The sequence below is a fragment of the Amycolatopsis sp. NPDC051106 genome (assembly GCF_040682775.1).
Taxonomy (GTDB): Bacteria; Actinomycetota; Actinomycetes; order Mycobacteriales; family Pseudonocardiaceae; genus Amycolatopsis.
Genome location: NZ_JBFBBQ010000056.1, coordinates 1 through 56,797 on the forward strand (window position 1 = coordinate 1; position 56,797 = coordinate 56,797).

A 56,797-nucleotide genomic window follows, 5' to 3' on the forward strand; every position below is an offset into this window, starting at 1 on the left:
GGCCTTGGTTGCGTTAAACGCACCGAAGGCCGCCTTGGGTGCGTTGAACGCACCGAAGGCCACATTGGGGCGCTGGCCCGGCACTGTGGACAACCCGCGCGGACGGCGCCGGAACTGTCGGTGCCCGCCGGTAGCGTGGAAAACGGGGGCTGCTCAGGTCCCGGAGGAGACCGTCGGCGCGTCGGGGATCTCGGCCGGGTCCGGCGAATCCGCCCGCCGGCCCGCGCGCAGCAAGTCGCCCCAGCGGCCGCGGTCATACTGTGCCGGCGGCGTGTCGGCCAAGAATTCCCGCAGGATCTCCAGGAACCGCTTCGGGGCGGACCGGTGCGGGAAGTGCCCCGCCCCCTCGAACAGCACCAGCCTGCTGCCCGGCATCGCCCGGTGCGCGCGCCGCGCGTGGCCGCTCGGCACGACCCGGTCGTCCGTCCCCCACACCAGCAGCGTCGGGATCCCCTCGGTCAGGTAGCAGCGGTCCAGCATGTTGACCACCTGCCCGCGCCAGTCGACCACCGAACGCAGCGTGCGCAGGAACGCCGAGCGCGTGCTCGGCTCGAGCAGCCGGACGTACCGCGTCAGCACGTAGTCGAGATCCGGGCCCAGCCCCAGCCCTTCGGACACCCGCAGCAGCTCGGCGAGCCCGCGCAGCGCCGTCAGCGCCGGCCGCGTGCCGAGCAGCGGCAGCACCAGCCCCGCGCCCGGCGCGGCGGCCAGCCGCAGCAGCGGGTGCACGCTCGCCCCGACGCCGCCGGAACCGACCAGGACGAGCCGTTCGCAGCGTTCCGGGAACTGGTAGGCGAACTGCATCGCGACGCCGCCGCCGAGCGAGTGCCCGACCACGGTGACCCGGTCGACGTCGAGCGTCGTCAGCAGGTCGCGCATGCCGCACGCGTAAGCCGCGACGGAGTAGTCCGCGCGGGGCTTGGCCGAGGCGCCGTGGCCGAGCAGGTCGGGCGCGATCACGGTGTGGTCGGCCGAGAGCGAGGCGAGCAGTTCCAGCCACGTCGCCGAGTCGTCGCCGATGCCGTGCAGGAACAGCAGGGCGGGCCCGCGCCCGGCCATCCGGTAGGCGCGCTCGTACCCGTGGACGACCCGTGTGCGCGGGGCGAACGTGTCCGCCCCGATCTCGGTGAGTGGCACACACCCAGCTCAGCACGCCCGCGTTCGCGGGACGTTTCGCGGACGTTGGGATCGGGTGAACGCGCTGGCGGAAAGATCGAAGGCCGCCCCCGGATCGATTTCCGGAGGCGGCCTTCGTCGCGTCAGGAGCGGCCCCGACCTCCGCTCCTGGTGGCTTCTACCTGGTCGGCGTCGGCGTCGCCGGCGGCGTGGTCGTAGCAGGCGCGGACGGCGTCGCGGGCGCGGATGGCGTCGTCGTGGCCGGCGGGGCCGTCACCTTCGGGATCGCCGCGCTGAACGGCACTCCCGCCTCCTCGCGGCAGGACGAGCGGTACCCGTTGTAGCCGTTGTAGTTGCCCTGGTCGTCGGTGACGCCCTGCTCGATCTTCGGCCGCGGGAACCGGTTGTCCTCACCGATCTTCTCCTTGGTCCCGCTCGAGCGCTCGCAGCCGTAGCGGGTCAGCGTGATCGGCCGGCCCTCTTCGTCGTAGAGGTAGACCTCCGTCAGCGGCTTGCCCTCGGCGTCGAACGCGTAGACGTTCTCGATCTCCCGGTTGCCGTAGCTCAGCTGGTCGTTGCCGTACCGGTCGGACGGAGACTGGTAGTACGACGGCGAGCTCGAGTAGGAGTTCCGGTTCGAGATCAGGTCGACCGCGGCGCCGAACCCGCCCAGGATGCCGCCGATGACGAACGCCGAGATCGGCACGGCCACCCACAGCAGCCGCCGGTCGCGCCCCACCCGCGGGCCCGCCCAGACGGCCGCGCCGCCCGCGACGAACAGGAACGGCAGCAGCAGCACGGCGCCGCGCGAGCGCAGCATGAGCAGCAGCCCGAAGGCGACCAGCACGACGGCGCAGACGATCCACCACGCCGGTTTGAGGGAAGCGAGGTAGTTCAGCGCTTTCCCGGAGTCTTCCTGCTGACGCCCCTTGTTCAGCGTCTGCCGCAGCCAGCCGACCTCGGGCAGCGCCAGGACCGGCTCGATCCCGCCCTTCAGCAGCAGGAAGAGGCTGATGAGGAACACCGGCAGGAACAGGAGCGCGCCCAGCAGCCCGTCGGGATTGACCTGGACGGCGGCGGCGAACGCGAACAGCGCGAGCGCCAGCGCGCAGAGCACCAAGCCCCAGAAGGCGATCCGCGGCTTCGCGAGGCTCGGGTTCTTGGTCGTGGCGAGGACCTGCGTCGCCCCTTCGGAAGGCGGCGGGTACCCGCCGGACGCGCGCAGCTCGGCGGCGTAGCTCTCGGGCGTGCCGAGCCGTTCGATCAGGGCCTCGACGCGGGCGCCCTCCCCCAGCTCGGCCTCCAGCTCCGCCAGGTGCGGGCGGACGTCTTCGAGGATCTCTTCGATCTCGCTCGCGGGCAGGTCGGCGAGCGCGGTGCGGACCCGCGCCAGATACACCCGCACGGCGGTCGGCTTGTCGCTCATGCTGCCTCTCCCAAAAGCCCGTTCATCGTCGACGCGAAGCTCTGCCAGGTCTTGCCCGACTCCGCCAGGCGGAGCCGGCCCGGCTCGTTCAAGCTGTAGTACTTGCGGTGCGGGCCCTCTTCGCTGGGCACCACGTACGAGGTGAGCAGGCCGGCCTTGTAGAGCCTGCGCAACGTCCCGTACACCGACGCGTCCCCCACCTCGTTCAGGCCCGCGCTCCTGAGTCTTCGCAGGACGTCGTACCCGTAGCCGTCTTCCTCGCGGAGCACCGCGAGCACGGCCAGATCGAGCACCCCTTTGAGCAGCTGACTGATCTCCACTGCACCCTCCAGTCTTACGCTTGGAAAGGTACCACGCATTGCACAGTAGTGCGCACGGCGGAGGGCTATCCGGGCGCGCCGGGCCATGCTGGTCGCAGAATCTCATTAGGGGTGACAGATGGATTTGGTGAAGACGGACTTCGAGGTGCTGGACGAGCGCTTCGCCCGCGTCAACGGCGACGAGTGGATGCAGCGCCTGCACACCGGCTGCCGCTGGACCGAAGGGCCGGCGTACTTCCCGGCCGGGCGCTACCTGGTGTTCAGCGACATCCCGAACGACCGCACGCTGCGCTGGGACGAGACGACGGGCCAGGTCGGTGTGTTCCGGCAGCCGTCGCACTACTCGAACGGGCACACTGTCGACCGCCACGGACGGCTGATCAGCTGCGAGCAGGGCCGCCGCCGGGTGACGCGCACCGAGCACGACGGGACGATCACCGTGCTGGCGTCCGAGTTCGAGGGAAAGCGCTTCAACAGCCCGAACGACGTCGTCGAGCACTCGGACGGGTCAATCTGGTTCACCGACCCGAGTTACGGCATCGACAGCGACTACGAGGGATTTCGGGCGGAGAGCGAGATCGGGGCTTGTCACGTATACCGCGTGGCACCTTCGGGTGAAGTACGGATCGTCGCGGACGACTTCTCCCGGCCGAACGGGCTGGCGTTCTCGGCCGACGAGTCGCTGCTGTACATAGCGGACACCCGGCAGAAACCCAGCCACATCCGGGTGTTCGAGGTGGGCCGGGAGGGCGCGCTGACCGGCGGATCGATCTTCGCGACGTGCGACAACGGCGCGTTCGACGGAGTCCGCGTGGACAGCGAAGGCCAGATCTGGGCAGCGGCGCACGACGGCCTGCACTGCTTCGCGGCCGACGGGACCCGGATCGGCAAGCTGCGGATGCCGGAGATCTGTTCGAACTTCACGTTCGGAGGCGCGAGGGGGAACGAGCTGTTCATCACGGCTTCGAGTTCGCTGTACACGCTGAGGGTGACGGTCAACGGGGCTCGCTACCCACGCTGAGCGGGACCTCGCCGACCGGTTCTCCCCGGTCGGCTCTTCCCGGCCGGCTCCGCCCGCTCGACTCCGCCCGGCCGGCTCCGCCCGCTCGACCACCGCCGCGCGCGGCCCATGCCCTGCTCGCGAACCCGTGCCAGCGCCCCAATGTGGCATTGGGTGCGTGGGACGCACCCAATGCGGCGTTCGGTGCGTCCCACGCACCCAACGCCGCATTGGGGCGCTCAGCGGAGCGCGCCCTCCTTGACCCGTTCCACCACCGCGCCGCGCTGCCAGGCGCGGCTCACCCGGACCAGCCATGCCGCTTCCGCCACCACGTCGGCGTCCGCCTCCGCCTCCGCGAGGTGGCCGGGCTCGGCCCGTCCCGGATCGAAGCGTCTTCCCTCGCGACCCGCTTCGATCGCCGCGGCCAGGGTCACCGCCTCCACCGTCGGGGCCAGCTCCGCTTCCGGGACTCCCGCCCGGCGGGCCGCCGTCTCCGCTCGGGCCGGGAGGTCCGGGTCGAAGTGGGCTCGGAGCGCCAGGTGACCGTCGCGGATCTCGATCACCCTGCGGTACAGCGCGAACTCGGCGCCTCCCGTCAGCTCGCGGCCCGGGTCCAGCGCGATGCCCGGCACCGCCGCGCGCAACGCCGTCCACAGTGGCTCGATGCGGCGGTACGCCCGGTACGCCCGCACCCGACCGATCACCGACGACACCGCCGGCGACCACGCGCTGAGCGTCGCGCCGGCCGTCACGAAACCGATCGTCGCCGCGGCGAGCACCGACGACGGCAGGTCTTCGCGGGCACCGATCCGGGCGGTCTCGGCGAGCCGGCGGACGTCGTCGATGTCCCAGAACGTCCACGCGAACGCCGCGCCCACACCGACCACCAGCAGCCACAGCCCGGTGCGCAGCGGACCCGGCTCCGCGTGCCACGCGCTGCGCGCGAACACCGCGATCAGGAGGCCGAGGCTGATCAGGCTGTAGACCAGGAAGATGAGCTTGTCGGCCACGGCGAAGGGCAGGCCGGCGTCCGGAAAGACCGTGTCGTCGCCGACGCGCCGCGGTTCCGACAGCGTGAAGCACGCCGCGAGCAGCACCATCGTCGCGACGGTGAACAGCGCGTGCGGGGCGAGCCGAGCGCCTTCGCCGCGCCACACCGACTGCGTGAACGCCACGGCGAAGCCGATCGCGCCGAGCTTCAGCTCGTCGCCGGCCAGGCTGAGGACCCACTCGGCCACCGGTCCCGGGCCGGCGAGGGCCGCCATCGCGGGGGTCAGCACGCCGATGCCGGTGGCGATGCAGATCCCGAAGCCGGCGAGGAACCACATGGTGCGCACCGGCTGGCTGCGGCGCGCCTCGACGAGCTTGTACCCGAACCCGGCGAACCCGACCAGGCACAGGTGGTAGGCCAGGGTCTCGATCACGGCGTCCGGCGGCGGTCCCGGCCGCCGAAGAGGGAGTCGAAGCGCCGCACGCCGTCCGGGACGTCGGGCGCGAGCTCGCGCGGCTCCCCGGGCCGGACGACGCGCTGGGCGAGCAGGCTCGCGACGAGCTCGGCTTCGCGCTCTTCAACCTCGGTGTAGGTGGTGCGGCCGAGCACGCGCCGGACCAGCTCGGGCGAGAGGCTGGGCATGAGCTGCCGCCCGGCGGCGGCGTCGAGCGCGACACCGTCCGCGCCGCCGGCCGGGCCGGTGTGGCCGCAGAGCAGGTGGCCGACCTCGTGGAGCAGGATGTGCTGCCGGTGCAGAGCGGTGGTGGTGGTCGGGTAGAGGATGTAGTCGGCGCGGTCGGTGCTCATGAGCAGCCCGCAGGAGCGCCTTCGGGAGCGTTGACGGGCATGAGCTCGATGGGGCGCCCCCGCTCGGTGGCCAGGCTCGCGACGAAGGCTTCGGCATCGAAGGGCTCGGGAAGGGTGACGGCATCGGCGACTTCCCGGGCCCGCTTCCACAGCACGCGCCCCGCCCGCCGGCGCCGAGATGTACGCGCCACGTCAGCCCTCCCTCACGCCGCGACCCCACGGCTCCGGCCGGTTCAACGCGACGACGGCGGCGGGGATACGCGAGGGAAGCAAGATCGGCCGCGCGAATTCCGGGCGGGCCATGGTGATGGGGGCGAACGGCCGGCGGCCGGCAGGAGCGCTCGGCCGGCGGGGCGACGGAACGCCTGGCACCGCGGGCAGTGCGGTACCCGGTCGGCAGCCGAGGGCAACGCCCGATCGGCAGCTCGATGCGGTGCCAGGCCGGCGCTTCAAGGCAACACCCGACCGGCCGCGGCGATCAACAACCGCCCAGCAACCCGGCGCGACACCAGGCCAGCGATTCACGGCAACACCCGACCGGTCACGGTGACCAACGCCCGGTCGGCAGCTCGGGCCGGTGCCAGGCCGGCGATTCGAGGCAGGATCCGGCCGGTCCCGGCGATCAACAACCGACCAGCAACCCGGCGCGGCGCCAAGCCGGCGATTCGAGGCAGGATCCGACCGGTCCCGGCGATCAACACCCGGCCAGCAACCCGGCGCGGCGCCAAGCCGGCGATTCGAGGCGACACCCGGCCGACAGCCGAGGGCGTCGCCCGGTCGGCAGCTCGGGCCGGTGCCCCGCCCGTCGTCCGGAGCGGAAGTCGGCTCGCGTGCCGCATTCGCTGGTGGCGTCACCTCAGCCCTCTCTCTTCGGTCCGCTGCGACCGGCCTCCCTTCGGGCGATCGCGTCGACCATGTCGCTGATCGTGTCCAGCCCGTCGGCCGACAACGTCACCGCTCGCAGTGCCAGGTCCCGGACCCCCGCGTCGCGCAGGGCTCCCAGCAAAGCCAGCTCCTCCGCGATCTTCGTGCTCTGCTCGTCGTCGAAGAAGTATGCCGGGGGCACTCCGAAGAACTGGGCCAGTGCTTCGAGGTGGCGCTTCGTCGGGTTGTCGCGGCGGCCCGTGCGCAGCTGCCACAGGTACGTCGTCGAGAAGCTCTCGCCTGTTGCCTCGCGGCAGGCCTTCGCGACCTCTTCGTTGCTGTACGGCTCCCGATCGGGCCTGCGGACCACGTGGAACAGCCGGTCGATCTTGTCGGCCAGTGTCGACTTGCCGGGCTCCTTGACCACGATGCACTCCCTCAGCTACCAGGCACATTCATCCTAGCTGAAAGCTGAACACCATTTATCAACGCGAGTTCGCCCTCGGCCGCGGCTGGCAGCGGGGACAGGAGAACGACGACCGGTTCATGAACGGCTCCCGCCGGATCGCCGTGCCACACCGGTGGCACGGCAGCCCCTCCCGGCCGTACGCGTCCAGCGACCGGTCGAAGTACCCCGACTGCCCGTTGATGTTCACGTACAGCGCATCGAACGAAGTGCCGCCCGCGCCCAGCGCCGCGTTCATCACGTCCGACGCCGCCGACAACAGCTCGCGACCCTTCGCCGGCGTCAGTTTCTCCGTCGGGCGGGACCCGTGCAGGCGCGCGCGCCACAGCGCTTCGTCCGCGTAGATGTTGCCGATGCCCGACACCAGCGTCTGGTCCAGCAGCGCCCGCTTGACCTCGGTGCGCCGCGACCGCAGCGCGCGCACCGCCGCGTCGAGGTCGAACGCCGGGTCCATCGGGTCGCGGGCGATGTGCGCGATCGTGTCCGGGAGCAGCACCTCGTTGAGGTCGTCGAGCGCCAGGCCGCCGAACGTCCGCTGGTCGACGAAGCGCAGCTCCGGCCCGTCGTCGTCGAAGCGCAGCCGTACCCGGAGGTGCTTCTCGTCCGGCGCGCCCTCGGGCTGGACGAGCATCTGCCCGCTCATCCCGAGGTGAGCCAGCAGCGCCTCCTTGTCGGACAGCTCCAGCCACAGGTACTTGCCACGGCGCCGCGCCGCCTCGACGCGGGTGCCGGCCAGCCGCTTCTCGAAGTCCTGCGCGCCGAGCGCGTGCCGGCGGATGGCGCGCGGGTGCAGGACCTCCGCCTCGCGGATGGTCCGGCCCGCGACGTGCGTCTGGAGGCCCAGGCGGACGACTTCGACCTCGGGGAGTTCGGGCATGCGTTCATTGTGCCCGGCGGGTACGACACTTTCTGAAAAGGCACCTAGGGTGCGGCCGGTCCGACGTCGGCTTTCGTCAGCGGAACCCGCGTCGCTCCCGAAGCGAAGTACTCGTCCGCGCCGACGTCGAAGGCACCCGCCCGGGCCTGCAGGTCGAAGTCCTTCGCGGCGAACGGGTACGACCCCGCGCCCGCGTCGATCGCCGGGCTCCCCGGCGACAGCCGGTACAACCCGGCAGCGTCCTTGACCAGCTTCGGGTCCACCGGCCGAGAAGGGATCCCCGCCGAGCCGCCGAAGGTGATGTTGCCTTCGTACTTCACCGTCGACCCGCTGGGCAGCGTCACCAACGTGCCGGACGTCCCCCGCACGATGTTGTCCGCGACCACGCAGTCCTTCGGCTTGAAGTCGCCGCCGTCGCCGTCGATGACGCTCTTCGAACCCAGCACCGTGTTGTAGGCGACCGTCACCCGATCGGGTCGATCATGGAGCTTGCTCGACGGCCCGCTGTCGGCTTCGTCGCCGGAGCCGAACACGATCGCGCGGTCACCGGAGTTCGCGACGTGATTGTCGACGATCTTGTGGTCGTTGCCGTGGAACCGGATGCCCGACCCGAACAGCAGGTTGCCCTCGACGACGCTGCGGTTGCCGTGGCGCAGCACGATGTACCCCTTGCTGTCCCGGATCGTGTTGTACCGGACCACGTTGTCGGACGACTTGACCGAGATCGCCTCGCTGTCGCCGTCGGCCTTCTCGAAGAGGTTGTTCTCGATCAGCGCGTTCGCGGAGTAGGACTGGCGATCGCTCAGCCCGAGCCGGATCGACTCGCCGCCGTTGGACCCCGCGAACTGGTGGTTGAAGAAGTAGTTGTGGTGCACGTGGACGCGCTTCGCCATGGCCCCGGACGGCCCGAGGATCTGCAGGAACACGCCCTGGCTGGTGCGGTTCTGGAAGACGTTGCGGTCGACGACGGTGTCGTCGCCGCTGACCGTCACCCAGTTCCCGTCGCCGGTGAGCTGGAAGTCGTTGCGCGTCAAGCGGTTGTGCGACGCGCCGGCGGGGACGCTCAGGGACGCGCCGCCCCGGAACTTGAAGCCCCGCAGGACCACGTTCGAGACGCCGCTCGCGAAGGCGAACGTCTTCGAGCCGGTGATCGTGGCCTTGCCGGTGTGTTCGGCGGCGACGGTCACGGGCGCGGAAGTGGTGCCGGACCGCTTGATCGAGAGCGTCGAGCCCGCCGAGTACGAGCCGTCGGCCAAGACGATCGTGTCGCCGGGGTTCGCCTTGTCGAGCGCGGACTGCAGCGCCGGCAGCGAGGTGACGCGGACCTGCGCCGCCGACGCGGACGGGCCGGGCACGACGACGAGCGCCGCCACGATCAGGGGAACGAAGAACAGACGCATCCGCCGGAACCTCTCAGTGAGTACGAGCGCGGCGGATGATCATCACGCTACTGAGCGGCAGGCGGAAACGTCAACGGAGGTTCCCGGTGATCAGGACTCCGTGTCGTCCTTCTTCTCGGCTTCGAGCTCGGCCGACAGCGAGCGCCAGGCCGTCTCGGCGGCCTTCTGCTCCGCTTCCTTCTTCGTCGACCCGGTGCCGTTGCCCAGCGGGCGGCCGGCGACGAGGACGGTGGCCGTGAACTCCTTGCGGTGGTCCGGCCCGGTGTCCTCGACCTTGTACTCGGGCACGCCGAGGCCGGCCGACGCGGTCAGCTCCTGCAGGCTCGTCTTCCAGTCCAGCCCGGCGCCGCGCAGCGGAGCCTCGGCGAGCAGGCCGTCGAAGAGGTGGTGCACGAGCTTGCGCGCGATCTCGATGCCGTGCTCGAGGTAGACGGCACCGATGACCGCTTCCAGGCCGTCGGCGAGGATGCTCGCCTTGTCCCGGCCGCCGGTGAGCTCTTCGCCCTTGCCCAGCAGCAGGTGCGCCCCGAGCCCGCCCTCGCCGAGCCCGCGCGCGACCCGCGCCAGTGCGTGCATGTTGACGACGCTGGCGCGAAGCTTCGCGAGCTGACCCTCGGGCAGGTCGGGATGCGTGTTGTACAGGTGATCGGTGACGACCAGGCCGAGCACGGCGTCACCGAGGAACTCCAGCCGCTCGTTCGGCGGCAGGCCCCCGTTTTCGTACGCGTACGAACGGTGGGTCAGCGACAGCCGCAGCCGCTCGGGGTCGAGTGTGACCCCGAGCGCTTCGAGCAACGGCGCCGGATCGGCGGGTGGTCCCCCGGGCGTCTTGCCCCCCATGTCGGCTACCCGATCAGGCGGGCTCGACGACCTGGCGACCGTTGTGCTGGCCGCACGACGGGCACGCGATGTGCTGGAGCTTCGGCTGCTTGCAGGCGCGGTTGGAGCAGGGCACCAGCTGCACCGGAGCCGCCTTCCACTGGCTGCGGCGGGAGCGCGTGTTGGATCGCGACATCTTCCGCTTCGGGACGGCCACGAGTAGATCTCCTTATGACGGTCTGCTCGCGGTGCGAGCGAACTTCCTCCGCAACGAGCTGGGTCGCTCGTCAGGCTTGCTCAGCGGGACCCGGCGCAGGCTTCTCGCCCGCATTCTCGTCGAAGCGCTCGACCAGTGCGGCCCACCGAGGATCTATCTTCTCATGCCCGTGTCCGGGCTCGAGATCGGCCCACTTGACGCCGCACTCGATGCAGAGCCCGGCGCAGTCTTCGGTGCACAGCGGCGCCAGCGGCAGCGCGAGCACGATGGCGTCGCGCACGATGGGCTCGAGGTCGATGCGGTCGTCGATCAGCCGGGGGATCTCGTCCTCGTCGGTGGTCTCCTCGGTGGCCGAGCCCGGGTAGGCGAACAGCTCCTGGACCTCGACCTCGATCTCCTCGGTCAGCGGGTCGAGGCAGCGCGCGCAAGTGCCCTTCGCGGTCGCCGTGGCGGTGCCGCTGACCAGGACGCCCTCCACGACGGACTCGAGCAGCAGGTCGAGCTTGAGCTCGGAGCCGGCGTCGATGGTGATGACATCGGGGACGCCGAGCGGCGTCTCCACCGGCACGCTGCGCGTGATCGCGCGGCTGAGGCCGGCGTGACGGCCGAGCTCACGGGTGTCGATCACCCAGGGGCTGCGGTCGTCGAGCTGGGGGGTCTTGTTCTCGGACATCCAGACCAGGGTACGCACCGGTCGCCACGCCTTTTGCGCTGGCACCCGCGCAGGTCGGGCGGGACGCGGGAGCGGTGTGCTGCGGGGGCTCGGGTGTGCGGCGGCGGTCCGGCGCGGCGAGGCGCCGTGAACGGGCCGACGTTCGGTGGAGCGCACGGCGAGCCTGGCGCGGCGAGGTGCCGTGAATGACTCATTCACCTCGCCGGACGACATGAATGGGTCATTCACGGCATCGGAGTAGCCATCTGGAGGGCGCGACCCCTTTGAGCTGGCCATTCGCGGCCGCCCGCACCACCGGCCACCCTCCCCGCCCTCCCCTCGCGGGTTCCGGCAAAGTCGCCCGGCCCGGCGGGGGTCGACGGGTGTGATGTCCCGGGCAAACGTCTTGAATCCGGCTGCGGTGGTCGAGGCGGCCACCTGCCCAGGCGGCGGCGACACCGACCCGGGCTTCGCCGGGTTCGGTGTCGCGAAAACTCGCCCCCGGCGGTCAGGACAGCGGGGTCGAGATCCTCGTCACACCTGGTAGTCGTACAGCGTCGGGCGCCCGCCTGAGCTCGGCAGGTTCGCCGGGGAACGCAGGTGGTTGCGGCCCGAATCGACCGTCCGCAGCGTCGTCGCCAGCAGCTCCGAGAACTCCGCCAGCTTGCCGTCCACGTACGCGTCGCAGTCCGCGCGCTGGCGGTCGGCTTCGGCGTGGGCTTCGTCGACGATGCGAGCCGACTCCGCGTGCGCCGCCTGGACCACCTCGGTCTGCGCCACCAAGCGGCCCTGCTCAGCGCGGCCGTCCTCGATCGCTCGGTCGTAGGCGTCGCGGCCGGCCTGGATCATGCGCTCGGACTCGGCGCGGGACCGGTCGGTGAGGTTCTGGTACTCCGCCTGGCCCGCCGCGACCGTGCGGTCGGCCTGGTCGTGCGCGTCGGCGAGCATCTGCTCGGCGCGGGCGCGCGCGTCGGCCAGGATGCGCTCGGCCTCGTCCGTCGCGTCGGCGATCGCGCGCTCGGCTTCGGCGTTCGCGCCGGCGACCGTCTCCCCCGCCTCCTTGCGGGCGGCGTGGATCAGGTCGTCGCGCTTGTCCAGCACGTCCTGCGCGTCGTCGACCTCCGCCGGCAGTGCGTCGCGGACGTCGTCGAGGAGCTCGAGGACGTCGCCGCGGGGCACCACGCAGCTGGACGTCATCGGGACGCCGCGCGCCTCCTCGACGATGGTGACGAGCTCGTCGAGCGCCTCGAAAACCCGGTACACGGCAACTCCAATCCCCTGTCGCTGGGACCAGTCTGCCCGTTCTCCCCGCGGAACCGGTGAACGCCACCGGCGCCGGGCGTGTCCCCCGGGACCACGCCCGGCGCCGGCGTCCCTAGGGCACCACGAAGGCCGGATCGGTGATCACCTTCGTGAGCTGCTCGTCGGTCAGGGGGTAGCCGAGGCCGCCGGTCACGATCACCGTCGAGCCGTCGGGGCGGTACAGGAACCCGGTGACACCGTCGCGCACGGGAGCGCCGTTTCCGTCCCGGTAGACGAGTTCGGACAGCACCAGGACGCCGCCGCCGGGCTGCGGGAGCCGGACGCAGCGCGACTCCGAGCCCGGCGCGGTGCAGAGCCGGCCGGCCGGGACGACCTCGTGCGCGGCTCCCGTCCCGCGCACGGTCAGCTGGAAGTTGCCGGGCCGCCCGCTCGCGTCGACGAATTCGGCCGTCACGCTCATCCGGTCCGGTCCGATGCTGTCGGCCGGCGAGCGGCCCAAGGTCAGGTCGTGGACGCCCGGCAGCGCCCGCGTGACCGCATCGGCGAGTGCCAGACGGAGCCGGGACTGCTCGGCGAGCGACGGCGGCACGGGGCCGTGGGCCGGGGACACGGGAGCGGGCCCCGGGCCGATGACGAACGCGGCCGCGACGGCAGCGCACGCGACGACCGTGACCGCGATCCCGGCGGCACGCGTACGCGACCGCGCACTCGCCCGGTCGGCGACCGCGTCCGGGTCGAAACCGAGGGGTGGCTCGTCAAGGTCGACGTCCCGCAGGCGGGCCTGGAGGTCGGTCACCACGTGCTCCTTTCCGTGCTGTGTTCGAGGACGCCGCGGAGGGTCTCGAGCCCGCGCGCGGCCTGGCTCCGGACCGTTCCTTCCGAGCAGCGCAGCACTTCCGCGACGTCCGCGGCCGGGAGGTCGGCGCAGTAGCGGAGCACCACGGCGGCGCGCTGCTTCGGCGGGACTTCGGCGAGGGCGCGCAGGAGCGGCGCGGAGATGCCGGTTTCGGGCGCGGAAGAGGGCTGCTCGGGCACGACGCCGTCACGGCGTTCGCGGTGCCGCCACGGCCGTCGCCGCTCATCGAGCCAGCAGCGCAGGAGGACCTGCCGGGCGTAGTTGTCGACCGGCCCGCGGCGGGTGATCTTCGGCCAGACCCGGTACAGCTTGACCAGGGCGTTCTGGACCAGGTCCTCGGCCAGGTGCCAGTCGCCGCAGAGCAGGTACGCCGTGCGTCTCAGTGCCAGTGCCCGGGCCCGGGCGAACTCCCGGAAGTCCGCGTCGTCCTCAGCGCGCATCGCGCCTCCCTCGTCCTGGTTCCGGTGTACCTCACGGACGGGGAGGCGCGGCGCGTTGCACGCGGGTCAGGAATTCAGGTCGATCCGCTTGAAGGTGACGTAGTGGTCGGGCGTGTAGGCCAGCTCGCCCGCCTTGCCGGAGATCACGCGGTCGTTAGTGCCGACGCTGAAGAGCTTGTAGTAGCCGGACGCGCAGGCCGGGAGCACGCCTTCGCGGTTCTCGTAGGTCGTGCTGCTGGAGGCTCCGCCGCGGACGTTGTCGACCACCGTGCGGGCCGCCGCGGAAAGCTGGGAGTAGCCGATCTTCGTGAGGCCGGACAGGTCGCCGCAGGCGTGCGTCGTGCCGCCGCCGCTGATGTCGATGACCTTGAAGGTGGCGTAGTGGTCGCCGGTGTAGAAGTACTCGCCGCCGGAGCCGGTCACGATGCGGCGCGTGCCGCGGTTGCTCGAGCCGGGCGTCGGCACCGTGTACTCGTGGTAGTAGCCCGACGCGCAGGACGGGAGGATGCCTTCCCGGTTGTCGAAGACGACGCCGTCGTTCTGCGGGTACGGGAACGGGCCGCCCTTCTGGATCAGGTTGTACGTCGTCGTCGCCTCGGCGGGCAGGGCCGGGAGCGTCGTGTGGGAGAACCCGGAGAGGTTCCCGCACGCGTTCTGGGCGGCGACGGCCGGTGAAGCCGGTGAAGCTGTCACCGCTTCGGCGGCGGTGACCCCCATGGACAGCGTGGCCAGGAGCGCGAACAGGACCGCGACCAGGCGTGATCGGTAGTTGGTCATTTTCGGACCGTAACCCGATCGGATGGTCGTCAGAAGACGCGGAGGTGAACTCCGGCCGTGCGCGGCGGAAGTCCCGACGAACGTAGGGGGCCGAACGACGGGAACCGGACGTCCCGGGTTGCGCGCGGTCCTGTTTGGAGGGTCGTCAGCGCCCGAGCTTCGGGAACTTCTCCGAGAGGCGCTCGTAGACCACCGGCGGCACCAGGTGCTCGATGTCGCCGCCGAGCGCCGCGACCTCCTTGACCAGCGAGCTGGACACGAACCCGTACGCCGGGTTGTTCGCCATCAGCAGCGTCTCGACGCCGGTCAGCTCGCGGTTCATCTGCGCCATCTGCAGCTCGTAGTCGAAGTCGCTGACCGAGCGCAGGCCCTTGGCGACCGCCGCGATGTCGTGCTCGCGGCAGTAGTCGACCAGCAGGCCCTCCCACGAGTCGACCCGGATGTTCGGCAGCTTCGAGGTGATCTCGCGCAGCATCTCCAGGCGCTCCTCGATCTCGAAGAGGCCCTTCTTGCTCTTGTTCACCCCCACCGCGACGACGACCTCGTCGAACAGCCCGCTCGCCCGCTCGATGATGTCGAGGTGCCCGTTGGTGGCCGGATCGTAGGAACCGGGACAGACCGCACGCCGCATGGCGCGGACGCTACCGTGCCGCAGGTCGCCGCGCCCGCTCTGCCGCACGTGGCTCACGCCACAGCCGAGTACTCCGCCCACCAGACCGCCGTGTCGCCGTACTTCTTCGCGCGCGAAGGCTCGAAGCCCTCCGGCCAGGCCGGCTCGCCGTCGCGGGCCGCGCGTTCGACCACGACCAGCGCGCTCTCCCCCAGCCAGCCGCCCGCCGCCAGTGAAGCCAGCACCTTGCCGAGCGCGGCCGCGTCCACGGCGTACGGCGGGTCGGCCAGGACCAGGTCGTACGGCCGGGGCGCGGGCGCCGCGACCACCGTCTCGACCTGCCCGGCGCGGACCGTGCCGCCCAGGCCCAGCGCCGCGACGTTGCCGCGCAGGACGTCGACCGCGCGCCGGTCGGACTCCACGAACAGCGCGTCGGCCGCGCCGCGGGAAAGCGCCTCGAGGCCCAGGGCGCCGGAGCCGGCGTAGAGGTCGAGGACGTGCGCGCCGTCCAGCTCGCCCGCCGTCTCCAGGGCGTTGAACAGGGCCTCCCGCACGCGTTCCGACGTCGGCCGGGTGCCCTTCGGCGGCACTTTCAGCCGCCGCCCGCCCGCCGTCCCGGCCACGATCCTGGTCACCCCCCGATTGTGGAGGGCGGACACGGCACGCGGATGACCGGGACACGGGTGTACCCGCCGGACCCACCGCGTAGAGTCGTTCTTCGCCCTCGGAGGCGATCCAGAGCTGTCAAGGAGCCATGCGTGTCGGAACCTCGGGTCAGACGGGCCGAGATCGCCATCGAACAAGCCCACGTCGATCGCGTGTACACCCGTCTGGACGAATTGCGTGTCCAAGCGGAGGCGATGCGCACCAAGGGCTACGAGATCGGCCAGGGCGCGCAGCGCGAGGCGATCTTCGAGCAGGCGTCGATGCTGTTCGAGCGGGACATGATGGTCTACCACGCGAACCAGACGCTCCAGACGCTCGACGCCGAGTACGAGGGGCTCGTGTTCGGCCGGCTCGACGACCGTGACGGGGAACGCACCTACGTCGGCCGGCTCGGCATCCGCGACGCGGAGTTCGACAACCTCGTGACGGACTGGCGCGCGCCCGCCGCGGCCGCGTTCTACCAGGCCACGGCCGAGGAACCGATGGACGTCGTGCGGCGGCGCGTGATCCGCTGCTCCGGCCAGAACGTCCTGGACGTCGACGACGACGTGCTGATCGCCGACGCCGTGCCCGAGGACATGCAGATCGTCGGCGAAGGCGCGCTGATGGCCGCGCTGGGGCGCTCGCGCGGCGAGAAGATGCGCGACATCGTCGCGACCATCCAGAAGGAGCAGGACGAGGTCATCCGGGCGCCGTGGCGCGGCGTCACCGAGATCACCGGCGGCCCGGGCACCGGCAAGACCGCGGTCGCGCTGCACCGCGCGGCCTACCTGCTCTACCGCTACCGCCGTCAGCTCGGCGGCGCCGGGGTGCTCGTGATCGGGCCGTCCGGGGTGTTCACCAGCTACATCTCGCGCGTCCTCCCCTCGATGGGGGAGACGAACGTCGAGCTGCGCGCGCTCGGCGAGGTCCTCGACGGCCTGGAGGCGACGCGGCAGGACGCGGCGCCGCTCGCCGCGATCAAGGGGTCGCTGCGGATGCGGAAGATCCTGCTGCGGGCGCTGCGGGACACCCCGCCGGAGGCGCCCGAAGAGATGCGGATCGTCTACCGTGGCGAGGTCCTCCGGCTGAACGCGCGGGAACTCGAGAAGGTGCGCCGCAAGGCCCACACGCAGGGCGCGCCGCCGAACCGGTCGCGGATCCGGGCGGCCGAGCTGCTGCTCGACGCGCTGGCGGCGAAGGCCGAGGAGTACGCGAAGGCCGACGGCAAGCCGTTCGAGCGGGCGGACCTGATCACCGACCTGGGCGAGCGGATCGACTTCCACCGGTTCCTGGTCGTCTGGTGGCCGGTGCTGTACCCGGCGCAGGTCCTGAAGTGGCTGGGCGAGGAGAAGCGGCTGGCGTCGGTGTCGAAGGGCGTCCTGAACCGGCAGGAGATCTCGCTGCTGGCGGCGGACCTCGCGGACCGGTCACGGGGCTGGTCGATCGCCGACGTCGCGCTGCTCGACGAGCTGCGCGTGCTGATCGGGCCGCCGCCGAAGCGCAAGCGGCGTCAGATGATCGAGGTGGAGCCGCAGCGGTCCGGCGGCGCCCCGACCCGGCCCGAGCACTACGACGAGTACTCGCACGTGGTCGTCGACGAGTCGCAGGACCTCTCGCCGATGCAGTGGCGGATGGTCGGCCGGCGCGGGAAGTACGCGAGCTGGACGGTCGTCGGCGACCCGGTGCAGAGCTCGTGGCCGGATCCGGCGGAGGCGGCCCAGGCGCGCGACCAGGCGTTCGGGGTGAAGACGGCCCGGCGGCGGTTCACGCTGCGGACGAACTACCGGAACTCGGCGGAGATCTTCGACCTGGCGGCGAAGGTGGTGGCCGGGCACGCGGAGTCGGGCGAGCTGCCGGTGGCCGTGCGCAAGACGGGCGTGGAGCCGGAGGTCCGCCCGGTCGAGGCGGCGGGTCTGGCGTCCGCGACGCAGGCGGCGGTGAAGGAGCTGCTGGGCGCGGTCGAGGGCACGGTCGGCGTCATCACGGCGATGGACCGGGTGCCGGAGGTCGCGGGCTGGGTGTCGGGCCAGGCGGACGAACGGCTCAAGGTCGTCGGCAGCCTGGATTCGAAGGGCCTGGAGTACGACGCGGTGGTGCTCGTGGAGCCGAACGACCTGATCACCGAGTCGACGACGGGGCGTCGGGTGCTGTACGTGGCGCTGACCCGGGCGACGCAGCAGCTCATCGTGCTGGCCTCGAACCCGGACTGGATCCCGGCGGCCTGACCCGGAGGGTCGGCTCGCGTACCTGAAGGGTCGGCTCGCGTACCCAGGCGGTCGGTTCGCGTGCCTGGCGGGTCGGTTACTCGTGGTGGGCCAGGACCTGCTTGAGCAGGCGGGCCAGCGTCCGCCGGTCCTCCTCCGGGAGCGGGGCGAGCAGGTCGGCTTGGACCCGGTCGAGGACCTCGTCCATGCGCCGCAGCTGACGCAGGCCGGCTTCGGTGAGCGTCACGCGGTTGCGGCGCCCGTGGTCCGGGTCCGGTGTGCGATCGACCTGGCCCAGCTCCGCCAGCTGCCCCACCGCCGCCACGACGTCGCTGCGGTCGACGCGGCACCGGCGGCCCAGCTCGGCCTGGCTCGCCGGCCCGAACTCGTGCAGCGCGGCCAGGATCCGGTAGTGGTACCCGCGCGCTCCCGCGGCGGCGAAACCGTCGGACACCAGCCGGCGGACGTGCACGGCCAGCTGCGTGATCAGCCAGCTCGGCTTCGCCGTCAGGCGCCCTGGAATCTCGTCCATGCCGGGCCACTCTAATCGTGTTGGTGTGACCAACACTCTGCCGGTAGTGTTGGTCCCACCAACACAAGGAGCCCGGATGTCCGCCGAAGACCGCCTCGAGATCGCCGACCTCTTCGCCCGCCTGGCGAACCTGCTGGACGAATGCCGCCACGACGACGCCGGCGAGGTCTACAGCCCCGACGCCGTGGTGCACTCGCCGCGCGCGGACCTGCGCGGCCTCGACGAGGTGATCGCCTTCCTCAAGAGCAGCGAGGTCGAGGGGATCCGCACCCAGCACGTGCACGGGGACGTACTGGTGGAGGTCGACGGCGACCACGCGAAGGCCCGGGCCGGCCAGCTCGTGCACTTCTGGCGCGACGGCGAACCGCCGCACCGCAGCAGCGGCCTGCGCGTGTCCTGCACCGCGACGCGCACCCCGGCGGGCTGGCGGTTCGGCGAAATGGCCGCGACGCTCGCCTGGACCCGGGAGCAGTGACGCTGAAGGGCTCCTTCGAGGGGCGGGAGGCAGGTTCCCGTGCCCTTGAAGGAGCCCTTCAGACCCCCGGTGAGTGAAACGTCTCCAGGACGGAACCCGTCCGAGGGCATGTCTACTGGACAAGAGTTGTTCGGTGTCCGCGCACCGGCACCGAACAACAACATCGAACAACCGGTCAGGGGCAGGGCGGGACGTAGTCGATGCCCGGCAACCCGGCCGACCACTCCGCCTCCGTGATCCGGGGCGCCGCGACCGCGCAGATCTTCGCCGCCGTCCGGGCGGGGTCGGTCTCGGCGAACCGGACCGTGCCGTCCGCGACGGTGGCCACCAGCGTATGGCCGTCCGGGGCGTACTGCACGGCGTAGACCCGGTCCGCCTCCTCGGGCAGCACCGCGTACGGCTCCCGCCGGGCGACGTCCCACAGCCGGACCGTGCGGTCGTAGCTGCCGGAGGCCAGCACGCCGCCGTCGCCGCTGAAGGACACCGACATGACGATGTCCGTGTGCCCGGCGAGGACCGCCGACACGTGCGCGGCGGCGGGGTCGGCGACGTCCCACAGGCGAATCACGCGGTCGGCGGCGGCGGTCGCCAGCGTCCGGCCGTCGGGGCTGAACGCGACCGAGAAGATCGTGTCCGTGTGCCCTTCGAGCTTCGAGAGCACCCGCGGCGACCGGGGCGCCGAGACGTCCCACAGCCGCGCGGTGTGGTCCCAGCCCGCGGTGGCCAGCGTCCGGCCGTCCGGGCTGAAGGCGAGCGTGTGGACGTCGTCCTCGTGGCCTTCCAGCCGGGCGATCTCCACCGGGTGCAGGCGGTCGGCGAGGTCCCAGAGCCGGGCCGTGTGGCCGTCGCCCGCGGTGGCCAGGAGCCGGCCGTCCGGGCTGAACGCGACCGCGTCGATGTCGTCGTGCGGCCGCGAGAACACCACGGGCGCCCCGGGGTGGGCCGGGTCGGTGATGTCCCGCAGCGTCATCGTGTGGTCCCAGCTGCCGGTGGCCAGCGTCCGGCCGTCCGGGCTGATCGCGACACCGCAGACCGGGTTGCCGAAGCCGCCGACGGTGGCGACGGTCCGGGGCGCGGCCGGGTCGGCGAGGTCGTGCAGCCGCACTGCCTTGTCGTAGCCGGCGGTGGCGAGCACGCCGCGGCCGAACGCGGCGTGGCACGCCTGGGCCGTGTGGGCCGGGATCGCCGGGCCGGGCAGGTCCCACAGCCGCGCGGTCTGGTCGTCGCTGGCGGTGGCGAGGCCGCGGCCGTCACGGGTGAACACCACGGAGCCGACCGCACCGGTGTGCCCGGGCAGCGCCGACAGCTCGCGCGGCTGCCGCGGGTCGGCGACGTCCCACAGCCGCGCGGTGCGGTCGAAGCCGGTCGTGGCCAGGGTGTGCCCGTCGGGGCCGAACGCGACCGACCGCACGATCGCCTTGTGCGCGCCGAGCGACGCCCGCTGCACCGGCGCGGCGGGGTCGGTGACGTCCCACAGGCGCGCGGTCTCGTCGGCGCTCGCGGTGGCGAGGGTGCGCCCGTCGGTGCTGAACGCGATCGAGTGGACGACGTCGGTGTGCCCCGTGGCGACACCGAGCTGACGCCGCGACGCGACGTCCCAGACGCGCGCGGTCTTGTCGGCCGACGCGGACGCGAGCAGCCGGCCGTCCGCGCTGAAGGCGAGGTTGTTGACGTAGGACGTGTGCCCGGTCAGTTCCCCCGCCGGCCGCGGGTGGGCCGGGTCGGCGGTGTCGTACAGCCGGAGCACGCCCGTGCCGTCGCCGGTCGCCAGCAGCGGCCCCACGGGGCTGAACGCGACCGCGTATGCCTTCTTTTCGTGCTGCTCGGCGATCACCCCGGGCCCCGGCCGAGCGGGGTCGCCGACGTCCCAGACCCGGACGGTCCCGTCGAACCCGGCGGTGGCGACGCTCCGGCCGTCGGCGCTGAAGGCGACGTTGTTGACGTTGCCGATGTGCCCGGCGAGGACACCCTTCGGCACGGGGTGGTGCGGGTCGTGGACGTCCCACAGGCGGGCCGTGCCGTCCCAGCTCGCCGTGGCGAGGACCTGCCCGTCCGGCCGGAGGGCGACGGTGTTGACCCGGCCGGTGTGCCCGGTAACACGGGTCGAGTACGGCGTCGCGAACATCCCGAGCACGCTGCTGCGCGCGTCGGCACCCGGATCGAGCCGGTACGCGGCCAGCGCGAGTTGCGCGGCCAGCGCGGGGTTGGTGGCGCGCATGGCCAGCGCCTGGCCGGCGACCTTCTGGGCGAGCGCGCTGTTGCGCTGGTCGGTGGCCGTGCTCTCGGCGCGCACGGCGTACGCGGTGGCCGCGACGGCGACGACCAGCAGCACGGCGAGCAGCGCGACGAGCTGCCGCAGCCGCCGCGTGCGACGGCGGTCGCGCTCCTGCTCGGCGTGCTCGACGGCGAGGCTCGCGTCGAGGAACCGCCGTTCCCGCCGGGAAAGCGCGGTGTCCTGGCGCGCCGCCCACTCCCGGGCGATGGCCAGCCGGGTGCCGCGGTAGAGCCAGCCGGGGTCCTCCTCGACCGACTCCCAGGCGTCGGTCGCCTCGGTGAGCTGCCGGTGCACGCGCAGGCCTTCGCGATCCTGGGTGAGCCATTCGCGCAGCCGCGGCCAGCCACGGATGAGGGCCTCGTGGGTGATCTCGATACCGGTGTCGTCGAGGGTGACCAGCCGGGCCGCCGCCAGCTCGCCGAGCACGACGGCGGTGTCTTCGTCGTCGGTGTCGAGCTCGGCCCGGCTGATCCGGCGCTTGGTGTCCTCGGTGCCTTCGCCGAGCGCGGTCATCCGCAGGAAGATCTGCCGCGCCAGCCGCTGTTGACGCGCGGAGAGCGCCGCGAAGGTGCGTTCCGACGTCTGCGCGACCGCCCGCTCGATACCGCCGGTCGATTCGTACCCGACCAGGGTGAGCGTGGTGCCGCGCCGCCGCCGCCACGTTTCCAGGAGCGCGTGCGAGAGCAGCGGCAGCACGCCGGGCCGGCCGGTGGCGTCCGCGACGAGCCGGGAGACCAAGGCGTTCTCGACGCGGTACCCGGCGTCGACCGCGGGCCGCGAGATCGCCTGCCGGAGCTCCTCGGTGGTCATCGGGCCGACGAGCACCTGGGCGTCCTGCATGGCTTCGGCGAGGTCGGCGTGGCACGCGCAGTGGGTGTAGAAGTCGGTGCGGATGCCGAGGACGACCCGGGTCCGGCTGCCGGGTTCGGTGGTCGCGGTGACGAGCGCGCCGAGGAACCGCGCCCGTTCCCCGTCGTCCTGGCAGAGGGTGAAGACCTCTTCGAACTGGTCGACGACCACGACGACGTCGGTGTCGTCGGCTTCGGCGAGCTGCCGGGCGGCAAGGCCGAGGTTGCGCGGGTGCGCGGTGAAGTCGTCGAGCAGCGCGCCGGGCGCGACGCCGAGCGCCGCGGCGAACTTGACGGCGCACTCCTGCAGCGGCCGGGCGCCCGGGGTGAGCAGCACGACCGGGTCCTTCACCGACGGCAGCAGGCCGGCGCGCAGCAGGGAAGACTTCCCCGATCCGGACGCGCCGAGGACGGCGAGAAAACGTTGTCTCGAAAGCCGGCCGACGAGCTTTTCGACCAGTCGTTCCCGGCCGAAGAATCGGCCCGCGTCGGCGGGCCCGAATGCGCTCAGGCCGACGTACGGCGGCTTTTCCCCGATTTCCGGCTCGGGTGGTGAATCATCACCCTCGGGGCGCGATCCGCCGGCGACGGCGTGCCAGCGTTCTTCCCATTCGCCGGGCACCCCGCCGCAGGCCCGGACGTAGGCCAAAGTGACCGCCAGGCTGGGGAGTTTCCGCCCGCCGGCGGCCTCGGAAAGCGTCCCGGCCGAGTAGTGCGCGCGCCGGCCGAGCTCGCGGTACGTCGGATTCCCGGCACTCTCCCGCAAACGCCGGAGATCGGCGGCGAATTCGGTCAGCGGGTCGTCGCCGGGATCCAAGGGTCGCTCCGGACGCGGCACCCCGTCCTCCCTTTGTCCGCCGGTTTGTCCCCAACCGTATCGGGTGCCGCAGCGCGTCAGGGTTCGTTCGGCGAAACCAGCCGCCGGTGGACGGCTCCGGCGTCGACGCCGAGTTCCGCGAGCAGATCGGCGGCCGGATCGGGCGGGGTCACCTTCAGCAGCGCCCGCAGCAGTTCGGCGGGCTCCCGCGGCTTCCCGCGGATCGCCTCGTTGACGACCGCGCGGGCGTTCGACGTCAACGCGCCCGGCGTCAGGCGTCCGCGCTTCACCGGGACCTCCGGCGGCCGCAGCCCGTCCACTTCGATGCCGAGCGCCGCCAGGGCCGCGCGGTCGAGGCGGTCGAGGGCCGCGCGGGCCTCCTCGACGTTCTTGCCGAGGGCACGCGCGCTGTCCGGGTCGTGGAGGAGCCCGAGCAGCAGGTGCTCGGTGCCGAGGCGCCGGTCGCCCCGGCGGCGGGACTCCTCCAGGGCCGCCGTCACCACGACGGCGAACGGGCTCTTGGCGATCAGCCGGTCGAGCACCACGGCCTCACTTCCCGTACTTCGCGTGCACGGACTGGCGGGCGACGCCGAGCGCGTCCCCGATCTGCTCCCACGACCAGCCGCACTCCCTCGCGTGCGCGACGGCGGCCGCCTCGACCTGCTCGGCGAGCCGGTGCAGGGCGCCGACCGCCCGCAACGCGACCGCGGGGTCGGTTTCCGAGATCCGCCCCGAAAGCTCTTCCGCTTCCATGGCGTGTCAGTCTAGCCTGACACCGGTTCGTCAGTTCAAACTGACAGTGCCGGCCGAGAAGGAGGACGTCATGGATGTCGCGGTGATCGGCGCGGGCCCGGTGGGCCTCATGCTGGCGGCGGAGCTGCGGCTCGGCGGGGCCGAGGTGGCGGTCCTGGACCGGCGGGCCGCGCCGGACGAGCGGCCGCGGGCGAACGGGCTCGGCGGCCGGATCGTCGAGCAGCTCGACCACCGGGGCCTGCTGGAGCGGTTCCGGGCCGAGGCGGGCTTCGCCGGTCCGCTGCCCGGGTTCCCGTTCGGGCCGGTGCCCCTGGACTTCAGCGGCCTGGACTCGCCACTGCGCGGGCTGATGCTGCAGCAGCCGCGGATGGAAGCCCTGCTGGCCGCCCGCGCGACCGAGCTCGGCGCCGAGATCCGGCGGGGACACGAGCTGGTGGACCTCGACACGGTCCGGGGTCCGGACGGTCCCTATCGGCTGGAGGCGCGGTACGTCGCCGGCTGCGACGGCGCGCACAGCCGCGTCCGCGAGCTGGCGGGCATCGGGTTCCCCGGCACCACCGACGACGAGCTGATGCGCCTCGGGCACTTCCGCGCCGACGTCGGCCTCTTCGCGACGGTGCCGGGTCTGGTGCGGGGCTGGAACCGCCGGCCCGGCGGCCGGGTGCTGGTGACGTCGCTGACGCCGGGCGTCGTGATCGCCGGCGTCCGGGAGGTGGCGCCCGAGCCGGCCGGGGAGCCGACGCTCGGCGAGTTCCGCGACGCCGTCCGGCGCGTGCTCGGCACCGACCTGCCGCTGGAGGAGCCGCTGTGGCTGTCGCGGACGGTCAGCTCGGCCCGGCTGGCCGAGCGGTACCGCGCCGGGCGGGTCCTGCTGGCCGGCGACGCGGCGCACGTCTTCCCGGCCGGCGGCTCTTCGCTCAACGTCGGACTGCTGGACGCGGTCAACCTGGGCTGGAAGCTCGCCGCCGTCGTGCGCGGCGCTGCTCCGGAGAGCTTGCTCGACAGCTACCACGCGGAACGGCACCCGGTCGCCGCGCGGACGTTGACGCAAACCCGCGTCCAGGCGCTGCTGGACCGCCTCACCGGTGAGGACGGCGACGCGCTGCGGACGCTCTTCGGCGAACTCGCCGCGCTTCCCCAGGCGACGCGGCACCTGGCCGGGCTGCTGCGGGACGCCGACGAGCTGCCGTACGTCCCCGACCTCCCGCTGACCGTCGGCGGCCGCGCCACCCGCGTGGCCGAGGTCATGCGCGCCGCGCGTCCGGTGCTGTTCGACTTCGCCGACCGCGCCGACCTGCGGGCAGCCGCCGGCGCGGACGTGAAGATCGTCACGGCGGAGTGCGCGGGCGCCCCGGCCGAGGCGCTTTTCGTGCGCCCGGACGGCGTGGTCGCGTTCAGCGGCGACGATCCGGCGGCGTTGCGGGAAGCAATGACGGCACCGGGGCGTTGACCCCGGTTGTGAGCTCACTGCCTGACGTGCCGCTGTCCGTGCTCGACCTGTCCCCCGTTTCCGAGGGGGCCACCGTCACCGAGACGCTGCGAAACACCTTGGACCTCGCCCGCGCCGCGGAACGGCTGGGCTACCACCGCTACTGGCTGGCCGAGCACCACAACATGCCCGGCATCGCCAGCTCGGCGACGGTCGTGCTGATCGGCCACGTCGCCGACGCGACCGAGCGCATCCGCGTCGGCTCCGGCGGGATCATGCTGCCGAACCACGCGCCGCTGGTGGTCGCCGAGCAGTTCGGCACCCTCGAGGCGTTCCACCCGGGCCGCATCGACCTCGGCATCGGCCGCGCGCCGGGCACCGACCAGCGGACGGCGCTGGCGCTGCGCGGCCCCGGCGGGCTGTCCGCGGAGAACTTCCCGGAGCACCTGCAGGAGCTGATCGGCTACTTCACCCACTCGGAGGCGCGCGGCGTCAACGCGGTGGTGGCCGAGGGCAACCAGCCGCCGGTGTGGCTGCTCGGCTCGAGCGGCTTCAGTGCGCAGCTGGCCGGGCGGCTCGGGCTGCCGTTCTCCTTCGCGCACCACTTCGCGGCGGAGAACACCATCCCGGCGGTGCAGCTCTACCGGGAGAACTTCCGGCCCGGCGTCCTCGACGAGCCGTACGTGATGCTCGGGGTGTCCGTGGTCGCCGCCGAGACCGACGACCGCGCGCAGTTCCTGGCCGGGCCGTCCGGGCTGACGTTCCTGAGCCTGCGCCGCGGCCGCCCGATCGCGCTGCCGACGCCGGAAGAGGCGGCCGAGTACCCGTACACGGAGATGGACCGCGCGTTCCTCGCCGACCGCTTCGGCTCGAGCATCATCGGCTCGCCGGAGACGGTCCACAAGGGACTCGAGCAGCTGCTGGCCAACACGGGCGCGGACGAGCTGATGATCACGACGATGGTCCACGGCCACGCGGACCGCGTCCGTTCGTACGAACTGATTGCCGGCCTCAAGTCCTGACCAACGCGCTGAAGGGCACCTTCGTCTCACGAGACGCGTCGAAGGTGCCCTTCGGCGCGTCCGGTGTTACAAAGGTGCCCTTCGGCCACTTCCGGCAGCCGGGTCGGTATTTTCTCTTACCTCGTTGACAACAAGATCGGGCGCGGTTGTCAGCGCCGCACAAGAAATGCGCGGTTACCAGCCCGTGACCGCGCGATCCTGCTCAAGTTCTTGTCTCCCAGCAGGGCCGTGGTTAGCGTACCGACCAGTAGGAAACGGCACGGTGTCCCCCGAGACCGTGAATGGCCGACAATTTTTACCCCGTTCGGACCATTCCCCCTTGCACGACTCGGGTGTATTCGACGTGCCGTCGAAACCGCTGGGGAGGCACACGAATGGCCGAACGGACGACGACGCCGTCGTTCCCCGGGGCCGCCGCACTGCGGCAGACCGGACGGCTCTACGGGCTCGGCCTCGACGTCGTCCGGCTGACGTTCCGCCGCCCGTTCCAGGTGCGTGAGCTGATCCAGCAGTTCTGGTTCGTCGCGAGCGTCTCGATCCTGCCGACGGCGCTGGTCTCCATCCCGTTCGGCGCGGTGATCGCGCTGCACATCGGGTCGCTGACCACGCAGATCGGCGCGCAGTCCTTCACCGGCGCGGCCAGCGTGCTCGCGATCATCCAGCAGGCCAGCCCGATCGTCACCGCGCTGCTCATCGCCGGCGCCGGCGGCAGCGCCATGTGCGCCGACCTCGGCTCGCGCACCATCCGCGAAGAGATCGACGCCATGGAGGTCCTCGGCGTCTCGCCCGTCCAGCGGCTGATCGTGCCGAGGGTGCTCGCCGCCATGGGTGTCGCGGTCTTCCTCAACGGCATGGTGAGCGTCGTCGGCGTGCTCGGCGGCTACTTCTTCAACGTGATCATGCAGCACGGGACACCGGGGGCGTACCTGGCCAGCTTCTCGGCCTTGGCGCAGCTGCCCGACCTGTGGATCAGCGAGATCAAGGCGGTCATCTTCGGCTTCGTCGCCGGCGTGGTCGCCGCCTACCGGGGGCTGAACCCCAAGGGCGGCCCGAAGGGCGTCGGCGACGCCGTCAACCAGTCCGTGGTCATCACGTTCCTGCTGCTGTTCGTGCTGAACCTCGTGCTCACCACCGTCTACCTGCAACTCGTGCCGCCCAAGGGGAGCTGATCGTGACGACCACGGAAGTCCCCAAGGCCGCGCGCGTGCGCGAAGCCGTCGACCGCCGGTTCGGGTTCCTCGACACCCTCGGCGACCAGATCCTGTTCTTCCTCCGCGCGATCGCGTGGACGCCGCGGGCCCTGCGCCGCTACCTGCGCGAGGTCGTCCGCCTGCTGGCCGAAGTCAGCTTCGGCAGCGGCGCCCTCGCCGTCATCGGCGGCACGATCGGCGTGATGATCGGGATGACCGTCGCCACCGGCACGGTCGTCGGCCTGCAGGGCTACTCCGCGCTCAACCAGGTCGGGACGTCGGCGTTCGCCGGGTTCGTGTCCGCCTACTTCAACACCCGCGAGATCGCCCCGCTCGTCTCCGGCCTCGCCCTCTCCGCCACCGTCGGCTGCGGCTTCACCGCGCAGCTCGGCGCGATGCGGATCTCCGAGGAGATCGACGCCCTGGAGGTCATGGGCATCCCCAGCGTCCCGTACCTGGTGACGACGCGGGTGATCGCCGGTTTCCTCGCCGTCATCCCGCTCTACGCGATCGGCCTGCTGTCGAGCTACCTCGCGTCGCGGCAGGTCACCGTGTGGTTCTTCGGCCAGTCCGCGGGCACCTACGACCACTACTTCCTGCTGTTCCTCCCGCCCGGCGACGTGCTGTGGTCGTTCGGGAAGGTGCTCGTCTTCAGCGTCGTCGTGGTGCTGGCCCACTGTTACTACGGCTTCCGCGCGAGCGGCGGCCCGGCCGGCGTCGGCGTGGCGGTCGGGCGCGCGGTGCGCACGGCGATCGTCGCGATCAGCATCATCGACTTCTTCCTGAGCCTGGCCATCTGGGGTGCGACGACCACCGTGCAGGTGGCCGGATGAGACGGGAGACCCGCCGCAAGGCCGGGATCCGCACCGCGGGCGTGCTGTTCCTGGTGGTCATGGGCGTGCTCGTGACGCTCTCGATCAAGGTGTACGACAAGGACTTCGTCGCCACCGTCCCGGTGACGCTCAAGGCGGACCGCATCGGCAACCAGCTCTCCCCGGGCGGGCAGGTCAAGGCCCGCGGCGTGCTCGTCGGCGAGATCCGCGAGGTCCGGGCGACTCCGCAGGGCGCCGAGATAGCGCTTGCCCTCGAGCCGGGCAAAGTGGACATGCTGCCCCGCAACGTTTCCGCGTTGCTCGTGCCCAAGACGCTCTTCGGCGAGCGGTACGTCCAGCTGTCCATCCCGGACGGTGCCCGCGCCCCGCACCTGACCGCGGGCGACACGATCGCCCAGGACCGCTCGGCCAACGCGATCGAGCTGGAACGCGTCTTCGACAACCTCCTGCCGCTGCTCAAGGCCGTCCAGCCGCAGAAGCTCGCGACGACGCTGACCGCGGTGTCGACGGCGCTGCAGGGCCGCGGCGAACAGCTGGGACAGACGATCGGCACCGCGGCGGACTACCTGAAGGACTTCACCCCCGACCTGCCGACCTTGACCCAGGACATCCGTGACCTGGCCACGGTTTCGCACCTCTACGGCGACATCGCCCCGGACCTGCTCGACGCGCTCACCTCCTCGGCCGTCACGCTGAACACGGTCAAGGACAAGCAGGCCGACCTCGCCGGGGTCTACCAGCAGGTGACGTCGTCGTCCCAGGAGGTCACGAACTTCCTGCGGAACAACCGGGACAACCTCATCGCCCTGGCCGCCGACAGTCGCGCGCCGCTCGAAATCGCCGCGAAGTACTCCCCCAGCTTCGCCTGCACCATCAGTTCGCTGAGCGCCCTGAAGGACTCCATGGACAAGGTCCTCGGCGTCGAACGGAAAGAACCGGGGCTGCACGCCGAGGTCTCCGTGACCGCCGACAGCGGCAAGTACCTGCCCGGCCGGGACGACCCGCGCTTCACCGGCGGCGGCGAACCGCGCTGCTACCCCTCCGGCGTCGCCCCGACCACCGGCACCGCCGCCGCGACCCCCGGCAGCACCGGCCACCCGCTCCTCACCGGCGGCCAGGGCGACCTCGGCGTCGCGAACTCGCCGCAGGAGGAACAGCTGCTGGCCACGCTGGTCGCGCCGTCGATCGGCGTGCCGGCCGCGCAGGTCCCGGAGTGGAGCAGCGTGCTCGTCGGGCCGCTCTACCGCGGCACGGAGGTGAAGCTCAAGTGAGGAACATCGCCTCCCCGCTCATCAAGAGCCTGATCTTCATCGTCGTCACCGCCCTCGCGACGACGCTGCTGGCCGTGTCCATCACGAACTCCGGCGTCGGCGCGGGCGAGCACTACACGGCGAAGTTCCTCGACGCCACTTCGCTCAACGCCGGGGACGACGTGCGCATCTCCGGCGTCCGCGTCGGCCAGGTCGAGTCACTGGAGATCAGCGACCACAACCGGGCGCTCGTCGGGTTCTCCCTCGAGCAGGGCCGCCGGCTGCCCGCCGACGTCCACGCGGTCATCAAGTACCGCAACATGGTGGGCCAGCGGTACATCGCGCTCGAGCGCGGGACCACCGGCACCCGGGACCAGCTGCCCGAGGGCGGCGAGATCCCCCTCGACCGCACGACCCCCGCCCTGGACCTCACCGACCTGTTCAACGGCTTCAAGCCGCTGTTCCAGGCGCTGTCGCCGAACGACGTCAACGAGCTCTCCGGCGAGATCGTCCAGGTGCTGCAGGGGGAAGGCGGCACCGTCGAAAGCCTGCTGGCCCACACCGGTTCGCTGACCACCACCCTCGCCGGGCGCGACAAGGTGATCGGCGAGGTGATCGGCAACCTCAACTCCGTGCTCAAGACCGTCAACGGCAAGGGTGACGCCCTGGCGAACCTGGTCTCCACGCTGCGGCAGCTGGTGTCCGGGCTGGCCGGCGACCGCGCCGCGATCGGCGACGCGATCGGCGGGATCGGCGACCTGACGCAGTCGACCGCGGGCCTGTTCGAGCAGGCGCGCCCGCCGCTGAAGGAGAGCATCGCCGGGCTGCAGGAGGTGGCGGGCACGCTGGCGCAGAAGCAGTCCGATGTGGACAGTTTCCTGACGAACCTCCCGGTCAAGTTCACCGAAATCGGCCGGGTCGCTTCCTACGGGACGTGGATGAACTTCTTCCTCTGCCGCGCCACGCTCCAGACCACGCCCCCGCGCGGGGTCTACGTCCCGACGGCGAGGTGCGACTCGTGAAGTCGTTCAAGGAGCGCAACCCGATCGCCCTCGGCGTGGTCGGCAGCGTCGCGCTGGCCGCGCTCCTCACCGTCACGTTCAACTACGACAACCTGCCGATCGTCGGCGGCGGCACCACCTACCAGGCCGAGTTCTCCGAGGCCGCCGGCCTGCAGCCGGACGACGAGGTCCGGATCGCCGGCATCAAGGTCGGCGCCGTCCGCGACGTCGAGCTGGCCGACGACCACGTCCTCGTGTCGTTCCGGGTCAAGGACGCGTGGATCGGCGACCGCACGACCGCCGACATCAAGATCAAGACGTTGCTGGGCCGCAAGTTCCTCTCGCTGAACCCGACCGGCGACGGCGTGCAGGACCCGGACCGGCCGATCCCGCGCACCCGGACCGTCACGCCCTACGACGTCACCGACGCGTTCAACGGCCTGGCCGACACGGTCGGCGCGATCGACACGAAACAGCTCGCGGACAGCTTCACCACGCTGTCCGACACCTTCCGCAACTCCCCCGAGCACGTCCGCAGCGCGCTCGACGGCCTGTCGCAGCTGTCCAAGACGGTCTCCAGCCGCGACGGCCAGATCGCCGAGCTGCTGGCCAACGCGCGGAAGCTGACCACGACGCTGGCGAACTCGAACGACGACTTCGAGAAGCTGATCGACGACGGCAACCTGCTGCTGACCGAGCTGAACCGCCGCCGCGACGCGATCCACGACCTGCTCACCGGCTCGGCGCGGCTGGCCGACCAGCTCCGCGGCCTCATCGCGGAGAACTCCGACCCGCTCAAGAAGGCGCTGCAGTCGCTGTCGCAGGTGACCGACCTGCTGAAGAAGCAGAACGACAACCTCACCCGGGGCCTGCAGCTGGCCGGGCCGTACTTCCGCGTCGTCACCAACACCACCGGCAACGGCCGCTGGATCGACGCCTACCTCTGCGGCCTGCTGCCGGAGAACCACGACCCCTGCACCGCGCCGGGAGGCACCAAGTGAGCGCGCTGACCACCACCCGCGCCGGGGTCCTGACCACCCGCTTCGTCGCCGCCGCGATCCTGCTCGCGCTGGTTGTGACGGCCGCCCTCTGGTGGGTGTTCTCCGGATCGGGCCAGCACCACGTCACGGCGTTCTTCTCCCGCGCGGTCGGCGTCTACTCCGGCTCCGACGTCCGCGTGCTCGGCGTCCGCGTCGGCCAGGTCGACGCGGTCACCCCGCGGGGCGAGCAGGTGCAGGTGGACATGACCGTCGACGGCTCGGTCGGCATCGCCGAGGACACCACCGTGCTGGTGATCGCCCCCAGCGTCGTCGCCGACCGCTACGTCCAGTTCGCCAAGCTCGCCCGCGGCCGCCCGCGGCTGAAGGACGGCGCGTCGATCCCGGTCCAGCGGACCGCGACCCCGGTGGAGCTCGACCAGCTCTACGCCAGCCTCGACACGCTGTCGAAGGCCCTCGGCCCGAACGGCGCGAACTCCCAGGGCGCGCTGTCGGACCTGCTCAAGACCGGGGCGCAGAACCTGCAGGGCAACGGGCAGGCGTTCAACGACAGCGTCCGCAACTTCGCCCAGCTCGCCCGCACCCTGGCCGGCAACTCGGGTGACCTGTTCGGCACCGTCGACGAGCTGCAGCGGTTCACGACCATGCTCGCCACCAACGACCAGCAGGTGAGCGGGGTCAACCAGCAGCTGTCGCAGATCTCCGGCACCCTGGCCGCCAACAGCGGCGAGCTGGCCCACGCCCTCGACAGCCTCGGCCAGGCGCTCGGCGACGTCCAGGCGTTCATCCGCGACAACCGCGGCGCAATCAAGTCCAATGTGGACAATCTGGTGACGACGACGCGGACGCTCGTCGAGCAGCGCCAGTCGCTGGCCGAGACGCTCGACGGCGTGCCGCTGGCGGTGTCGAACGTCCTCAACGCGATCGACCCGGCGACCGGGCGGCTGAGGGGCCGCGACAACGTCCTCGAGTACTACCCGGCGTTGCCGCTGCCGGCCACCGGCGACGTCTACACGAACGGCGGTGGGCGGTGAAGCGGATCCTCACGGCCGTGACCATCGGGTGCCTGGCCCTCGCGGGGTGCTCGGGCGGCGAGTTCAAGGGCGTCTACGACCTGCCGCTGCCCGGCGGCGCCGACCTCGGCGACCACCCGTACGCGGTGACCGCGCAGTTCGCCGACGTCCTCGACCTCGTGCCGCAGGCGGCCGTCAAGGTCGGCGACGTCCCGGTCGGGCGGGTGCGGGAGATCCGGCTGGGCGCCGACGGGTGGACGGCCGAAGCCGTGCTGGACGTCAACGGCGACGTCGTGCTGCCGGCCGGAGCGCTCGCGCGGCTGCGCCAGTCCAGCCTCCTCGGCGAGAAGTTCGTCGAGCTCGCCCCACCGGACGGCGAAGCGCAGAACGCGGGCGGTGCGCGGCTGGTGAACGGCGCCACGATCCCCCTGGCGCGCACCAACCGCAACCCCGAGTTCGAAGAGATCTTCGGCGCCCTTTCGCTGCTGCTCAACGGCGGCGGGATCGGCCAGCTGCAGACGATCAACCGCGAGCTGTCGAAGGTGATGGACGGCAACGAGGCGCAGATCCGCTCGTTCCTGTCCGGGGTGAACACCCTGATGACCGACCTGGACGCGCACCGGTCGGACATCACCGAAGCGCTGGACGGGCTCAACCGGCTGTCCTCAACGCTCGCGAACCGCCACGAGCAGGTGTCCGGTGCGCTGACCGACCTGACGCCCGGCCTGCAGGCGCTGTCCGACCAGCGCACCCAGCTCGTCTCGATGCTGCAGGCGCTGGACCGCCTCTCCACGGTGGCCACCGACGTCGTCGACCGCAGCCGCGACGACATGGTGGCGGACCTGCGCGCGCTCGCGCCGATCCTGGGCCAGCTGGCCGACGCGGGGGCCGACCTGCCGAAGTCGCTGCAGATGCTGCCGACGTTCCCGTTCCCCGACTCCGTGCTCCCGGCGATCAAGGGCGACTACGTCAACGCGTACGCGTCGATGATCCCGGCGCCCGGCGTGCCCCTGCCCGCGCCCGGCGAGGGTGTGCCGCCGGGCCTGCCGCCGCTCCCGATTCCCTCGGGAGGCCAGTGATGCTGACGCGCAGAGTGCGGATCCAGGTCGTGCTGTTCATCGTGATCGCCCTGGGCACGACGGCGTTCGTGGGGGCGAACTACGCCGGGCTCGGCCGGCTCTTCGGTTCGGGCAGCTACACGGTGAAGCTGGAACTGGCCGAGGGCGGCGGCCTGTTCACGAACGGCGAGGTGACCTACCGAGGCGTCGCCGTCGGCCGGGTCGGCGAGCTGCGGCTCACCGTCACCGGGACCGAGGCCGACCTGCTGATCGACGACGGCGCGCCGCCCATCCCGGCGGACTCCCGCGCGGTGGTGGCGAACCGGTCGGCCGTCGGCGAGCAGTACGTCGACCTGCAGCCGCGCACGGCCGACGCGCCGTACCTCGAAGCGGGCTCGGTCATCCGGCGCGAGTCGACGACGCTGCCGCTGCCGGTGAACGACCTGCTGACGGACCTCGACTCGTTCACCGCGTCGGTGCCGACGCAGGACCTGCGCACGGTGGTCGACGAGCTCGACGACGCACTGCGCGGCGCCGGCCCGGACCTGCAGACGCTGCTGGACTCGGCGACAACGTTCACGCACGAGGCAAGCGCGAACCTGCCGCAGACGTCGAAGCTGATCAACGACGGGGCGACGGTGCTGCGGACGCAGGTCGGCTCGTCGTCGGAGTGGCGCTCGTTCAGCAGCAACGCCCGGGTGTTCGCCCAGCAGCTCGCCCGCTCCGACGGCGACCTGCGGCGGCTGATCGCGACCGCGCCCCCGGCGGCGACGGAGCTTTCGGCGCTGCTGAAGGAAAACGACCCCGGGCTGCCGATCCTGCTGGCCAACCTGCTGACGACGGCCCGGGTGTTCGGCACCCGCACCGCGGCGGAGGAGTCGCTGCTGGCGAACATGCCGCGCGCGGTGGCGGGCGTGGGGTCGGCGCTGAACCCCCGCGGCGACGCGCTGCGGATGGCGCTGGTGCTGAACTTCGACAACCCGCCGCCGTGCGTCCAGGGCTACGAGGCGACGCAGCACCGGCCGAGCGACGATCTTTCGCCCCTGCCGCTCAACACCGGCGCGGCCTGCACGCTGCCGTACGGGAACGAGAGCTCGGTGCGCGGCGTGCAGAACGCACCGCACCCGCCGGTGCCGGAGCCGGCGGTGCCGGGCGGGCTGACCGGACTCGACGGGCAGGCGACGTCGACGAGCCTCGAGGAGATGCTGTGGCTGCGCTGAAGCACGGTGCGGTGGCGGTCGCGGCGGCCGCGGCCGTGTTCGCGGGCTGGTCGGGCTATTCGTGGTACGCGGCGTCGCACGACGCGTCGCTGACGTACGGAGTGGCGCGCGACGAGGCGCTGGCGAGCGGCCGGACGCTGGTGGCGGAGCTGAGCAGCCTCGACTACCACGACGTGAACGGCGGGCTGGGCAAGTGGCTGGCGGCGTCGACGGGCCCGCTGCACGACCAGCTGGCCCGCACGGACCCGAAGACGAAGGAAACCCTGGCGGCGAACGCGACGGTGGCGACGGGCCGGGTCCTGGACGCGGCGCTGAGCGAGCTGGACGAGCACGCGGGCACGGCGAAGATGCTGGCTTCGGTGGAGATCACGATGGCGAAGGACGGAACGGCCCCGGCGGTGAAGCGCAACCGCTTCGCGGCAGCGCTGTCACGGACGGCGGATGGGTGGAAGTTGAGCGCGCTGGACCAGCTGCCGGTGGGTGCCCGATGAGCCGCGCGAGGGTGGTCGAGGTGCGGGCCGAGGAGACTCCGGCAGAGGTGGAGGCCCGGGACGGCTTGCGCGAGGGCGAGGCCGAGGTCAGTTCGCCCGCCACCGGGCCCGGCGACAGCCCACCCTCGGCCGAGGCCGAGGTCAGCTCACCCGCAACCGAGACCGGCCACGTTCCCGGAGCCGAGCCTCAGGCAACCGCCGAGCCGGCCGCGATCGCCGAGACCGAGTCCATCGAGTCCACTGAACCGCCGGGCGAGTTCGCCGGTTCGCCAGAGAGCCGCGCGACCGAGGCCGAGCCGGCCGAAGCCACCGAAGGCGAAGCCGAGGCCGACCAGGCAACCGAAGCCGAACCGCCCGAGGCCGCCGACAGCGACCCGGCCGAAGCCGAAGCGGAGCCCGAACCCGCCAAGCCCCGCCCCGCCTGGCTCCGCCTCCCCGCCCTCCTGCTCACCGCCGCCCTGGTCCTCACCGGCGCCGGCGTCTGGTTCACCCTCGAAGCCCACTCCGCCGCCGGCAACCCCGCCGCCGCGAACCTGGCGCTCACCGATGTCGGCGCCACCGCCGACGTCACCTCGGCCGTCACCCTCGCGATGAACCGGATCTTCTCCTATTCCTACGACAAGACCGACGTCACCGAAAAGGCCGCCGCCGCCGTGCTGCGGGGGTCCGCGAAGGATTCCTACGACAAACTCTTCGCCCAGGTCCGGAAGAAGGCACCCGAGCAGAAACTCGTGCTCACTTCGCGCGTTTCCGCGATCGCCGTGCAAGACCTCCGGAATGGTCACGCGCGGTTACTCGTCTTTCTCGATCAATCAGCCGTCCGAGCCGACAACAATGCGATCGACAGCGCCGCTGCACAGCTTTCCGTAACCGCGGAACGCACGGGTGACGGCTGGGTCGTCACCGCACTCGAACCCCGCTGAAAGCAAGCTGAACAACGAGTACTTCACCGTTTCCGGGAGCACCCGGAAACGCTCGGGAAACGCAAAAGGAGGACAACCATGTCCGTGGCAACGCAGCTGAGGAGAATGGCCGTGCTCACGTCGGCGGCGGCCGTCGTGCTGACCGGGGTCGCGGTGACCCCGGCCTCGGCCGACGTCATCCCGATCCCCGTGTCCTACAAGGTGACCGGCAGCACCACGGTGAAGAAGACCGGCAGCGCCATGAAACTCGGCCCCGGCTCGCTCAAGGGCAACCTGCTGATCGACGACCAGACCGGCTCGATCGGGCTCAGCGCGGACCTGGCGCTGCCGCCTTCCCAGGCCGACATCTCCCTGCTCTCGGGCGTCTTCCGGATCAAGGCCAAGGTCAAGGTGACCCCGCTCGGCCCGGCCACCGGCACGATCTCCGACGGCAACCTCGTCACCAAGGCCAAGGCCAACATGGAGATCTACGACATCTGGGCCGGCCCGATCATCCCGATCTTCCCGCTGCCGACCGTGCCGGGCAGCTGCAAGACGAAGACCCCGCTCGACCTGACGCTGTCCGCGCAGGACATCGACATCACCGCGCCGGCCATCACGGTGACCGGCACGTACACGATCCCCGAGTTCAGCAACTGCTTCGTCGCCGACATCGCTCTCGGCGCCCTGGTTTCGGGGCCGGGCAACACGATTTCGCTCGACCTGGCCAGCGACGCCACCTGAGTGACCGCGGGTGGCGGGCCGCGGCCCGCCACCCGCCGGCGTCAGCAGGGCGCAGCCGGATCTTCCTTCAGCGCGAAGCTGTCGTTGTCCCCGGCCGAGATCGCGTAAACCGGTCCGCACCAGGGGAAATAGGACTCTCCGACGAAGTTCGAACCCCAGGTCACCACCGAGCCGTCGGTCTTGACGGCGATGTTGTGGTTGAACCCGGCGTCGATCCCCGCGACGTCGGACAGCGCCTCCGGCGGCACCTCGATCTGGTGGAAGTTGTCGCGGCCCCAGGCGTAGACCTGGCCGTTCTTCAGCGCCAGGCTGTGGTTGAACCCGGCGGACACCGCCGTGACACCCGAAGAAAGCCCGGCCGGCACCGTCGTCTGCCCGTAGGTGTTGCTCCCCCAGGCCAGCACGCCGCCGTTCTTGAGCGCCAGGTTGTGGTCGCCACCCGCGGAAATCGCGGTCACGCCGGACTGGGCGGCCGCCGGCACGTCGGTCCGCGTCCCCCAGCTCACCACCAGCCCGCCCTGCTTGAGCGCCAGGCTGTGCATGTTGGACGTCGAGATCGCGAGCACGCCACTGGACACCGACGCGGGCAGCGTGGTCTGGCCGTACCAGTTGTTCCCCCAGGCCAGGACCTTGCCGCTCTTGAGGGCCAGCTCGTGCCCCCAGCCCGACGCGATCTGGCTGACCCCGGACGTCGCCGCGGCGGGGATTTCGTTGGCGCCCCAGTTGTTCGCGCCCCACGCGAGGACCGCGCCGCCCTTCAGCGCGAGCGCGGTGGTGCTCCCCGCCGACACGGCGGTGACGCCGGAAAGCGCGCCCGGCGGCGGGATCGTGACGTCGTAGTCCGGCTTGCCCCAGGCGATCACGCCGCCGACGGTGGCCGCGGACGCCGGCTGCGCGAACACCGATGCGGCCATCGCCGCCGTCACCGCGAATGCGGCGCCCTTCAGTGATACCCGTCCACAACGGGAAGTACCCGGCACGGTAGCCTCATTTCTCCGGTTTAGTTATCGGGGATTGCTCCGGCAAGATCACAAATGGTAGACCGTGCCGAACGGCGCTTCGGCGCGGCGGCCGTTCTTTGTCACAATACGCCAAATCCGGTCGTGCACCTTCGCTGCCGCGCACAAGAAACCGATACCTTCCCACGCCACCTCACCCACGCCGGTGCGAAGTCTTGTTCCTTACTGAACTGGCGAGTAGCCTCGATTCCGGCAGATGGACCTCCACCTCGCACGCCGATGAATCGCGACCCGCCGCCCGGGGCAATGGGGACGGTGAACGCGATGGGGGCTCACGGCGGCGAGCAATCGATCAGCCAAAGCCGAGACTGAACTGAATCAAAGGAGATGACAGGTATGTCCCGACTCAGCAGGCTGTCCGCCGGTTTCGCCACCACCGCGACCGCCATCGGCGCCATCGCGGTGCTGACCGCGGGTACCGCGGCCGCGGCCACCACCACCTACACCGCCGGGGGCACGGCGGGCATCACCTACAACTGCACCTTCCCCGGCATCTCGCCGCAGCCGGTCGCCATCGGCGCGCACCTGGACGCGCCGGACGTCGTCCCGGCCGGCACCACCGTCACGCCCACCAACGTCGGCGGTAGCGCGACGATCAGCGCGACCGTCCACTCGCTGCTGACCGCGGTCGGCTACGACGGCATCCGGGGCAAGGCGACGGTGCCGGTCACGGCGTCGGCGGGCACGCTGTCGCAGCCGTCGGCCTCCGGGCTGGACATCCCGGAGGTGATCTACCCGACCGGCGGGCCGATCACGGTGGTCATCTCGCAGGACGCGGGGTCCAGCATCCCGAACTGGACCGCGCCGGCCGCCGCGGGCAGTGCCACCCTGTCGCTGACGAGCGGGCTGTCGGCGAACCTGGAGTTCCACAAGAAGTCGACCAACACCTGGTCGCCGTGGACGATGAACTGCACCCTCAAGGTGACCAGCCCGGCGCAGAACACCGCGTTCAGCCCGAGCATCACCGTTTCCTGACCGGGTTTCCCGGTGCGGGCGCCCGCCCGCACCGGGACCACCCCGCCGCTTCCGCACGCACCCAGGGAAACCGATGCCACTTCGAGTCCGGCCCCGCACCCTCACGATCTCCGCGCTGGCGGCCGTCGGCCTGCTCTCCGCGGTGAACGGCGCGCTGACGGGGGTCGGCTCGGCCGCCCCCGCGCCCGCGGTCCCACCGGACGCGAAGGCCACGGCGTCGGTTTCGGTGACCTGCCCGTTCGCGGACCCGCTCGGCGCGCGGAAGCTCACGGCCGAGACGGCGGCGACGCTGCCCTCGCAGGCGAAGACCGGGACGTCGGCCAAGCTCGGCGCGTTCTCGGCGAAGCTCACGCTCCCCCGCGACATCGCGCTCTCCTACCTGCCGGAAGGCACCACCACCGGGTCACTGCGCGGCGGCGTGCACATCGCCCTGGCCGTGCACCAGGGCGACCGCGCGGACCAGGTGCCGGTCGACCTGACCGTGCCCGCCACACCGCTGCCGGAGACCGGCGACGTCACGCTGACGGCCACCGGCACCGTGCCGGAGATCGCCCTGAACACCGTCGGCGCCGTCACGTTCGACGTCACCGCGCCGACGCTGGCCCTCGACGCCGTGCCGCCGCCGGACACCGCGGTCACGCAGCCGGCCCCGCAGGTCGCGTGCGCCCTCGACCCCGAGCAGCAGACGACGCTGGGCAAGATCATGGTCCTGCCGAAGACGGTGCCGGGCACGAAGCAGAAGCAGCAGCAGGTGGCGGCCGCCGCCGAGCCCGGCCCGGGCGACCCGCCGACCGAAGACGAGTTCGCGGTGCCGCTGAGCCTGGTCACGATCCTGACGAAGTCGACGGTCAAGAAGCTCGGCGCGACCGTCGCGGCCGACCCCGCGTTCCTGTTCAACGGCCTGTTCATCCTCAACCTGGTCGACGGCACTTCGCGGGTCACCGGGTCGACCACCTTCAACCCGGCGACGACCTCGTTCCTCGGCTTCGGGTTCGTGCCGGTGACCGCGACCGTCGAGTTCTTGCCCGTCGACTACCGGAACAGCAAGGTCATCGAGATCGCCGGCAAGATCACCACGGACCCGGACACCGGGGCCACCTTCCTGGACACGACGCTGCAGGTGATGGCGCGGCTGAGCAACGCGAAGGTCAACGGCGTCCCGCTCGACCTCGGCCCCGACTGCGTGACGAAGGAAAGAGTGACCCTCACGCTGAACGGCCCGTACGAAGCGTTCGGCGTCGGGCACATCCGGACCGACGAGAAGACGGGCTTCAAGCTCCCCGAGTTCACCGGCTGCGGCGCGGGCGGCCAGGACCTGAACCCGCTGCTGTCCGGGATGAGCTCGGGCGAGGGCAACCAGGCCTTCGTCGACACCTACAACCTCATCGTGTGCACCGAACCGGACCACACCCAGTGCCCGCCGGGCTCCGACGGACCCCCGCCCGAGGCGGCGGCGAAGAAGGCGGCGGCGGTCAAGCACCCGAACTGAGAGGCACGTGTAGATATGCGCACCCGCCTGACCTTGGCTCTCGCCATCGCGATCGCCGTCACCGGAGTGGCCGGGCCCGCCCGCGCGAGCACGCTGTTCCAGTCCGGCTCGTTCGGCTACACCTGCACGTTCCCGGGTCAGTCCGTGCAGCCGGTGACCGTCACGGAGGAGTTCACCGGCCCGGACACGGCCGCGCCCGGCGCGGTGTTCACCCTCACGAACTTGTCGGGAAGCGTCACGCTGTCCGACGGCGCGCTCGCCGCCCTGACCGCCGCCGGGTACGACGGCACGTCCGCCGGCGCGAGCGCCATGATCGTCACGCCCACGAACGCGACCGCCACCGGGACCGGCACGCTCGGCCTGGTGCAGCAGGCGACCTGGGGCACCGGCCCGGCGACGATCACCTTCCGCGGCGGGCGGCAGCCGTTCACGGCGGGAACGTCCGGGGAGATCACGTTCCGCCGGACGAAGGCACTCGCCCTGCAGCTGTCCCTGCACCGCCTGCCGGGCAGCACCGCCCCGACCGGCGTGAGCCTCACCTGCACCCAGCCGGACGGCCAGGTCGCGGCCTTCACCCCCGCCCTGCCGATCGGATGAGCTGCTTCGGCTGCGCGCCTTGCTCGAAGGATTCCCTTGCGCACCGGAGCAAGCGCTAGCTGGACGTCCACTGTGGACGCGAAACCCCCGCCCGCTGAGCCGGCAGCAGCTCACTGACCGGGTACCGCAACGGCAACGGTGCCGCGCCCGCGCGCAGGGCCAGCTCCATCTCGAAGCGCGACGCCGGGTCGCGGAGGCTGTCGCCGAACGTGGCCTGGAGCTGTCTCATGCGGTAGCGGACCGTCTGGGGGTGGACACCCAGCCGCTCTGCGATCTCCACCACGTTGCCCTGGCTGTCGAGCCACGCCCGCAGCGTCTCCAGCAACCGCTCCTGCTGCTTGCCCGTCATGTCCGCCAGCGGCGCGAACAGGCGGTGCCGCAGCGTGCCGACCAGGCCCGTGTCGGAGTTGACCAGCAACGTCGCCAGGTGCTCCTCGGCGCGCAGCACCGGGCGCGGCATCAGCACCCCGCGCTCGGCCAGCTGGAGGGCGTTGCGGGCCCACCGCAGGGAATCCGCGACCGACGCCAGCGGGACGCACGGGCCGATCGAGAGCCGGCAGTCCGGCAGGGCCACCTGCAGCGTCGCCAGCCGGGCGCCGCTGAGCTCGCCCGGGACCACCAGCTTCGGGTCGGGTGTGTCGAGCTCGGCGAGGATGTCCGCGTCCAGCCCGGCGTGGCGGCGGGCCGGGGCCACGCCGTCGGCCGGGCAGACCGCCACCGGCGTCGCGTCGGTCGGCACCGGCCAGCCGATCAGCTGGGCCAGCTCGGCGATCGCCTTCGGGGACGCGGGCGGCGTCTCGAGGATGAGGTGCAGCAGCTTGCGGCGCCACGTGTCGAGCGCGCCCGCCGTGCGCGCCTTCGCCTCCAGGTAGCCGTCGAGCGCGACCGAGGCCAGCTCGTCCATGAACGCCAGCATCGCGTCGGCCAGCTGGGACATCACCGCCGACGAAAGCCCGCTCCGGCGCCCGACGCGCATGATCCGCCGCCACGACACCCGCGCGCCGACCCGGTACGCCGACTGCAGCGTGTCGAGGCTGCGGCCTTCGCGCATTTCGTTCTGCCCCAGCCGGTGGTGCACCTCGTGGGACTGCTCCTTGGACACCGTCGGGTCGGCGATCTGCGCGACGAACAACGTGATCGCGTACTCGACGCCGGCGCGGATCGACTTGCCGTAAGGGCCGTCGAGCGGGCGCGCGTAGGCCGGGATGGTCGCGCGGATCTCGTCGACGATCTCGGCTGCGAGGCTGGCCAGCTCGGGCCGCAGGATGTCGGCGAGTTTGCGAGGCAGTGCGGCGGGCGGCGGCGCAGCGTGATCGAATCCGCGCTCCACCGACATCGCAGCTCCTTCGCTCCGCCCCGGGACCCCGGCCCGCGCACCCCGCCTGGCGCGGGGTGACACCGGACACATCGAAAAACTAGTCCCGAACGTGTCACACCTTCGAAGGGAAACCGATTTCTTGTCATCTTCGTGACAAGTTCACGAGGTCGGACTGCGGAACGCTGACAACCACCCCGCCGACTGCTCACGATTGTACGTACGAACGGGCGAACCCGGAACCGGCGCGCACGCCGTGCCGGACGCTTGTATCGTGTGGTTGATACAAGCGAGGAGGTCCGGACATGCCGTGGGACAACGTGCTCGCCGTCGCGCTCTTCACCGGGTTGATCGGCCTGGCGATCCTGATCGTGCTCTGGCCGGGCGAAAAGCACGGGAAACGCTTGCTCGAACGCTGGGGCGTGCCGGAGCCGGACGCCGCCGAGGTGGCGCTCGCCGTCCGGTACCTCAAGCGGCGCCGGCTCTGGTACCCGTGGCTCTACCTGGCGATCCCGCCCGTGCTCGACGACACCGGGCCCGGCTCGATCATCACGACGCTGCTGGTCGGCGGCTTGATCGCCGAACTCCTGGCCCAGCGGCCGTCTCGCACCGCGCGCCGCGAAGCCGTGCTGGCCCCGCGAACACTGCGCGACACCGTCCCGGTCTGGGCGCTGGTGCTGAGCGGCCTGGCGTCGGCGGCCGCGATCGTGCGCCTGGCCTGGACCGCGCAGTGGACGCTGCTGGCGGCGGCCGTCGGCACCACGGCGGTCTGCTGGGTGATCACGGCCCTGGCGGTGCGCCGCCCGGCGGCCGGGGAGCCGCGGGCCGACCTGGCCCTGCGCCGCCGCAGCGGGCGCGTCGCGATCGGGCTGGGGATCGCCGCCTGCGCGGCGATCGGCTGGCCGGCCGGGAACTTCGGGTCGCTGCTGGCGGTCGTCGCCGGCCTGGCCGCGTTCCTGGCGGTGACCGCACCGGTGAAACGGCAGCCGGCCCCGGCGTGAAGATCGTCGTCGACACCGAAACCGGCCTGGCGCCCTGGCGGCAGGTGCACGACCAGATCGTCCGCGCGGTGACGGCGGGGGCGCTCCCGGACGGGACGCGCCTGCCGCCGATCCGCCAGCTGGCCCGGGACCTGGGACTGGCGTCCGGAACGGTGGCCCGCGCGTACCGTGAGCTGGAGACGGCGGGCTGGGTGATGACGGCCCGCGCGCGCGGCACGGTCGTCACGACCCCCGCGAACCGCCCGGACCCGACGGCGCTGCTCCTCACCGCGGCGATCGAGTTCGCCACCCGTGCCCAGGACCTCGGCGCGGACGTGGAAGCGGCGGTGACCGCGGTCCGCGCGGCCTACGAGCCCGGCCAAGGTCCGTGAAACCCGCTCAGCGGTGGTCGAGGAGGCGGCCGATCGCGGCCAGGACCGGTTCCAGCACCTCGACCTGGCGGGACGTGCCCACGCACTCGGTGATCCCCGCGCCCACGACCTCGTACCCGGCCAGGGCGTCCAGCTCGGACACCAGCCGCTCGATCGGCCAGCCGTCCGGCTCGGGGTAGTGGAGGCCCGCGAATTCCGCGGGATCCAGCACGTCCAGATCCACGTGGACGTACAGCTTCTCCACGCCCACCAAGGCATCCACCGACGTGACCGCCAGCCCCCGCGCGATCGCCGCCCGTTCCTCCGGGTCGAACACGCGCGTCCCGGCGAGGGCCACGTTGCCGGGAGTCAGCGCCGGGGCGGCCGCGAACTCCGGGTCGCCCTCGCCGAACAGCGACCGCAGCACCATGCCGTGGAACGCGCCCGACGGGGACGACTCCGCCGTGTTCAGGTCGGCGTGCGCGTCGAACCACGCGACGCCCAGGCCCGGGCCGTGCCGGAAGCGGGCCACCCCGATCGGCACCAGCTCGACCCCGCAGTCGCCGCCGACCGTCAGGACCGGGCCGCCCGGGGCCTCCAGCGCCGCCAGCTGCGCCGCGCGGTTCGGGCCGGTCAGCACGGCCCGCGAAGCGATCCCACGGTCCACTTCGGACACTTCCCGCGTCTGCCGGACGTGGTGCACGGGCCGGCCGAGCACGTGCCCGGCCAGCTCCGCGAGCGCCAGGCAGCCGTCCGGCAGCTCCGCCGCTCGCGGTCCGACCGCACCCTGCCGCTGGGGCACCGCGTTGATCAGCATCCGGCGATGCTAGCGGTCACTCCAGGACGAGCAGAAGATCTCCGCCCTCGACCTGCTGGACGTTCGTGATCGCCAGCCGGCCGACCTTGCCCCCGGCGGACGCGGTGATCGACGCCTCCATCTTCATGGCCTCGATCGTCGCGACCGTGGCTCCGGCCTCGACCGTGTCGCCCTCGGCCACCTGCAGCGTGACGACGCCGGCGAACGGCGCCGCGACCTGCTTCGGGTTGCCCTTGTCCGCCTTCTCGGTCGCCGGGATGTCCGACGCGATCGACCGGTCGCGGATCTGGATCGGCCGCAGCTGGCCGTTGAGCGTCGACATCACCGTGCGCACGCCGCGCTCGTCGGCCTCGCCGATCGCCTCCAGCTCGATGAGCAGCCGCACGCCCGGCTCGAGGTCGACCTGGTACTCCTCCCCCGGCCGCAGCCCGTAGAAGAAGTCCTTGCTCGGCAGCACGGACGTGTCGCCGTACGCCTCGCGGTGCGCCTCGAACTCCTTGGTGGGCGCCGGGAACAGCAGGCGGTTGAGCGTCCGGCGGGGGTTCTCGGAAAGCGCCGTACGGTCCTCTTCGGACAGTTCCGCGACCGGCTTCGCCGCCGCCCGACCTTCGAGGGCCTTGGTGCGGAACGGCTCCGGCCAGCCGCCCGGCGGGTCGCCGAGCTCGCCACGCAGGAAGCCGATGACCGAGTCGGGGATGTCGAACTTGTTCGGCTCCGCCTCGAAGTCGGCCGGGGAGACGCCCGCGCCGACCAGGTGCAGCGCGAGGTCGCCGACGACCTTCGACGACGGCGTCACCTTCACCAGGTGCCCGAGGATCTTGTCGGCCGCCGCGTACATCGCCTCGATGTCCTCGAAGCGGTCGCCCAGGCCCAGCGCGATGGCCTGCGTGCGCAGGTTCGACAGCTGCCCGCCGGGGATCTCGTGGTGGTAGACGCGCCCGGTCGGCGACGCCAGCCCGGCCTCGAACGGCGCGTAGATCTTGCGCACGCTCTCCCAGTACGGCTCCAGGTCGCCGACCGCGTCCAGGTCGAGCCCGGTGGTGCGGTCGGAGTGGTCGGTGGCCGCCACGATCGACGACAGCGACGGCTGCGACGTCGTGCCCGCCATCGACGACACCGCGCCGTCCACGGCGTCCGCGCCCGCGTTGATCGCCGCGAGGTAGGTGGCCAGCTGGCCGCCCGCGGTGTCGTGGGTGTGGATGTGCACCGGCAGGTCGAACTCCTTGCGCAGCGCGGTGACCAGCCGGGTCGCCGCGGGCGCGCGCAGCAGCCCGGCCATGTCCTTGATCGCCAGGACGTGCGCCCCGGCGCCGACGATCTGCTCGGCCAGCTTGAGGTAGTAGTCGAGCGTGTAGAGCTTCTCGCCCGGGTCCGACAGGTCCGAGGTGTAGCAGAGCGCCACCTCCGCGACGGCGGAGCCGGTCTCGCGCACGGCTTCGATGGCCGGGCGCATCTGCTCGACGTCGTTGAGGGCGTCGAAGATCCGGAAGATGTCGATGCCGGTCTTCGTCGCCTCCTGGACGAACGCGTGCGTCACCTCGGTCGGATAAGGCGTGTACCCGACGGTGTTGCGCCCGCGCAGCAGCATCTGGAGGCAGATGTTCGGCACGGCTTCGCGCAGCGCGGCCAGCCGCTCCCACGGGTCCTCGGCGAGGAACCGCAGCGCGACGTCGTAGGTCGCGCCGCCCCAGCACTCCAGCGACAGCAGCTGCGGCAGCGTGTTCGCGACGACCGGCGCGACCGCGAGGAGGTCCTTCGTGCGGACGCGGGTGGCGAGCAGCGACTGGTGCGCGTCGCGGAACGTCGTGTCCGTGACGCCGATGTGCGGCGACTTCCGCAGCCACTCCGCGAACCCGCCCGGGCCGAGCTCGACGAGCTTCTGCTTCGACCCCGGGGCCGGCTGGGCGTCCTTGGGGAGCTTCGGCAGCTTCAGCGTCGCGTCCGGGGTCTTCGGGCGCTCGCCGTTCGGCTTGTTGACCGTCTGGTCGGCGAGGTAGGTCAGCAGGCGCGTGCCGCGGTCGGCGGACTGCCGCGCGGTGAGCAGCTGCGGGCGCTCCTCGATGAACGACGTCGTGACGCGCCCGGCGCGGAAGTCCTCGTCGTCGAGAACCGCCTGCAGGAACGGGATGTTCGTGGCGACCCCGCGGATCCGGAACTCGGCGACGGCGCGGCGCGCGCGGCCGACGGCGGTCTTGAAGTCGCGCCCGCGGCAGGTGAGCTTCACCAGCAGCGAGTCGAAGTGGGCGCTGATCTCGGTGCCGGAGAAGGCGGTGCCGCCGTCGAGCCGGATGCCCGAGCCGCCCGGGGAGCGGTAGGCGGAGATCATCCCGGTGTCCGGGCGGAAGCCGTTGGCCGGGTCTTCGGTGGTGATGCGGCACTGGAGCGCCGCGCCGCGCAGGTAGATCTTGTCCTGGCTCAGGCCGAGGTCGTCCAGGGTCTCGCCGGAGGCGATCCGGAGCTGCGACTGCACGAGGTCGACGTCGGTGACCTCTTCGGTGACCGTGTGCTCGACCTGGATGCGCGGGTTCATCTCGATGAAGACGTGGTTGCCCTGCTTGTCGAGCAGGAACTCGACGGTGCCGGCGTTGCGGTAGCCGATCTGCTTCGCGAACTTCACTGCGTCCGCGCAGATCCGGTCGCGCAGCTCGGGGTCGAGGTTCGGCGCCGGGGCGAGCTCGACGACCTTCTGGTGGCGCCGCTGCACCGAGCAGTCGCGCTCGTAGAGGTGGATGATGTTGCCCGCGCCGTCGGCGAGGATCTGCACCTCGATGTGCCGCGGCTCGACGACGGCCTTCTCGAGGAAGACGGTCGGGTCACCGAAGGCGGACTCGGCCTCGCGCGCGGCGGCCTCGATGGACTCGCGCAGCTGGGCGGGGTCCTCGACGCGGCGCATCCCGCGGCCGCCACCGCCGGCGACGGCCTTCACGAAGACGGGGAAGCCCAGGTCGCCGGCCGCCGCGACCAGCGCGTCGACGTCACTGGAGGGCTCGGACGACCCGAGCACCGGCACGCCGGCCTCCCGCGCGGCCTTGACCGCACGTGCCTTGTTGCCGGTGAGCTCGAGGATGTCGGCGCTCGGCCCGACGAAGGTGATGCCCGCTTCTTCGCACGCGCGCGCGAGATCGGGGTTCTCGGAGAGGAAGCCGTAGCCGGGGTAGACGGCGTCGGCCCCGGCCTTCTTCGCCGCGCTGACGATCTCGTCCACCGAGAGGTAGGCCCGCACGGGGTGACCGGGTTCGCCGATCTCGTACGCCTCGTCGGCCTTCAGCCGGTGCAGCGAGTTGCGGTCTTCGTGGGGGAACACGGCGACCGTGCCCGCGCCCAGTTCGAAGCCGGCGCGGAACGCGCGGATGGCGATCTCGCCGCGGTTGGCCACCAGCACCTTGCGGAACATGCCCGGTCCTTCCCGTATGGATCGGTAAGTCAACGCACGTTACCCGGTTCTTCCCGCTCTGCGGGAGTTCAGTACCAGGTGATGGACATCATGCGCCGCGGAAGATTGGCCGGGAGCGCGTCCGGGCAGCTTCTCAGGATCCCGACGGCGCGTAAAGCAGCCGGTTGGCCGTGCCGTCCGGGACCCCCTTGAGCGCGTCCGGCGTCGCCGCCTGAACAAGCGCTTGGTCCACCTGGTCGGGCGCCGCTTCCGGGTGCTGGGCGCGGTACAGCGCCGCCACCCCCGCCGCGAACGCCGCCGCCATCGACGTGCCCGATTCCGGGCCCGCGCCCGTGCCGCCGGCGAGCGGAGTCGGGACCGCCACCCCCGGCGCGTACAGGTCGACGTCCTGGCCGAAGTTCGACTTCGGGTCGGGGTGGTCCTGGGCGTCGGTGGCCCCGACCGTCAGCGCCTCCGGCACCCGGCCCGGGGAGAACCCGCTCGCGTCCGCCGTCTCGCTGCCCGCCGGGACGGCGATCGGGACCACCGCCGCCAGCCGCTTCACCGCCGCGTCGAGCTGGTCGTTCGGCACGCCGCCGATGCCGAGGACGGCGACCGCCGGCTGCTGGGCGTTCTGCGCGACCCAGTCGATGCCCGCGATGATCTGGTCGGTGGCGCCGCCGCCGTCCTTGTCGAGCACCCGCACCGGCACGATCTGCGCGCCCTTCGCGACGCCGTAGTCCTTGCCCGCGGCGATCCCGGCGAGGCGCGTGCCGTGGCCGTTGGTGTCGGACGTGTCGGAGCCGCCGTTCAGGAAGTCCCGCCCGGGCGCGACGCGGCCCTGGAAGTCGGGGTGCTTCGCGTCGACGCCGCTGTCGATCACGTAGATCGTGACACCGGAAGCGTCGCTCCCGTAGTGGTAGGCGTGGTCGAGCCCGGCGCGCTGGTCGATCCGGTCGAGCCCCCAGCTGGGCGGATCCGGCTGCACCCCACCGGCGGCGACGGCCGGCGTCTGTCCGGCGAACACGATGGCCACGGCGGCGAGCAGGATCCTCATGATCGTCGTCGTACCCCGGCGGAGGCGGGGCGACAACTCAGGACTGTCGCCCGTTCGGCTGATTCCGGAGCCGGACACCCCAGACGACGGTGAGCACCAAGAGCCCGGCGAGTCCCACGCCCGCGGTGATTTCGCCGGCGAGGATCACCGAAGTGTTGTCCCGGAGGGTCGAATACGTCGGGCCCAGCACCCCCGCAAGCCCCGCAGTCCCGGCGCCCAGCACGGCACACGCGACCGCCGGCGGGCGCAGAGCCGCCACGGCGACCACCAGCAGGAGGACCAGGAGCGGGCCGAGCGTGAAGTAGGCCGTGGCACGGCCGGCTTCGCTCGAGTCGACCTGGTCCAGATCGTTGAGCTGAGTGATCCAACCCTCCGTGACCACTCCGGCGAGCGCTACCGCCACCCAGGGCTGCCAGCCCCGCACGCGGCCGGCGCCGAACGCGAGACCCGGGCTGCGGCGCAGCGCCGCGAGCGCGAGCAGGGCCGCGACCACCACCGCGGCGTGGGCGATCAGCTCGAAGACGTAGCCCGCGTTCAGTTCGGTGTCCGAGGAGCTCGCACCGAGGGTGATCCCTTCGCCGACGAACCGCAACAGTCCGAAGAGCGCGGCGAAGCCGGTGCCCAGCAGGACGGCCGGACCGATCCGCCGCCTCGTCCGCGGTGCCATGGCAAGGACCCCGCCCAGCAGCGCGCAGCCCGCGACCACGATGGCGTAGAACGGCATGCCGGGCCGGTACTGGCCGAGGGTGTACTCGTCGTAGCGGTAGTTCAGGCCGAGCCCGATCACCGCGAACATCGCCCCGGCGATCGCGATGATCCCGGCGGTGCCGGCGACGGGATCCGCCTGCTCGGCCGGGCTCGCAGGTGGCCGCGCTTCCGCTTCCACTTCCGCAACGACGGGTTCAGGCACGGAGCCGGAATCGACCGCCACCACGGGTTCGGAGGCACGATCCCCTCCGTCGACAGCTGGGTCAGACGCACCCAATGTGGCGTTGGGTGCGTCCAACGCACCCAATGTGGCGTTCGGTGCGTCCAACGCACCCAATGTGGCGTTCGGTGCGTCCAACGCACCCAATGTGGCGTTCGGTGCGTCCAACGCACCCAACGCCACATTGGGGCGCTCCGGCGGCTCGAATTCCGGCCCGGTCTCCGGTGCCGCCTCGGCTACCGGCTCCGGCTCGGGTGCCGGGACCGGCGCCGGGACCGCCTCGATCTCCACCGCCACCACGGCGTCCCCGGTCGGCCCGGTCACCACGACCTTCCCCTGCCGCACGCCCGGCTCCCCGGCCGTCACCGACAGTTCGGCACCCGAAGCCGTCGGCGTGACCGCGATCCACGCGTGTGACGCCTCGAACCGCACCTCCCGCGCCACCGGTGGCCCCGACACCCGCAGCGACGCCGAGGCACGCGCACCGGACACAGCCGACAACCGCACCGACGGCACGTCCACCCGCACCACCGCGAACCCGAGCGCGTCCGAAGCCGCCGCCGCGACGTGCTGGATGTCCGTGGCCGCCATGGACTTCAGCGCCTCGAACGCTCCCATCGCCACCGCGAGGTTGTCGCTCGCCAACCGGCGGCGCAGCTCCGCCACCGCGCCCAGCCGCGTGAACGGGTTCTCCGCTGTGATCGCGCCCGCGAGGTCGGCCGGGATCGGGGACGGCTTGATCCGGCGGCGCCTGCTCTTCGCCAGGTACAGCTCGCCCTGCATCTCGATGTCGCGGCTCGGCGTCTGCTTCGGGTTGCGCTCGCGGACGCGGTCGAACAGGTACTCGTACAGCTCCCCCAGCGCGATCCAGCCGTCCTCGTCGCGGTCCGCCTCCCCCGTGCGCAGCCCCTCCACCAGCGCCGCCGTGAACACCGACGGCTGCGCGGGCTGCCCCTCGGCCAGCCGGGCGCCCTCGAAGGCGTACTCGATCGAGTTCGACGCCGTGATGACCGCGCGGCCGCGGCCGCCGCGGAAACTGTCGAGCACGTTCGCGTCGCCCGACGCGCGTACCGCCACGCCCTGCCCGAACGCCCCGCCGTAGCAGCAGTCCAGCAGCAGGACGACGCTGCGCGAGCGGCTCTGCCGGAGGCACTGCTGCACGAACTGCGCGGGCACCGCCGTGGACCGGAGCCGGTCGGGCCGGGTGTTGCGCGCGGCGAAGTACAGCCCGCCCGAGTCGTCCTTCAGGCCGTGGCAGGAAAAGTGCATCAGGAGGACGTCGTCGGGCCGGCCCTCGGCGCAGAGGTCCTCGATCTCCGCCTGCACGACGTGCGCGGTCTCGTTGCGGACCACCCGCACCTCGAAGTCGCTGATCGCCCGGTCGGACAGCACCTCCACGAGGGCGTCCGCGTCCGCCGCGGGCGAGCCCAGCCGCTGCAGCCCCGCGTTGTCGTACTCGCCGTTGGCGACGATCAGCGCTCGCCTTCGCCCGGCCATACCGGTATGGAAACGCCCCTCGGCCCCGGCACGGCAACGGCCGAACGGGCAGACCTAACCGGCGGCGTCCTGGAAAATCGTTTCCTGCCCTTTCAGGCAGACGACGGCGTCGAAGGCCGCGGCCACGTCGACCGGCACGGAAGTGTGCGCGTGCCGGATGCTCGACGCGGCCGGCCGCGCGACGACGCACGGCGCGTCTTCGGCCAGTGCCGCCTCGACGCTGCCCTCCGCGGGCGCGTCCAGGGCCTGCTCGAATATCCGGAACCCGAGCCGGCCGTCCGGGTCGGGCGCGAGGCCGGTCGTCGTCCCCGAGACGGCGGTCAGCGCGAGCGCGAAGTACTTCTCGCCCAGTTCCGCGGCCAGGTGGGTCCCCGCCGACGGCGCCGTCATCCCGGGCATCGGCGAGAACGGCACCCGCTGGAGGTGTCCGTTGTGGAGCATCAGGACGATCTTCTCGCCCGGGTGCAGCCGGCGCAGCAGCCGCACGGTCGCCGCCATGTACGTGTCCCGCGACGAACTCTGCGGTTCGGGCGCGCGGCCCGCCGTCAACGCGGCCAGCTCCCGCAGGTAGAGGTCGATCCGCAGCGCGCCCTCGGCGTGGTGCGCGGCGACTTCGCCGTAAACGTGCGCCAGTGACTCCACGTGTCCTCTGAGGACGGTCAATGCGGTCGTCGCCGCGTCCCGCGCCTCGGCACTCATCGCCCCGTGGAGACCCGGTGCGACCGCACTGCTGACCGACGCATAAGGCTCACAAGCCGCCAACGCGTTGTCCACAAGGGACACATTGGCCGGGTCCACGCGCAGGACGTGCTCGCGGACCGCCCGCAGGGAAGGCACCGGCGACCCCGCCGAACTCGGCAGGTCCAACCCGGCGAACCGGACACCGCGGCCGCGCAGCCACGTCAGCATCGAGTGCACCTCGGCCGAATCGCCGAGGCCGAAGGTGAAGCCGTCCCGCGCGATGTCGGCGACGTCCCCCGGGCCGCCGGACAGCCAGGTGTCGACCAGGTGCCCTTCGGGAAACCCACCTTCGAAGCCGAGGACGGTGAACCCGCGTTCGGAGACCAGGTGCCGGAGGAGGCGGTCGCGCAGCACCCCGAACTCACGGATGTGATGGTTGTTCTCGCCGATGGCGACGACCTCGGCGTCGCCGATCAGGTCGGCGATCTCGGTGATGGCGACGGTTCCTGGCATACTGGGCACACTAACGCAACAGGAGTAGCAGTTGGCAACCGAGATTTCCGGCACGCGGCGGCCGGGCGGACGCACCGAGCGGACCCGCCTCGCCGCGTTGAACGCCACCCTCGAGCTGCTCGGCGAACGCGGCTACGCCGAGCTGACGGTCGAGGCGGTCGCCGAACGCTCCGGCGTGCACAAGACGACGCTGTACCGCCGGTGGGAGTCCGCCGAAGGCCTGGTCGCGGCCGCCCTGCTGATGGGCACCGAGCAGGAGTGGACGGCCCCGGACACCGGTTCCCTGGAAGGCGACCTGCGCGGGATCAATCTCGAGCTGGTGCACTACTTCACCTCGCCGGGCGAGCGAGAGCTCCCGACGGCGTCGATTTCGGCGGCCTTCCTCTCCTCCCGCGCGGCGGACGCGCTGCAGGAGTTCTACGTCGACCGCCACGCGCGCTCGGCGGTGGTGGTCGACCGGGCCGTCGAACGCGGTGAAGTCCCGCCGGGCACGGACGCGGTCGAAGTCGTACGGGTGGCGTGCGGGCCGATCTTCTACCGCCTGTTCGTCTCACGCGAAGGAGTGACGCCACGGGACGCCGATCTCGCCGCGAAAGCCGCCGCGGCCGCCGCGAAAGCGGGAGTGTTCACCGCAACCGCAGACGGAACCGCGTCTCCTCCAGCGTGACGCGCCCCTCGTCGATCGTCTCGGTCTGGGTGGCGCCGTCGTCCACCCAGCCCTGCCGGACGTAGAAGGCCTTCGCGCGCTCGTTCGTCGACAGCACCCACAGGACGGCGCTGTCCCCGGACATCTCTTCGACGACCCGGTCGTGCAGCGCCCGGCCGAGGCCCCGCCCCCAGTACCCGGGCAGCAGGTACAGCGCGTAGAGCCGAGCGTCTCCGTACGCGGCGAACCCCGCGATGACGCCGTCCTCCTCGGCGACCAGCACCGGGCCCCCGTCGCCGATGCGCCGGGCCCACGACGCGGCGCGCGACTCCGCCGAGAGCCGGGCGAGGAAGTCCGCCGGGATCAACCCCGCGTACGCCGCCTGCCACGACCGCACGTGGACCTCGCCGATCGCGGTCGCGTCGGCCACCGTGGCGGCACGGATGGTCAACTCTTCTCCAGGTACTCCGCACGCTCGACGTCGACGACGTCGGCGACCATCTGCGCCAGGCCGGAGTACTTCTTCAGGTCCGGGTCCTTCTCCACGATCTCCTGCGCGCTCGCCCGCGACGCGGCGATCACGTCCTCGTCCCGCAGCAGCGACAGCAGCTTGAGCCCGGACCGCTTCCCGGACTGCGCGGCGCCGAGGATGTCGCCCTCGCGGCGCAGCTCCAGGTCGAGGCGCGACAGCTCGAAGCCGTCGGTCGTCGACTCGACCGCCGCCAGCCGCTCGCGCGTCGCGGTGCCGTCGAGGGCCTCGGTGACCAGCAGGCAGACGCCCGGGTTGCTCCCCCGGCCGACACGGCCGCGCAGCTGGTGCAGCTGGCTGACGCCGAACCGGTCGGCGTCCATGATCACCATCGCGGTCGCGTTCGGGACGTTGACGCCGACCTCGATCACCGTGGTGGCCACGAGGACGTCGAGCTGCGCCGCGGAGAACGCGCGCATCACGGCGTCCTTCTCGTCGGCCGGCATCCGGCCGTGCAGCACGCCGATCTTCAGCCCCTGCAACGCGCCGTGCTCCAGGTCGGGCGCGACGTCGAGGACCGCGAGCGGCGGCCGCTTGTCGCTCTTGTCCGACGGCGGCTCGTCGCCGATCCGCGGGCACACGACGTAGGCCTGGTGGCCCTTGCCGACCTCTTCGCGGACCCGTTGCCAGATCCGGTCGAACCAGGCCGGCTTTTCGGCGACCGGCACGACCGTGGTGGAGATCGGCGAGCGCCCGACCGGCATCTCGCGCAGCGCGGACACCTCGAGGTCGCCGTACACGGTCATCGCGACCGTGCGCGGGATCGGCGTCGCGGTCATGACGAGGACGTGCGGGCTCGTGTCGCCGGCGCCGCGGGTGCGCAGCGCGTCCCGCTGCTCGACGCCGAACCGGTGCTGCTCGTCGACGACGGCGAGGCCGAGGTCGGCGAACTCGACGTGGTCCTGGATCAGCGCGTGCGTGCCGACGACGATGCCCGCTTCGCCGCTGACGATCTCCAGCAGCGCCTTCTTGCGCTCCTTCGCGCCCATCGACCCGGTTAGCAGCGTGACGCGGGTGGCGTTCTCGGCCGCCCCCAGCTCGCCCGCCTGGCCGAGGTCGCCGAGCATCTCCCGCAGCGAGCGCGCGTGCTGCGCGGCGAGGACCTCGGTCGGCGCCAGCATGGCGGCCTGCCGCCCGTTGTCGACGACCTGCAGCATCGCCCGCAGCGCGACGATCGTCTTGCCCGAGCCGACCTCGCCCTGCAGCAGCCGGTTCATCGGGTGCTCGGAGGCGAGGTCGGTGGCGATCTCCTCGCCGATCCCCCGCTGGCCCGCGGTCAGGTCGAACGGCAGCCGCTTGTCGAAGGCGTCCATCAGACCGCCGCTGACGTGCGGGTTCGCCTTCGCCGGCCGCGAGACGGCCGAGTGGCGCCGCTGCGCGAAGATCAGCTGGACGGCCATGGCCTCGTCCCACTTGAGGCGTTTCTTCGACGCCTCCAGGTGCGCCCAGTTGTCCGGGCGGTGGATGCCGTGCAGCGCGGTGTCGAGGTCGGAGAGGCGGTGCAGCCGCCGCAGCTCCGCCGGCATCGGGTCGTCGTCGACTTCGAGGACGTCGAGCACCTGGCGCACGCACTTCGCGATCGACCACGTCGGCATGCCCTGCGCCGCCGGGTACACCGGGATGATCGCGGCGAGGAAGTCGTCCATCGCCTCGGCCTCGCGGTCGGCCTCGAACAGCTCGTACTCGGGGTTGGTCAGCTGCAGGGTGTCGCGGAAGGCGGACACCTTGCCGGCGAACAGGCCGGTCTTGCCGGGGACGAGGTCCTTCTCGCGCCAGGCCTGGTTGAAGAAGGCGCAGGTGAGCCGGCGCTTCCCGTCGGTGATCACCATGTCGAGGATGGTCCCGTTGCGGGACTTCATCCGCCGCTTGCTCACCTTTTCGACGCGCGCCAGCACGGTGGCGTGCTCGCCGAGCTCGAGGCCCGCGATGTCGGTGAGCTCGCCGCGCTCGGCGTAGCGGCGCGGGTAGTGGCGCAGCAGGTCGCTGACCGTCTCGATGTCCAACGCCGTGGCGAGCGCCTTCGCCGTCTTGGCGCCCAGCAGCAGCGGCAGCTTGTCGCGCAGTCCGGCCATCGGCTATTCGACTCCCATCAGCAGCACGGCCTCCGCCTGGCCACTGGCGTAGCTGGTCAGCTCCACCTCCGGGTGCTCCAGCCGCACCTGCTCGGCGAGCTCCTCGGCGACGCCGGGCGGGGCGGCGACCCCGCTCAGCACCGTCACCAGCTCACCGCCGAGCGCCAGCATCCGGTTCAGCACCTTCATCGCGGCCGCGACCAGGTTCGTCTCCGACGCCGGTGCCGGCTCGATCAGCACCACCTCGTCGTCGACCAGGCCGACCACGTCGCCGGACTGGGCCCGGCCCACCCAGGTTAGCGACTCCTCGCGCGCGATCCGCAGTTCGCCACGCCTGGTCGCGGCGGCCGCCTCGGCCATCGCGACGACGTCGTCGTTCGTGCGGCGCCCGGCGTCGTGCACCGCGAGGGCGGCCAGGACCTGCACCGGCGAGACGCACGGGATGACCACGACGTCCCGGTCGGCGGCCATCGCGTGCCCGGCCGCCGCGTCGACGGCCGCGGTGAGCGCGACGCTGCCCGGCAGCACGGTGACGTGCCGCCCGGCGGCTTCGTTGAGCAGGCTGATCACGTCCTCGACGCTCGGGGTTCCGCCCTCGGGCACGGCCAGCACCGGGATGCTCTCGGCACGCAGCAGCTCGGCCAGCTCGCCGCCGTGCACGACGGCGACGACCGTGCGATCGATCCCGCCGCCCGGCTCGATCGGCGTGGGTGTGAGCAGCGGCTCGACGCGGATCTTGCGCGGGCGGCCGAGCGCGAGCCCGGCCTCGATGGCGGCGCCGATGTCGGCGCAGTGGACGTGCACGGCGTGGCTGCCCGAGCCGTCGCCGGCCACGGTGACGCTGTCGCCGAGGCCGCTCAGCTCCTTGCGCAGGGTCGGCAGGCTCTGCTCGTCGACGCCGTCGAGCAGGTACATGACCTCCCACGCGAAGGCCTGTTCTCCGGCGGTGGGGACTTCCAGGGCGTGCTCCCGCTCGAGCGCGGTGCCGGTGAGCACGCCGACCAGGGCGTCGAGCACGGCGACGAGCCCGCGGGCGCCGGCGTCGACGACCCCGGCCTTGGCCAGCGCGGGCAGCTGCAGAGGCGTCTTCTCGAGGGCGTGCGCGGCTTCCTTCGCGGCCTCCTGGGCGACGTCGGCCAGGGAGCGGGTGTCGTCGCGCACGGCGAGGGCGACGGCGTGCAGGACGGTGAGGATGGTCCCGGCGACCGGGCGGCTGACGGCGCCGGTCGCGACCTCGTCGGCGTGCCCGAGTGCCCTGGCCAGCCACCCGCCGTCCAGGTCGCCTTCGGCGCGGTCGGCCAGCCCGCGCACGACCTGCGAGAGGATCACCCCGG

The 56,797-nt window shown here is 71.9% G+C and carries 52 protein-coding genes and 1 pseudogene (1 of these 53 cut by a window edge); 22 read left to right on the forward strand and 31 right to left on the reverse strand.

Features of this window, described 5'->3' with window-relative positions:
• Positions 1–153 precede the first annotated feature (153 nt).
• The 3 genes from AB0M83_RS32655 to AB0M83_RS32665 all read right to left on the reverse strand — a co-directional run bounded on the left by AB0M83_RS32655 (position 154) and on the right by AB0M83_RS32665 (position 2,862).
• Positions 154–1,059, reverse strand: coding sequence for an alpha/beta fold hydrolase (locus tag AB0M83_RS32655; protein ID WP_364522916.1), 906 nt, complete (start codon positions 1,057–1,059; stop codon positions 154–156).
• Positions 1,060–1,294: 235 nt separating this feature from the next.
• A complete protein-coding gene (locus AB0M83_RS32660) occupies positions 1,295–2,542 on the reverse strand; it encodes a hypothetical protein (protein ID WP_364522821.1) in 1,248 nt (415 codons plus the stop codon).
• The gene (locus AB0M83_RS32665) at positions 2,539–2,862 is read right to left on the reverse strand and encodes a PadR family transcriptional regulator (RefSeq protein WP_364522824.1); all 324 of its coding nucleotides are present in this window, start codon (positions 2,860–2,862) and stop codon (positions 2,539–2,541) included. The genes AB0M83_RS32660 and AB0M83_RS32665 overlap by 4 nt, the downstream gene beginning before the upstream one ends.
• Positions 2,863–2,980: 118 nt before the next feature.
• Here AB0M83_RS32665 and AB0M83_RS32670 point away from each other — a divergent pair, with 118 nt between their 5' ends.
• Positions 2,981–3,883: an SMP-30/gluconolactonase/LRE family protein gene (locus AB0M83_RS32670; RefSeq protein ID WP_364522826.1), complete on the forward strand. Its 903-nt coding sequence runs from the start codon at positions 2,981–2,983 to the stop codon at positions 3,881–3,883.
• Positions 3,884–4,101: 218 nt separating this feature from the next.
• Here AB0M83_RS32670 and AB0M83_RS32675 read toward each other — a convergent pair whose 3' ends face one another.
• From AB0M83_RS32675 to rsmD, 14 genes and pseudogenes are all read right to left on the reverse strand, one after another.
• Positions 4,102–5,286: an MAB_1171c family putative transporter gene (locus AB0M83_RS32675; protein WP_364522828.1), complete on the reverse strand. Its 1,185-nt coding sequence runs from the start codon at positions 5,284–5,286 to the stop codon at positions 4,102–4,104.
• A pseudogene (locus tag AB0M83_RS32680) lies at positions 5,283–5,815 on the reverse strand (hypothetical protein). Before AB0M83_RS32680 ends, AB0M83_RS32675 begins: the two are co-directional and overlap by 4 nt.
• A gap of 701 nt (positions 5,816–6,516) precedes the next feature.
• The gene (locus AB0M83_RS32685) at positions 6,517–6,951 is read right to left on the reverse strand and encodes an XRE family transcriptional regulator (RefSeq protein ID WP_364522830.1); all 435 of its coding nucleotides are present in this window, start codon (positions 6,949–6,951) and stop codon (positions 6,517–6,519) included.
• A gap of 58 nt (positions 6,952–7,009) precedes the next feature.
• Positions 7,010–7,867, reverse strand: coding sequence for a bifunctional DNA-formamidopyrimidine glycosylase/DNA-(apurinic or apyrimidinic site) lyase (mutM, locus tag AB0M83_RS32690; RefSeq protein WP_364522833.1), 858 nt, complete (start codon positions 7,865–7,867; stop codon positions 7,010–7,012).
• Positions 7,868–7,911: 44 nt separating this feature from the next.
• Complete coding sequence (locus tag AB0M83_RS32695; protein WP_364522835.1) at positions 7,912–9,267, reverse strand: polysaccharide lyase 6 family protein; 1,356 nt, start codon at positions 9,265–9,267, stop codon at positions 7,912–7,914.
• A 90-nt stretch (positions 9,268–9,357) separates the two neighbouring features.
• The gene (gene rnc / locus AB0M83_RS32700) at positions 9,358–10,107 is read right to left on the reverse strand and encodes a ribonuclease III (protein WP_364522837.1); all 750 of its coding nucleotides are present in this window, start codon (positions 10,105–10,107) and stop codon (positions 9,358–9,360) included.
• 13 nt (positions 10,108–10,120) lie between these two features.
• The gene (gene rpmF, locus AB0M83_RS32705) at positions 10,121–10,303 is read right to left on the reverse strand and encodes a 50S ribosomal protein L32 (RefSeq protein ID WP_013223689.1); all 183 of its coding nucleotides are present in this window, start codon (positions 10,301–10,303) and stop codon (positions 10,121–10,123) included.
• A 70-nt stretch (positions 10,304–10,373) separates the two neighbouring features.
• Entirely contained in the window at positions 10,374–10,976 is a 603-nt protein-coding gene (locus AB0M83_RS32710; RefSeq protein ID WP_364522839.1) for a YceD family protein, read from the reverse strand.
• Between the two features lie 513 nt (positions 10,977–11,489).
• Positions 11,490–12,218, reverse strand: coding sequence for a DivIVA domain-containing protein (locus tag AB0M83_RS32715; RefSeq protein WP_329050620.1), 729 nt, complete (start codon positions 12,216–12,218; stop codon positions 11,490–11,492).
• Positions 12,219–12,330: 112 nt separating this feature from the next.
• Positions 12,331–13,014, reverse strand: coding sequence for a hypothetical protein (locus AB0M83_RS32720; RefSeq protein ID WP_364522841.1), 684 nt, complete (start codon positions 13,012–13,014; stop codon positions 12,331–12,333).
• Positions 13,011–13,514, reverse strand: coding sequence for a SigE family RNA polymerase sigma factor (locus AB0M83_RS32725; RefSeq protein WP_364522843.1), 504 nt, complete (start codon positions 13,512–13,514; stop codon positions 13,011–13,013). The genes AB0M83_RS32720 and AB0M83_RS32725 overlap by 4 nt, the downstream gene beginning before the upstream one ends.
• Before the next feature lie 66 nt (positions 13,515–13,580).
• Positions 13,581–14,291, reverse strand: a complete 711-nt coding sequence (locus tag AB0M83_RS32730; RefSeq protein ID WP_364522845.1) for a ribonuclease domain-containing protein — start codon at positions 14,289–14,291, stop codon at positions 13,581–13,583.
• A 145-nt stretch (positions 14,292–14,436) separates the two neighbouring features.
• Positions 14,437–14,922, reverse strand: coding sequence for a pantetheine-phosphate adenylyltransferase (gene coaD / locus AB0M83_RS32735; RefSeq protein WP_364522847.1), 486 nt, complete (start codon positions 14,920–14,922; stop codon positions 14,437–14,439).
• A gap of 53 nt (positions 14,923–14,975) precedes the next feature.
• Complete coding sequence (gene rsmD, locus AB0M83_RS32740; RefSeq protein WP_364522849.1) at positions 14,976–15,536, reverse strand: 16S rRNA (guanine(966)-N(2))-methyltransferase RsmD; 561 nt, start codon at positions 15,534–15,536, stop codon at positions 14,976–14,978.
• 123 nt (positions 15,537–15,659) lie between these two features.
• Here rsmD and AB0M83_RS32745 point away from each other — a divergent pair, with 123 nt between their 5' ends.
• A complete protein-coding gene (locus AB0M83_RS32745) occupies positions 15,660–17,774 on the forward strand; it encodes an ATP-binding domain-containing protein (protein WP_364522851.1) in 2,115 nt (704 codons plus the stop codon).
• A gap of 76 nt (positions 17,775–17,850) precedes the next feature.
• Here the strand turns inward: AB0M83_RS32745 and AB0M83_RS32750 are convergent, their stop codons facing one another.
• Positions 17,851–18,285: a MarR family transcriptional regulator gene (locus tag AB0M83_RS32750; RefSeq protein WP_364522853.1), complete on the reverse strand. Its 435-nt coding sequence runs from the start codon at positions 18,283–18,285 to the stop codon at positions 17,851–17,853.
• 76 nt (positions 18,286–18,361) lie between these two features.
• On the opposite strand from AB0M83_RS32750, the gene AB0M83_RS32755 reads away from it, so the two are divergent.
• Complete coding sequence (locus AB0M83_RS32755) at positions 18,362–18,760, forward strand: nuclear transport factor 2 family protein (protein ID WP_364522855.1); 399 nt, start codon at positions 18,362–18,364, stop codon at positions 18,758–18,760.
• Positions 18,761–18,935: 175 nt separating this feature from the next.
• Here the strand turns inward: AB0M83_RS32755 and AB0M83_RS32760 are convergent, their stop codons facing one another.
• The 3 genes from AB0M83_RS32760 to AB0M83_RS32770 all read right to left on the reverse strand — a co-directional run bounded on the left by AB0M83_RS32760 (position 18,936) and on the right by AB0M83_RS32770 (position 23,453).
• Positions 18,936–22,700: a hypothetical protein gene (locus AB0M83_RS32760; protein ID WP_364522918.1), complete on the reverse strand. Its 3,765-nt coding sequence runs from the start codon at positions 22,698–22,700 to the stop codon at positions 18,936–18,938.
• A 77-nt stretch (positions 22,701–22,777) separates the two neighbouring features.
• Positions 22,778–23,245 (reverse strand): Clp protease N-terminal domain-containing protein, encoded by a 468-nt coding sequence (locus AB0M83_RS32765; RefSeq protein WP_364522857.1) that lies wholly within the window; start codon positions 23,243–23,245, stop codon positions 22,778–22,780.
• Positions 23,246–23,249: 4 nt separating this feature from the next.
• On the reverse strand, positions 23,250–23,453 hold the full coding sequence (locus AB0M83_RS32770) for a helix-turn-helix domain-containing protein (protein ID WP_364522859.1): 204 nt from the start codon (positions 23,451–23,453) through the stop codon (positions 23,250–23,252).
• Between the two features lie 70 nt (positions 23,454–23,523).
• On the opposite strand from AB0M83_RS32770, the gene AB0M83_RS32775 reads away from it, so the two are divergent.
• The 13 genes from AB0M83_RS32775 to AB0M83_RS32835 all read left to right on the forward strand — a co-directional run bounded on the left by AB0M83_RS32775 (position 23,524) and on the right by AB0M83_RS32835 (position 36,604).
• Positions 23,524–24,903, forward strand: coding sequence for an FAD-dependent monooxygenase (locus tag AB0M83_RS32775; RefSeq protein WP_364522861.1), 1,380 nt, complete (start codon positions 23,524–23,526; stop codon positions 24,901–24,903).
• An 8-nt stretch (positions 24,904–24,911) separates the two neighbouring features.
• The gene (locus AB0M83_RS32780) at positions 24,912–25,904 is read left to right on the forward strand and encodes an LLM class flavin-dependent oxidoreductase (protein ID WP_364522863.1); all 993 of its coding nucleotides are present in this window, start codon (positions 24,912–24,914) and stop codon (positions 25,902–25,904) included.
• A gap of 374 nt (positions 25,905–26,278) precedes the next feature.
• Positions 26,279–27,073: an ABC transporter permease gene (locus AB0M83_RS32785; RefSeq protein ID WP_364522865.1), complete on the forward strand. Its 795-nt coding sequence runs from the start codon at positions 26,279–26,281 to the stop codon at positions 27,071–27,073.
• 2 nt (positions 27,074–27,075) lie between these two features.
• Positions 27,076–27,927 (forward strand): ABC transporter permease, encoded by an 852-nt coding sequence (locus AB0M83_RS32790; RefSeq protein WP_364522867.1) that lies wholly within the window; start codon positions 27,076–27,078, stop codon positions 27,925–27,927.
• Positions 27,924–29,198, forward strand: coding sequence for an MCE family protein (locus tag AB0M83_RS32795; protein WP_364522869.1), 1,275 nt, complete (start codon positions 27,924–27,926; stop codon positions 29,196–29,198). The genes AB0M83_RS32790 and AB0M83_RS32795 overlap by 4 nt, the downstream gene beginning before the upstream one ends.
• Positions 29,195–30,199, forward strand: a complete 1,005-nt coding sequence (locus AB0M83_RS32800) for an MCE family protein (protein ID WP_364522870.1) — start codon at positions 29,195–29,197, stop codon at positions 30,197–30,199. Before AB0M83_RS32795 ends, AB0M83_RS32800 begins: the two co-directional genes overlap by 4 nt.
• A complete protein-coding gene (locus tag AB0M83_RS32805; RefSeq protein ID WP_364522872.1) occupies positions 30,196–31,179 on the forward strand; it encodes an MCE family protein in 984 nt (327 codons plus the stop codon). The genes AB0M83_RS32800 and AB0M83_RS32805 overlap by 4 nt, the downstream gene beginning before the upstream one ends.
• Complete coding sequence (locus AB0M83_RS32810) at positions 31,176–32,210, forward strand: MCE family protein (protein WP_364522874.1); 1,035 nt, start codon at positions 31,176–31,178, stop codon at positions 32,208–32,210. Before AB0M83_RS32805 ends, AB0M83_RS32810 begins: the two co-directional genes overlap by 4 nt.
• Positions 32,207–33,268 (forward strand): MCE family protein, encoded by a 1,062-nt coding sequence (locus AB0M83_RS32815; protein WP_364522876.1) that lies wholly within the window; start codon positions 32,207–32,209, stop codon positions 33,266–33,268. The genes AB0M83_RS32810 and AB0M83_RS32815 overlap by 4 nt, the downstream gene beginning before the upstream one ends.
• The gene (locus AB0M83_RS32820) at positions 33,268–34,467 is read left to right on the forward strand and encodes an MlaD family protein (RefSeq protein ID WP_364522878.1); all 1,200 of its coding nucleotides are present in this window, start codon (positions 33,268–33,270) and stop codon (positions 34,465–34,467) included. Before AB0M83_RS32815 ends, AB0M83_RS32820 begins: the two co-directional genes overlap by 1 nt.
• The gene (locus tag AB0M83_RS32825; RefSeq protein WP_364522880.1) at positions 34,455–34,958 is read left to right on the forward strand and encodes a hypothetical protein; all 504 of its coding nucleotides are present in this window, start codon (positions 34,455–34,457) and stop codon (positions 34,956–34,958) included. The genes AB0M83_RS32820 and AB0M83_RS32825 overlap by 13 nt, the downstream gene beginning before the upstream one ends.
• Complete coding sequence (locus tag AB0M83_RS32830; protein ID WP_364522882.1) at positions 34,955–35,881, forward strand: hypothetical protein; 927 nt, start codon at positions 34,955–34,957, stop codon at positions 35,879–35,881. The genes AB0M83_RS32825 and AB0M83_RS32830 overlap by 4 nt, the downstream gene beginning before the upstream one ends.
• A 78-nt stretch (positions 35,882–35,959) precedes the next feature.
• On the forward strand, positions 35,960–36,604 hold the full coding sequence (locus AB0M83_RS32835) for a hypothetical protein (protein WP_364522884.1): 645 nt from the start codon (positions 35,960–35,962) through the stop codon (positions 36,602–36,604).
• Positions 36,605–36,645: 41 nt separating this feature from the next.
• On the opposite strand, the gene AB0M83_RS32840 is transcribed toward AB0M83_RS32835, so the two are convergent.
• The gene (locus tag AB0M83_RS32840) at positions 36,646–37,518 is read right to left on the reverse strand and encodes a hypothetical protein (protein ID WP_364522886.1); all 873 of its coding nucleotides are present in this window, start codon (positions 37,516–37,518) and stop codon (positions 36,646–36,648) included.
• A gap of 441 nt (positions 37,519–37,959) precedes the next feature.
• Here AB0M83_RS32840 and AB0M83_RS32845 point away from each other — a divergent pair, with 441 nt between their 5' ends.
• The 3 genes from AB0M83_RS32845 to AB0M83_RS32855 all read left to right on the forward strand — a co-directional run bounded on the left by AB0M83_RS32845 (position 37,960) and on the right by AB0M83_RS32855 (position 40,684).
• Positions 37,960–38,598: a DUF6801 domain-containing protein gene (locus tag AB0M83_RS32845; RefSeq protein WP_364522888.1), complete on the forward strand. Its 639-nt coding sequence runs from the start codon at positions 37,960–37,962 to the stop codon at positions 38,596–38,598.
• A gap of 73 nt (positions 38,599–38,671) precedes the next feature.
• A complete protein-coding gene (locus AB0M83_RS32850) occupies positions 38,672–40,087 on the forward strand; it encodes a DUF6801 domain-containing protein (RefSeq protein WP_364522890.1) in 1,416 nt (471 codons plus the stop codon).
• Between the two features lie 15 nt (positions 40,088–40,102).
• Complete coding sequence (locus AB0M83_RS32855) at positions 40,103–40,684, forward strand: DUF6801 domain-containing protein (protein WP_364522892.1); 582 nt, start codon at positions 40,103–40,105, stop codon at positions 40,682–40,684.
• A gap of 55 nt (positions 40,685–40,739) precedes the next feature.
• Here AB0M83_RS32855 and AB0M83_RS32860 read toward each other — a convergent pair whose 3' ends face one another.
• Positions 40,740–42,020: a helix-turn-helix domain-containing protein gene (locus AB0M83_RS32860; RefSeq protein ID WP_364522894.1), complete on the reverse strand. Its 1,281-nt coding sequence runs from the start codon at positions 42,018–42,020 to the stop codon at positions 40,740–40,742.
• Positions 42,021–42,304: 284 nt separating this feature from the next.
• Here AB0M83_RS32860 and AB0M83_RS32865 point away from each other — a divergent pair, with 284 nt between their 5' ends.
• Both AB0M83_RS32865 and AB0M83_RS32870 read left to right on the forward strand, forming a co-directional pair.
• Positions 42,305–43,000 carry a hypothetical protein gene (locus AB0M83_RS32865; RefSeq protein WP_364522896.1) on the forward strand — a complete coding sequence of 232 codons (696 nt, stop codon included), beginning with the start codon at positions 42,305–42,307 and terminating at the stop codon, positions 42,998–43,000.
• The gene (locus AB0M83_RS32870) at positions 42,997–43,371 is read left to right on the forward strand and encodes a GntR family transcriptional regulator (protein ID WP_364522898.1); all 375 of its coding nucleotides are present in this window, start codon (positions 42,997–42,999) and stop codon (positions 43,369–43,371) included. The genes AB0M83_RS32865 and AB0M83_RS32870 overlap by 4 nt, the downstream gene beginning before the upstream one ends.
• Before the next feature lie 7 nt (positions 43,372–43,378).
• Here AB0M83_RS32870 and AB0M83_RS32875 read toward each other — a convergent pair whose 3' ends face one another.
• The 5 genes from AB0M83_RS32875 to AB0M83_RS32895 form a co-directional block, all read right to left on the reverse strand.
• Entirely contained in the window at positions 43,379–44,167 is a 789-nt protein-coding gene (locus AB0M83_RS32875) for an arginase family protein (protein WP_364522900.1), read from the reverse strand.
• 16 nt (positions 44,168–44,183) lie between these two features.
• Positions 44,184–47,561 (reverse strand): pyruvate carboxylase, encoded by a 3,378-nt coding sequence (locus tag AB0M83_RS32880; RefSeq protein WP_364522902.1) that lies wholly within the window; start codon positions 47,559–47,561, stop codon positions 44,184–44,186.
• Between the two features lie 133 nt (positions 47,562–47,694).
• Entirely contained in the window at positions 47,695–48,597 is a 903-nt protein-coding gene (locus tag AB0M83_RS32885; RefSeq protein WP_364522904.1) for a S8 family peptidase, read from the reverse strand.
• A 37-nt stretch (positions 48,598–48,634) separates the two neighbouring features.
• Positions 48,635–51,022 (reverse strand): caspase family protein, encoded by a 2,388-nt coding sequence (locus AB0M83_RS32890; protein ID WP_364522906.1) that lies wholly within the window; start codon positions 51,020–51,022, stop codon positions 48,635–48,637.
• Between the two features lie 54 nt (positions 51,023–51,076).
• Positions 51,077–52,216 (reverse strand): erythromycin esterase family protein, encoded by a 1,140-nt coding sequence (locus tag AB0M83_RS32895; RefSeq protein ID WP_364522908.1) that lies wholly within the window; start codon positions 52,214–52,216, stop codon positions 51,077–51,079.
• Positions 52,217–52,247: 31 nt separating this feature from the next.
• On the opposite strand from AB0M83_RS32895, the gene AB0M83_RS32900 reads away from it, so the two are divergent.
• The gene (locus AB0M83_RS32900; RefSeq protein ID WP_364522910.1) at positions 52,248–52,883 is read left to right on the forward strand and encodes a TetR/AcrR family transcriptional regulator; all 636 of its coding nucleotides are present in this window, start codon (positions 52,248–52,250) and stop codon (positions 52,881–52,883) included.
• Here AB0M83_RS32900 and AB0M83_RS32905 read toward each other — a convergent pair.
• The 3 genes in view from AB0M83_RS32905 to AB0M83_RS32915 are tightly spaced (at most 3 nt apart) and all read right to left on the reverse strand, a layout consistent with a single transcriptional unit that may run on beyond the window.
• Positions 52,843–53,313, reverse strand: a complete 471-nt coding sequence (locus tag AB0M83_RS32905; RefSeq protein ID WP_364522912.1) for a GNAT family N-acetyltransferase — start codon at positions 53,311–53,313, stop codon at positions 52,843–52,845. The two genes, AB0M83_RS32900 and AB0M83_RS32905, sit on opposite strands and share 41 nt — an antisense overlap.
• Positions 53,310–55,463, reverse strand: coding sequence for an ATP-dependent DNA helicase RecG (gene recG / locus AB0M83_RS32910; RefSeq protein WP_364522914.1), 2,154 nt, complete (start codon positions 55,461–55,463; stop codon positions 53,310–53,312). The genes AB0M83_RS32905 and recG overlap by 4 nt, the downstream gene beginning before the upstream one ends.
• Before the next feature lie 3 nt (positions 55,464–55,466).
• On the reverse strand, positions 55,467–56,797 hold the 3' portion of the coding sequence (locus AB0M83_RS32915; protein ID WP_364522915.1) for a DAK2 domain-containing protein. Its footprint extends 244 nt past the window's final position; the window shows 1,331 of its 1,575 coding nt (coding positions 245–1,575); its start codon lies beyond the right edge, outside the window — the gene reads right to left on this strand; it ends in the stop codon at positions 55,467–55,469.

Bases quoted from the DNA above. Each gene is read 5' to 3' on its own strand.
- AB0M83_RS32895 (WP_364522908.1), bottom strand. From the start codon at position 52,216: ATGCCAGGAACCGTCGCCATCACCGAGATCGCCGACCTGATCGGCGAC.
- AB0M83_RS32860 (WP_364522894.1), bottom strand. From the start codon at position 42,020: ATGTCGGTGGAGCGCGGATTCGATCACGCTGCGCCGCCGCCCGCCGCA.
- AB0M83_RS32850 (WP_364522890.1), top strand. From the start codon at position 38,672: ATGCCACTTCGAGTCCGGCCCCGCACCCTCACGATCTCCGCGCTGGCG.
- AB0M83_RS32865 (WP_364522896.1), top strand. From the start codon at position 42,305: ATGCCGTGGGACAACGTGCTCGCCGTCGCGCTCTTCACCGGGTTGATC.
- AB0M83_RS32820 (WP_364522878.1), top strand. From the start codon at position 33,268: ATGCTGACGCGCAGAGTGCGGATCCAGGTCGTGCTGTTCATCGTGATC.
- AB0M83_RS32750 (WP_364522853.1), bottom strand. From the start codon at position 18,285: ATGGACGAGATTCCAGGGCGCCTGACGGCGAAGCCGAGCTGGCTGATC.
- AB0M83_RS32710 (WP_364522839.1), bottom strand. From the start codon at position 10,976: ATGTCCGAGAACAAGACCCCCCAGCTCGACGACCGCAGCCCCTGGGTG.
- AB0M83_RS32695 (WP_364522835.1), bottom strand. From the start codon at position 9,267: ATGCGTCTGTTCTTCGTTCCCCTGATCGTGGCGGCGCTCGTCGTCGTG.
- AB0M83_RS32730 (WP_364522845.1), bottom strand. From the start codon at position 14,291: ATGACCAACTACCGATCACGCCTGGTCGCGGTCCTGTTCGCGCTCCTG.
- AB0M83_RS32755 (WP_364522855.1), top strand. From the start codon at position 18,362: ATGTCCGCCGAAGACCGCCTCGAGATCGCCGACCTCTTCGCCCGCCTG.
- AB0M83_RS32875 (WP_364522900.1), bottom strand. From the start codon at position 44,167: ATGCTGATCAACGCGGTGCCCCAGCGGCAGGGTGCGGTCGGACCGCGA.
- rnc (WP_364522837.1), bottom strand. From the start codon at position 10,107: ATGGGGGGCAAGACGCCCGGGGGACCACCCGCCGATCCGGCGCCGTTG.
- AB0M83_RS32655 (WP_364522916.1), bottom strand. From the start codon at position 1,059: ATGGCCGGGCGCGGGCCCGCCCTGCTGTTCCTGCACGGCATCGGCGAC.
- AB0M83_RS32855 (WP_364522892.1), top strand. From the start codon at position 40,103: ATGCGCACCCGCCTGACCTTGGCTCTCGCCATCGCGATCGCCGTCACC.
- AB0M83_RS32845 (WP_364522888.1), top strand. From the start codon at position 37,960: ATGTCCCGACTCAGCAGGCTGTCCGCCGGTTTCGCCACCACCGCGACC.
- AB0M83_RS32775 (WP_364522861.1), top strand. From the start codon at position 23,524: ATGGATGTCGCGGTGATCGGCGCGGGCCCGGTGGGCCTCATGCTGGCG.
- AB0M83_RS32660 (WP_364522821.1), bottom strand. From the start codon at position 2,542: ATGAGCGACAAGCCGACCGCCGTGCGGGTGTATCTGGCGCGGGTCCGC.
- AB0M83_RS32725 (WP_364522843.1), bottom strand. From the start codon at position 13,514: ATGCGCGCTGAGGACGACGCGGACTTCCGGGAGTTCGCCCGGGCCCGG.
- AB0M83_RS32885 (WP_364522904.1), bottom strand. From the start codon at position 48,597: ATGAGGATCCTGCTCGCCGCCGTGGCCATCGTGTTCGCCGGACAGACG.
- AB0M83_RS32795 (WP_364522869.1), top strand. From the start codon at position 27,924: ATGAGACGGGAGACCCGCCGCAAGGCCGGGATCCGCACCGCGGGCGTG.
- AB0M83_RS32880 (WP_364522902.1), bottom strand. From the start codon at position 47,561: ATGTTCCGCAAGGTGCTGGTGGCCAACCGCGGCGAGATCGCCATCCGC.
- AB0M83_RS32785 (WP_364522865.1), top strand. From the start codon at position 26,279: ATGGCCGAACGGACGACGACGCCGTCGTTCCCCGGGGCCGCCGCACTG.
- recG (WP_364522914.1), bottom strand. From the start codon at position 55,463: ATGGCCGGACTGCGCGACAAGCTGCCGCTGCTGCTGGGCGCCAAGACG.
- AB0M83_RS32890 (WP_364522906.1), bottom strand. From the start codon at position 51,022: ATGGCCGGGCGAAGGCGAGCGCTGATCGTCGCCAACGGCGAGTACGAC.
- AB0M83_RS32770 (WP_364522859.1), bottom strand. From the start codon at position 23,453: ATGGAAGCGGAAGAGCTTTCGGGGCGGATCTCGGAAACCGACCCCGCG.
- mutM (WP_364522833.1), bottom strand. From the start codon at position 7,867: ATGCCCGAACTCCCCGAGGTCGAAGTCGTCCGCCTGGGCCTCCAGACG.
- coaD (WP_364522847.1), bottom strand. From the start codon at position 14,922: ATGCGGCGTGCGGTCTGTCCCGGTTCCTACGATCCGGCCACCAACGGG.
- AB0M83_RS32830 (WP_364522882.1), top strand. From the start codon at position 34,955: ATGAGCCGCGCGAGGGTGGTCGAGGTGCGGGCCGAGGAGACTCCGGCA.
- AB0M83_RS32835 (WP_364522884.1), top strand. From the start codon at position 35,960: ATGTCCGTGGCAACGCAGCTGAGGAGAATGGCCGTGCTCACGTCGGCG.
- AB0M83_RS32840 (WP_364522886.1), bottom strand. From the start codon at position 37,518: ATGGCCGCATCGGTGTTCGCGCAGCCGGCGTCCGCGGCCACCGTCGGC.
- AB0M83_RS32670 (WP_364522826.1), top strand. From the start codon at position 2,981: ATGGATTTGGTGAAGACGGACTTCGAGGTGCTGGACGAGCGCTTCGCC.